50 protein-coding genes and 2 pseudogenes (2 of these 52 running past the window's edge) are annotated in these 57,115 nt (G+C 65.6%); 17 read left to right on the top strand and 35 right to left on the bottom strand.

Translation table 11 applies throughout. The features are described 5' to 3' along the window. Positions 1 to 2,696: the 5' portion of a DEAD/DEAH box helicase gene (locus CXR29_RS01030; protein WP_127363613.1), read on the bottom strand. It extends 850 nt beyond the left edge of the window; 2,696 of the gene's 3,546 nt are visible here — the first part of the coding sequence; its start codon is at positions 2,694 to 2,696; the stop codon falls past the left edge of the window. Between the two features lie 61 nt (positions 2,697 to 2,757). Beyond that, positions 2,758 to 3,624 (bottom strand): aldo/keto reductase, encoded by an 867-nt coding sequence (locus CXR29_RS01025; protein ID WP_127363612.1) that lies wholly within the window; start codon positions 3,622 to 3,624, stop codon positions 2,758 to 2,760. 139 nt (positions 3,625 to 3,763) lie between these two features. Here CXR29_RS01025 and CXR29_RS01020 point away from each other — a divergent pair, with 139 nt between their 5' ends. After that, a complete protein-coding gene (locus tag CXR29_RS01020) occupies positions 3,764 to 4,552 on the top strand; it encodes a hypothetical protein (protein ID WP_096168350.1) in 789 nt (262 codons plus the stop codon). A gap of 12 nt (positions 4,553 to 4,564) precedes the next feature. Here CXR29_RS01020 and CXR29_RS01015 read toward each other — a convergent pair whose 3' ends face one another. The 5 genes and pseudogenes from CXR29_RS01015 to CXR29_RS00995 form a co-directional block, all read right to left on the bottom strand. Further along, complete coding sequence (locus CXR29_RS01015; RefSeq protein ID WP_096168351.1) at positions 4,565 to 5,506, bottom strand: phosphoglycerate dehydrogenase; 942 nt, start codon at positions 5,504 to 5,506, stop codon at positions 4,565 to 4,567. Between the two features lie 22 nt (positions 5,507 to 5,528). Further along, entirely contained in the window at positions 5,529 to 6,977 is a 1,449-nt protein-coding gene (locus tag CXR29_RS01010) for a dihydrolipoyl dehydrogenase family protein (RefSeq protein ID WP_127363611.1), read from the bottom strand. A 119-nt stretch (positions 6,978 to 7,096) separates the two neighbouring features. Continuing rightward, positions 7,097 to 7,855: an HpcH/HpaI aldolase family protein gene (locus CXR29_RS01005; RefSeq protein WP_164742740.1), complete on the bottom strand. Its 759-nt coding sequence runs from the start codon at positions 7,853 to 7,855 to the stop codon at positions 7,097 to 7,099. 176 nt (positions 7,856 to 8,031) lie between these two features. Next, a complete protein-coding gene (locus CXR29_RS01000) occupies positions 8,032 to 8,592 on the bottom strand; it encodes a dihydrofolate reductase family protein (protein WP_127363610.1) in 561 nt (186 codons plus the stop codon). A 226-nt stretch (positions 8,593 to 8,818) separates the two neighbouring features. Next, positions 8,819 to 9,592 (bottom strand): annotated as a pseudogene (locus CXR29_RS00995) (GMC oxidoreductase); the annotation flags it as partial. Here CXR29_RS00995 and CXR29_RS17820 point away from each other — a divergent pair. The 3 genes from CXR29_RS17820 (at position 9,543) to CXR29_RS00980 (ending at position 11,443) form a co-directional block, all read left to right on the top strand. Beyond that, the gene (locus tag CXR29_RS17820) at positions 9,543 to 10,085 is read left to right on the top strand and encodes an IclR family transcriptional regulator (protein ID WP_101596940.1); all 543 of its coding nucleotides are present in this window, start codon (positions 9,543 to 9,545) and stop codon (positions 10,083 to 10,085) included. The pseudogene CXR29_RS00995 and the gene CXR29_RS17820 sit on opposite strands and share 50 nt — an antisense overlap. A 160-nt stretch (positions 10,086 to 10,245) precedes the next feature. Beyond that, positions 10,246 to 11,031, top strand: coding sequence for an acetoin reductase (locus CXR29_RS00985; protein ID WP_127363609.1), 786 nt, complete (start codon positions 10,246 to 10,248; stop codon positions 11,029 to 11,031). An 82-nt stretch (positions 11,032 to 11,113) separates the two neighbouring features. Next, entirely contained in the window at positions 11,114 to 11,443 is a 330-nt protein-coding gene (locus tag CXR29_RS00980) for a putative quinol monooxygenase (protein WP_025777470.1), read from the top strand. Positions 11,444 to 11,625: 182 nt separating this feature from the next. On the opposite strand, the gene CXR29_RS00975 is transcribed toward CXR29_RS00980, so the two are convergent. The 10 genes from CXR29_RS00975 to CXR29_RS00930 all read right to left on the bottom strand — a co-directional run bounded on the left by CXR29_RS00975 (position 11,626) and on the right by CXR29_RS00930 (position 21,503). Continuing rightward, a complete protein-coding gene (locus CXR29_RS00975) occupies positions 11,626 to 12,126 on the bottom strand; it encodes an NADPH-dependent FMN reductase (RefSeq protein WP_101596937.1) in 501 nt (166 codons plus the stop codon). Positions 12,127 to 12,368: 242 nt separating this feature from the next. Continuing rightward, positions 12,369 to 13,310 carry a hypothetical protein gene (locus CXR29_RS17540; protein ID WP_241241534.1) on the bottom strand — a complete coding sequence of 314 codons (942 nt, stop codon included), beginning with the start codon at positions 13,308 to 13,310 and terminating at the stop codon, positions 12,369 to 12,371. 329 nt (positions 13,311 to 13,639) lie between these two features. Beyond that, entirely contained in the window at positions 13,640 to 14,338 is a 699-nt protein-coding gene (locus CXR29_RS00965) for a helix-turn-helix domain-containing protein (RefSeq protein WP_127363608.1), read from the bottom strand. A gap of 9 nt (positions 14,339 to 14,347) precedes the next feature. Then, positions 14,348 to 15,862: a tripartite tricarboxylate transporter permease gene (locus CXR29_RS00960; RefSeq protein ID WP_127363607.1), complete on the bottom strand. Its 1,515-nt coding sequence runs from the start codon at positions 15,860 to 15,862 to the stop codon at positions 14,348 to 14,350. A gap of 9 nt (positions 15,863 to 15,871) precedes the next feature. Continuing rightward, positions 15,872 to 16,474 (bottom strand): tripartite tricarboxylate transporter TctB family protein, encoded by a 603-nt coding sequence (locus CXR29_RS00955; RefSeq protein WP_127363606.1) that lies wholly within the window; start codon positions 16,472 to 16,474, stop codon positions 15,872 to 15,874. After that, positions 16,471 to 17,535, bottom strand: a complete 1,065-nt coding sequence (locus CXR29_RS00950) for a tripartite tricarboxylate transporter substrate binding protein (protein ID WP_127363605.1) — start codon at positions 17,533 to 17,535, stop codon at positions 16,471 to 16,473. Before CXR29_RS00950 ends, CXR29_RS00955 begins: the two co-directional genes overlap by 4 nt. A gap of 70 nt (positions 17,536 to 17,605) precedes the next feature. Then, positions 17,606 to 18,790: a CaiB/BaiF CoA transferase family protein gene (locus tag CXR29_RS00945; RefSeq protein ID WP_127363604.1), complete on the bottom strand. Its 1,185-nt coding sequence runs from the start codon at positions 18,788 to 18,790 to the stop codon at positions 17,606 to 17,608. Between the two features lies 1 nt (position 18,791). After that, positions 18,792 to 19,739 carry a hydroxymethylglutaryl-CoA lyase gene (locus tag CXR29_RS00940; RefSeq protein WP_101555512.1) on the bottom strand — a complete coding sequence of 316 codons (948 nt, stop codon included), beginning with the start codon at positions 19,737 to 19,739 and terminating at the stop codon, positions 18,792 to 18,794. Positions 19,740 to 19,895: 156 nt separating this feature from the next. Beyond that, positions 19,896 to 20,150, bottom strand: a complete 255-nt coding sequence (locus tag CXR29_RS00935; protein ID WP_127363603.1) for a dihydrofolate reductase family protein — start codon at positions 20,148 to 20,150, stop codon at positions 19,896 to 19,898. A gap of 72 nt (positions 20,151 to 20,222) precedes the next feature. After that, the gene (locus CXR29_RS00930) at positions 20,223 to 21,503 is read right to left on the bottom strand and encodes a CaiB/BaiF CoA transferase family protein (protein WP_101555510.1); all 1,281 of its coding nucleotides are present in this window, start codon (positions 21,501 to 21,503) and stop codon (positions 20,223 to 20,225) included. A 206-nt stretch (positions 21,504 to 21,709) separates the two neighbouring features. On the opposite strand from CXR29_RS00930, the gene CXR29_RS00925 reads away from it, so the two are divergent. Continuing rightward, complete coding sequence (locus CXR29_RS00925) at positions 21,710 to 23,509, top strand: hypothetical protein (protein ID WP_127363602.1); 1,800 nt, start codon at positions 21,710 to 21,712, stop codon at positions 23,507 to 23,509. Positions 23,510 to 23,900: 391 nt separating this feature from the next. On the opposite strand, the gene CXR29_RS00920 is transcribed toward CXR29_RS00925, so the two are convergent. The 3 genes from CXR29_RS00920 to CXR29_RS00910 are packed head-to-tail and all read right to left on the bottom strand — an operon-like array spanning position 23,901 to position 27,258. After that, positions 23,901 to 24,752, bottom strand: a complete 852-nt coding sequence (locus CXR29_RS00920; RefSeq protein ID WP_127363601.1) for a fumarylacetoacetate hydrolase family protein — start codon at positions 24,750 to 24,752, stop codon at positions 23,901 to 23,903. Between the two features lie 14 nt (positions 24,753 to 24,766). Then, positions 24,767 to 25,801 (bottom strand): universal stress protein, encoded by a 1,035-nt coding sequence (locus CXR29_RS00915; protein ID WP_241241533.1) that lies wholly within the window; start codon positions 25,799 to 25,801, stop codon positions 24,767 to 24,769. Then, positions 25,798 to 27,258, bottom strand: a complete 1,461-nt coding sequence (locus tag CXR29_RS00910) for an APC family permease (protein WP_127363600.1) — start codon at positions 27,256 to 27,258, stop codon at positions 25,798 to 25,800. The genes CXR29_RS00915 and CXR29_RS00910 overlap by 4 nt, the downstream gene beginning before the upstream one ends. A gap of 318 nt (positions 27,259 to 27,576) precedes the next feature. Between CXR29_RS00910 and CXR29_RS00905 the strand changes: the two genes are divergently transcribed. The 3 genes from CXR29_RS00905 to CXR29_RS00895 all read left to right on the top strand — a co-directional run bounded on the left by CXR29_RS00905 (position 27,577) and on the right by CXR29_RS00895 (position 29,961). Then, entirely contained in the window at positions 27,577 to 28,038 is a 462-nt protein-coding gene (locus CXR29_RS00905; protein WP_478280050.1) for an ArsR/SmtB family transcription factor, read from the top strand. Between the two features lie 92 nt (positions 28,039 to 28,130). Further along, positions 28,131 to 29,432, top strand: a complete 1,302-nt coding sequence (locus CXR29_RS00900; protein ID WP_009881950.1) for an ISL3 family transposase — start codon at positions 28,131 to 28,133, stop codon at positions 29,430 to 29,432. A gap of 37 nt (positions 29,433 to 29,469) precedes the next feature. After that, positions 29,470 to 29,961 (top strand): SRPBCC family protein, encoded by a 492-nt coding sequence (locus CXR29_RS00895; RefSeq protein WP_101596283.1) that lies wholly within the window; start codon positions 29,470 to 29,472, stop codon positions 29,959 to 29,961. Positions 29,962 to 30,022: 61 nt separating this feature from the next. Here CXR29_RS00895 and CXR29_RS00890 read toward each other — a convergent pair whose 3' ends face one another. Both CXR29_RS00890 and CXR29_RS00885 read right to left on the bottom strand, forming a co-directional pair. Further along, on the bottom strand, positions 30,023 to 30,706 hold the full coding sequence (locus CXR29_RS00890) for a GntR family transcriptional regulator (RefSeq protein WP_127363598.1): 684 nt from the start codon (positions 30,704 to 30,706) through the stop codon (positions 30,023 to 30,025). 2 nt (positions 30,707 to 30,708) lie between these two features. Then, positions 30,709 to 32,514 carry a gamma-glutamyltransferase family protein gene (locus CXR29_RS00885; protein ID WP_127363597.1) on the bottom strand — a complete coding sequence of 602 codons (1,806 nt, stop codon included), beginning with the start codon at positions 32,512 to 32,514 and terminating at the stop codon, positions 30,709 to 30,711. Positions 32,515 to 32,717: 203 nt separating this feature from the next. On the opposite strand from CXR29_RS00885, the gene CXR29_RS00880 reads away from it, so the two are divergent. Together CXR29_RS00880 and CXR29_RS00875 are read left to right on the top strand one after the other, a co-directional pair. After that, the gene (locus CXR29_RS00880) at positions 32,718 to 33,416 is read left to right on the top strand and encodes a YoaK family protein (protein ID WP_127363596.1); all 699 of its coding nucleotides are present in this window, start codon (positions 32,718 to 32,720) and stop codon (positions 33,414 to 33,416) included. A gap of 63 nt (positions 33,417 to 33,479) precedes the next feature. Beyond that, a complete protein-coding gene (locus CXR29_RS00875; RefSeq protein WP_127363595.1) occupies positions 33,480 to 34,433 on the top strand; it encodes a PCC domain-containing protein in 954 nt (317 codons plus the stop codon). A gap of 120 nt (positions 34,434 to 34,553) precedes the next feature. Here the strand turns inward: CXR29_RS00875 and CXR29_RS00870 are convergent, their stop codons facing one another. The 11 genes from CXR29_RS00870 to CXR29_RS00825 form a co-directional block, all read right to left on the bottom strand. After that, positions 34,554 to 35,321: an SDR family NAD(P)-dependent oxidoreductase gene (locus CXR29_RS00870; RefSeq protein ID WP_101555500.1), complete on the bottom strand. Its 768-nt coding sequence runs from the start codon at positions 35,319 to 35,321 to the stop codon at positions 34,554 to 34,556. Positions 35,322 to 35,437: 116 nt separating this feature from the next. Then, entirely contained in the window at positions 35,438 to 36,958 is a 1,521-nt protein-coding gene (locus CXR29_RS00865) for a TRAP transporter large permease (RefSeq protein WP_101596292.1), read from the bottom strand. Next, on the bottom strand, positions 36,955 to 37,509 hold the full coding sequence (locus tag CXR29_RS00860) for a TRAP transporter small permease (protein ID WP_127363594.1): 555 nt from the start codon (positions 37,507 to 37,509) through the stop codon (positions 36,955 to 36,957). The genes CXR29_RS00865 and CXR29_RS00860 overlap by 4 nt, the downstream gene beginning before the upstream one ends. A gap of 1 nt (position 37,510) precedes the next feature. Further along, a complete protein-coding gene (locus tag CXR29_RS00855; protein WP_241241532.1) occupies positions 37,511 to 38,551 on the bottom strand; it encodes a DctP family TRAP transporter solute-binding subunit in 1,041 nt (346 codons plus the stop codon). Between the two features lie 46 nt (positions 38,552 to 38,597). Next, positions 38,598 to 38,732: a hypothetical protein gene (locus CXR29_RS17815; protein WP_257904173.1), complete on the bottom strand. Its 135-nt coding sequence runs from the start codon at positions 38,730 to 38,732 to the stop codon at positions 38,598 to 38,600. Then, positions 38,729 to 39,652, bottom strand: coding sequence for an SDR family NAD(P)-dependent oxidoreductase (locus CXR29_RS00850; RefSeq protein ID WP_206516242.1), 924 nt, complete (start codon positions 39,650 to 39,652; stop codon positions 38,729 to 38,731). The genes CXR29_RS17815 and CXR29_RS00850 overlap by 4 nt, the downstream gene beginning before the upstream one ends. Further along, complete coding sequence (locus CXR29_RS00845; RefSeq protein WP_127363593.1) at positions 39,649 to 41,391, bottom strand: AMP-binding protein; 1,743 nt, start codon at positions 41,389 to 41,391, stop codon at positions 39,649 to 39,651. The genes CXR29_RS00850 and CXR29_RS00845 overlap by 4 nt, the downstream gene beginning before the upstream one ends. Beyond that, entirely contained in the window at positions 41,391 to 42,554 is a 1,164-nt protein-coding gene (locus CXR29_RS00840) for a thiolase domain-containing protein (protein WP_127363592.1), read from the bottom strand. Before CXR29_RS00840 ends, CXR29_RS00845 begins: the two co-directional genes overlap by 1 nt. Positions 42,555 to 42,791: 237 nt before the next feature. Then, positions 42,792 to 45,350, bottom strand: coding sequence for a GcvT family protein (locus tag CXR29_RS00835; RefSeq protein WP_127363591.1), 2,559 nt, complete (start codon positions 45,348 to 45,350; stop codon positions 42,792 to 42,794). 69 nt (positions 45,351 to 45,419) lie between these two features. Then, positions 45,420 to 46,877: a flavin reductase family protein gene (locus CXR29_RS00830; protein WP_127365214.1), complete on the bottom strand. Its 1,458-nt coding sequence runs from the start codon at positions 46,875 to 46,877 to the stop codon at positions 45,420 to 45,422. 53 nt (positions 46,878 to 46,930) lie between these two features. Beyond that, positions 46,931 to 48,151 (bottom strand): aromatic ring-hydroxylating oxygenase subunit alpha, encoded by a 1,221-nt coding sequence (locus tag CXR29_RS00825; RefSeq protein WP_241241652.1) that lies wholly within the window; start codon positions 48,149 to 48,151, stop codon positions 46,931 to 46,933. 262 nt (positions 48,152 to 48,413) lie between these two features. Here CXR29_RS00825 and CXR29_RS00820 point away from each other — a divergent pair, with 262 nt between their 5' ends. Together CXR29_RS00820 and fdhA are read left to right on the top strand one after the other, a co-directional pair. Further along, complete coding sequence (locus tag CXR29_RS00820) at positions 48,414 to 49,346, top strand: LysR family transcriptional regulator (protein WP_101596307.1); 933 nt, start codon at positions 48,414 to 48,416, stop codon at positions 49,344 to 49,346. A gap of 187 nt (positions 49,347 to 49,533) precedes the next feature. Beyond that, positions 49,534 to 50,756: pseudogene (fdhA, locus tag CXR29_RS00815) on the top strand (formaldehyde dehydrogenase, glutathione-independent). Between the two features lie 135 nt (positions 50,757 to 50,891). Here fdhA and CXR29_RS00810 read toward each other — a convergent pair. Then, positions 50,892 to 52,088, bottom strand: a complete 1,197-nt coding sequence (locus CXR29_RS00810) for a M20 metallopeptidase family protein (RefSeq protein WP_127363589.1) — start codon at positions 52,086 to 52,088, stop codon at positions 50,892 to 50,894. 182 nt (positions 52,089 to 52,270) lie between these two features. Continuing rightward, on the bottom strand, positions 52,271 to 52,627 hold the full coding sequence (locus tag CXR29_RS00805; protein ID WP_127363588.1) for a VOC family protein: 357 nt from the start codon (positions 52,625 to 52,627) through the stop codon (positions 52,271 to 52,273). Between the two features lie 248 nt (positions 52,628 to 52,875). On the opposite strand from CXR29_RS00805, the gene CXR29_RS00800 reads away from it, so the two are divergent. From CXR29_RS00800 to CXR29_RS00785, 5 genes are all read left to right on the top strand, one after another. After that, the gene (locus CXR29_RS00800) at positions 52,876 to 53,658 is read left to right on the top strand and encodes a SurA N-terminal domain-containing protein (RefSeq protein WP_241241531.1); all 783 of its coding nucleotides are present in this window, start codon (positions 52,876 to 52,878) and stop codon (positions 53,656 to 53,658) included. Positions 53,659 to 53,862: 204 nt separating this feature from the next. Next, on the top strand, positions 53,863 to 55,233 hold the full coding sequence (locus CXR29_RS00795) for an L-lactate MFS transporter (protein ID WP_127363587.1): 1,371 nt from the start codon (positions 53,863 to 53,865) through the stop codon (positions 55,231 to 55,233). A 15-nt stretch (positions 55,234 to 55,248) separates the two neighbouring features. Next, complete coding sequence (locus tag CXR29_RS17210; protein WP_164742739.1) at positions 55,249 to 55,419, top strand: hypothetical protein; 171 nt, start codon at positions 55,249 to 55,251, stop codon at positions 55,417 to 55,419. A gap of 180 nt (positions 55,420 to 55,599) precedes the next feature. Further along, positions 55,600 to 56,982, top strand: a complete 1,383-nt coding sequence (locus CXR29_RS00790) for a S1C family serine protease (protein WP_164742738.1) — start codon at positions 55,600 to 55,602, stop codon at positions 56,980 to 56,982. A gap of 45 nt (positions 56,983 to 57,027) precedes the next feature. Next, positions 57,028 to 57,115 carry the 5' portion of a TVP38/TMEM64 family protein gene (locus CXR29_RS00785; protein WP_127363585.1) on the top strand. Its footprint extends 686 nt past the window's final position, so only the first 88 of its 774 coding nucleotides appear in the window; the start codon lies at positions 57,028 to 57,030; its stop codon lies beyond the right edge, outside the window.

The following is a 57,115-nucleotide window of genomic DNA, read 5'->3' as shown; positions in this document are numbered from 1 at the left end:
GCGTTCGGAAACAGTCCCGGCGAGGTGATCGCGGCCAGCGACCACACATCGGTGAGCGAATTCTCCATCGGCGTGCCCGTGATCGCCAGCCGGAACGGGGCCTCGAGTCGCCTCGCCGCGCGGTGCGTCTTCGCCTGGTGATTCTTCATGAACTGGGCTTCGTCGTAGATGAGGCCTGCCCAGTCGAGGGCGGCGAATTCGTCGATGTCGAGACGCATCACCGCATACGAGGTGACGACGATGTCGGCACCGGCGACCGCCGCGGCGACGGAGCGCTTGCGCTTCTTCGCGGTCTCTCCCACCGCCGTCACGCTCAGGTGCGGGGTGAATTTGCGGGCTTCGAGCACCCAGTTCGCCACCACCGAGGTGGGGGCGACGACGAGGAATGGGGCCTGAGTCTCGGTCTCGCTTTCGGTGCGGTCGTGGTCGATGAGAGCGAGCGTCTGCAGGGTCTTGCCCAGACCCATATCGTCGGCGAGGATCCCGCCGAGGCGGTGCTGCCGGAGGAACGCCAACCAGCGGAACCCCTCCACCTGGTAGGGCCGCAGCTGCGCGTTCACGGTGTCGGGCACGGCCACCTCGGCGATCGTATCGAGGTCCCTCAGCCCGCCGATGAGTTCGATCCACTTCGGATCGTCGGCGATGTCGTCGGCGAGATCCTCGAGTTCGTCGTACAGGGCGGTCTGGTAGCGGCTGATTTGCGGGTTCTCCGGCGAGAAGCCATCGAGGGCATTCGCTTCGGTCAGCAGTTCACGCAGACGGCCGAAGGCGGGGTTGTCGAGGGAGAAGAACGATCCGTCGTCGAGGATGAGGTGGGTTTGCTCCCTCGCGAGCGCGGTGAAGAGTTCGACGAAGGGGATCTCGTGGTCATCGACCGTGATGTCGATGCCGAGGTCGAACCAGTCCGAGTCATCGGTCGCCTGCGTGCGGAGGCTGACCTGCGGGGTCGCGTCGAGTTCACGGAATTCCGGGGCGTTGTCGCTGTCGGCGAAGGTAACCGTGACGTCATCAAGTTCTTGGATTCGGGGCAGGATCCGGGTGCTGAAGGTGGCGGCGTCGATGCCGGTCAGGATGGTCGATTCCGTTCGGGCGGCGTCGGGGTCGATGGTGCGCAGGCGACGGAGGACGGCGTGCTCAAACTTCTGGTCGCGACCGCGCACCTGGTCGGACAGTTCGCTGCGATTGGGCACCAAGTGGAATGTCCGCTGTGGCGAGTAGTAGGTCCATGACCAGCTCAGCCGCATCGTCGGGGTGGATCGGCCCGGGCCGCGGTCGCTCTTGTCTGCGCCGCCTCTGGCGGACCTGCGCTGGTCGGGGTTGTCGTAGCTGATGTGGAGGTTGAGGTGCGGGGACTTCTCGACGGGCAGGTCCACGGATCCGTCGCTGCTGATGACTCGGTCACCGGGACCGCTATTCGTGGCGCCGAGGTCGGACTTCTTCCCGTTCCCGACTCCCCGGATCCCGCCGCGCCTCTCGGGCGACTTCCGCAGCAGCGGGAGGACGCGGTCAACGAAATCTTCGTGCCCTGGTTCGGGGATCCTTGTGGCCGCGGGCCCTTCGAGAAGGGTGCGCTGTGCCTCGGTCATCGGCTCGGTCAGTGGTGCAAGTGTGACCACGGCCTTCGCCTTGCCCACCATGTCCAGGTGGTACACGCCGCCGAGTCCGATAGGCCGGACTTCGTGAGCCTGCACCGGCTGATCGTCGATGACGACTGCGGACTTGAGCACGAGGTCGTCGTCGCTGCGCGTGACATCGAGCTGGAATTCGGCCCGTTGCCCCAGCCGGATTGCGATCTGCTTGTCGGCGCTGACGAGTGGGATGTCGAGGTCAGCGGCCTGACCGAGCAGCTCCCACAGGAAGGGTGAGCCGAAGTCGTCGAGTCGGATCGTTGCCGACGACTGTGCATGGCCGAATCGGCCGAGCCCGTCGTCGAGGGTGGCCAGTCGGTAGAACCATTCGAATTGGTCGGCGTCGAAGCGCGCGGCGTTGAGTCGTGAGGTGAACCAGTGCCAGCCGGCCTGCCCCTTGATCCAGTTGTTCTTTGCTCCAGGGATCAGCGGCCGGACGTGCACCTGCGGTTCCGCCTCGTCAGGGATTTCAGCGGCCTTGAGTCTCGATGGTGCCCTATTGAAGTAGCTGCGCTGTGGGGCGCGGTGAAGTTCGAAGCCGAGTGCCACGGTCTCGGGCTGCGCGCTCGACCGACGCGAGACCTCGATGATGCGGTCGAGCCGCTGTCTCCATTCCGGTACCCGAACCTGTCTGACTGTCGATCGCCCGCCACCGATGATCGCGCCGAAGTCGGAAGGGTCGACACCCCTGACCTGGTCCGTTTCATCTTCCCCGGGCACGTGACCGTCAAAGTCGTCCATGATCGCGGAGGTCCGCTGTTCGAGCATCTGCTGATTGTTGACGATGACGACCGCTACGCAGTGCTTGCAGTCGTAGCCGACCGGGCAGGTGCAGGCGGTGTCGACGATCTCGACGGTTCTGCCATCGTCGAAGTCATCGAAAGTGATCGTGGTTTCATAGAGCCCGGCGGAGCCGGCCACATCGGCAACGAGCTGCCGGTCGGATTCGTGCCAGACGGTCCGCAGCACCTGGCCTTTGCGCGCATAGTCTGTGCCGCGCGCGAAGGTTCCAGGGTCGACGAAGGCCTTCAGCTCGTCTTTCGGGACGATGGTCATGGCTCGATCCATGCCACCAGTCTTCCATCTGCAGCTGACATGCGTGGCCAGCCGGCAGCAATGAGGCCCGGCCTCACATCTCTTCGTGCGTCAGGGGATCCCGGTCCTTCATCCGACCGCGCTCGAGTCCGGAGATCGCGGCCACCTCGGCGGGGGTGAGGGCGAAGTCGAAGACGTCGGCATTGGACCGCTGGCGTTCAGGGTTCGCCGACTTCGGGATCGGGATGGACCCGACTTCGATATGCCAGCGCAGGACCACCTGGGCCGGGGTGACATCGTGGGCGGCGGCCGCCTCGGCGATGGGGGTTTCGTCGAAGAGCCCCTGGTCACGGTAGAGCGGGGACCAGCTTTCGGTCTGTACGCCGATGGAGCGGTGGAAGGCGATGAGATCAGCCTGCGGGAAGTACGGGTGGAGCTCGACCTGGTTGACGGCGGGGGTGACCCCGGTTTCGTCGATGAGTTCGGTGAGCATGTCCTCGGTGAAGTTCGAGACACCGATGGACTTCACGAGCCCGCGCTCGCGCAGTTCGATGAGCCCGCGCCAGGTGTCGACGTACTTGCCGACGCTGGGATTGGGCCAGTGGATGAGGTGGAGGTCGAGGTAATCGAGACCGAGCCGGGCCAGGGACTCCTCGGTGCTCGCGATCGCCTCGTCGAAGCCGTGATGGCGGCCGGGGATCTTCGAGGTGACGAAGAGGTCCTCGCGAGCGACGGAGCAGTCGGCGATGGCCTGACCGACCTCGCGCTCGTTCTCGTAGTTCACCGCGGTGTCGAGCAGGCGGTAGCCGACGTTGTCGACGGCACCCACGATGGCGTCGACGCCTTCCTCGCCTTTCATCGCGTAGATACCGAGCCCGAGCTGCGGGATCGCGCGTCCGTCGTTGAGGTCGAGGGTGGGGGTGGGTGAGTTCTGGGCTGAGGAATCTGCTGAGTTCGCCATACCTTCACCCTATGACCGCCGAGGCGGCTCTGGCCAGGGCGTTCACCGCCGGATGCCGAGGGTGAGCTCTTCCTGTGAGAAGACCCTGAGCATCACTCAAGGTGGGTTGTCGCGATATTCTTCCGGTTAATGTGGACGCATGGAGACGACAGTGCGGGCCGCAGCGCGGGGACCTTTTCGCTTCGTCCGTCGGCTCTCGCGCTGGCAGATGGCGATTCTGCTTCCGTGCGCTGCCATGGCGATCGCTCTGCTTCTCCACGTGGCGCAGTGGGTGACCTCCTGGATCTCGACCGCACTCGCCCAGGCACGCGGAGGCGCCGGCGCCTGTTCTGATCTGGTCACGGATTTCGGTGTTGATCCGGATGCAGTGGAAATCATCGATCGCGCCCCATTCGGATTCGTCTGCCAAGCCTCGACCTACGACGGAGGTACGGCGATGATCGAACACTCCGGGGCCACCTCGGCGATGTTCATCACCTCGGCCGGGCTCGCGGCGCTCGGCTCCGCTGTGCTCCTCGGTGTGCTGCTTGCGTTCACGGTGACCCGACTGCTCGCTTCGGCCCGATCCCCTCGGGGTGACGGCGGCGTGGATCGATGGGCACTGCTGCTCATCGGGATCGGGGTCTTCGTGCTCCCGCTGATGATGGTCGGCCAGCGCCTCCAGTGGTATGCGAAGTCGGACGGATTCGGGATCTGCCCGGAGTCCGTCAGCGGCAACGATGTGCTCGGATTCTCCGTCACCGCCGACTATCTCCCGCCGAGCCTGACCTGCTCAGGCGACACCGTCACCGGCCAGGAGTTCTCCGTGACACAGTACGGGTTCCCCTTCTACGGGTTCCTCGCCGGGCTGGTCCTGGCGGCGGTGGGGTTGGCCGTGCTCATCATCGTCAGGGTGCGGTCGCGGAGGCGTAAGGGCGCTGAGGTGTGAGCTCGGATGCGCTCAGACGATTAGTCCGACGGGTTCCTTTCCGTCGAGTACATCGATGACGGTTCGGGCTGCGGCGATGCCGACGCGCTCTCTGGCTTCGACTGTCTGACCGGCCAGGTGGGAGGTGATCCAGACGTTGTCGAAGTTCCGCAGCGGGTTGTCTTTCGACATCGGTTCGGTCTCGAGCACATCGAGGGCGGCACCGGCGATCTGGCCACGTTCGAGCGCGTCGACGAGAGCGGCCTCGTCGATGAGTGACCCGCGGGCGGTGTTGATGAGGAACGCGGTGTCCTTCATCGCCGCGAGCCGGTCGGCGTCGATCATCGGGGTGCCGGCCGCTCGGGCATGGAGGGTGAGATAGTCGGCGGCCGCGACGACGGTGTCGACGTCGGCGAATTCGATGCTCGGGCCCGCCTCGGTGTCGGGGTGGGAAGTGCCGACGATGACTTTCATGCCCAGAGCTGCACCGATTGCGGCGATTGCCTTGCCGCTGGGCCCGTATCCGATGACGCCGAGGGTCTTGCCGCGCAGTTCCGTGCCTGCGATGCGTGGCCACTGACCGGCGTTGGTGCCGGCGATGACGTCACTGAAGTGTTTGGCGCAGTTGAGCATGAGAGCGAGCGTGAGTTCGGCGACGGCGTGATGGTTGACGCCGGGCGTGTTTGCCACGCGAATGCCGAACTCCTGGGCCGCGGTGGTGTCGACGGAGTCGTATCCGACTCCGCTGCGGGCGAGGATCCGGAGGTCGGCCGCCTCGGCGAGCATGTCACGGGTGATCGGTTCGCTCGCAACGATGGCACCGACGGCCCCTTTGAGGAGATTGCGCTGTACATCCTCGGTGCGTCGACCAGCCGCCGGGGAATACACGGGATCGAGCCCGTTCTCCCGCAGCAGCCGGTCGACGCTGTCGCCGGGCTCCAGGTAATCGGTGGTGATGACGATGCGACGGCTCATGATGGTGAGCCTATCGCGGCTCTCACTTGAGTGCGCCGAGTACCTCGTTGAGCGCCTCGGTGGCCGAGGGGTGGGTGTAGATCGTGTCGCGCAGCTCGGTCGCGGTGACGTCGTGGCGCATGGCGAGCGCCACGGTATTGATGACCTCCTGTGAGTGCACATGAACGAGGGCCGCGCCGAGGACGAGGTCCGTTTTCGCGTCGACGACGAACTTGACGATTCCGCGCGGGTCGCCTTCGATCTTCGCCCTCGGCGCTGCGGCGATATCGGCCTGCAGCTTCGCTCCGACCTTGATCTCATAGCCTTCGTCGCGAGCGGCCTTCTCGGTCAGGCCGACGCGGGCGACGGGCGGGGTGAGGAACATTGTGTACGGAACGGAACCGCGATCCTTCGTCGACCGCTTCCCGTCGCCGAGGAGCTGATCGGCGAGGATCCGATTGTCGTCCAGCGAGATGTAGGTGAACATCGGTCCGCCGTTGACGTCGCCGAACGCGTACACGCCCTCGGCGGAGCTGCGCAGGTACTCATCAGTGACGATGAACCCGCGATCATCGGTGTCGATGCCGGCCTTCTCGAGGCCGAGGTCCGCAGTCGCGGGTTTGCGTCCGACGGCCAGGAGGACCGCCTCGGCATCGATGGTCTTGGTCTCACCGCCCACCTCGTAGGTCACGGTCGCGGCGTCAGCGCCGTCGTCGACTGCAGTGACGGAGGCGTCGTTGACGATGGTGACCCCGTCGTCGGCGAGAGCCTGGGCGACCACGTCAGCGACATCGTCGTCTTCGTTCGCTAGCGGGCGGGGTCCGCGGTCGAGGACGGTGACCTGCGAGCCGAAGTGGGCGAACATCGATCCGAACTCGAGTCCGATGTACCCGCCGCCGACGATGACGAGGCGTTTCGGGAACGGGTCGACGTGCTGCAGCGATTCGGAGTCGTGGATGCGGCCGCCGAGCTGGGCACCGTCGATGGGTGGGATGTTTGCGACGGATCCGGTGTTGACGACGACGGTGTCGGCGGTGATCGTCATGGTGTCGGCGCCGCCGGTGACACGGACCTCGCGTTCGCCGGTGAACTCGGCGTGGCCGTTGACCAGCAGCACCGAGTCGAGGTCGGCGAGCATCGAGTGGTTCTTCTTCCGCATCGCCCCGGTCAGGGTGTCGCGGCGTTCGACGGCCTTGGCGAAGTATTCGTCGACGTCGTCATCGGCGCGTTTGTTCTCGGCGTCGTGGACGAGGATCTTCGTGGGGATGCAGGCGATGTTGATGCAGGAGCCGCCGATCATCATCTCCGACTGTTCGACGACGGCGACCTTCTTGCCGGCGCGAGCCATTGTGCCGGCCAGTGTCTTACCGCCCTTGCCCCAGCCGATGACAAGGAGGTCGACGTGTTCGGTGTGGTCGGCTCCGGTGGGGGCGGAGGAGGAGGGAGTGGTTTCGGGCGAGGTGGCCTGCTGTATCACTGTCTCTGTGGTCATGCTCTGTCCTCTCGAGTCGGTGCCTGTCACTGTACTCGCCCCTTAATGCTACCTGACGGCGGCCCAGATACCTCGCGCCAGGTTGCTGGGCCGCCGTCGGGTAGTAATTGGGGAACGTTTCATCCCCGGGCTGCGCCCAGATCCTCGCGGAAGGCTCGGCCCGCCGCACCCAAATCACCACATGAGGTGATGAAACGGAAGCCCTGTTCCTTGCGCAGCTTCGCCTCCTCGCCGTCGCCGCAGTGGATTCCCGGAACCGCCCCGGCGGCATCGGCGGCCGTGCGGATCCGCACGAGCGCCTCGGCGTGGGCCTCGTTGTGCTGGCCGGGCAGCGCGCCGACGGCGAACGCGAGATCCGACGGACCGACGTACACCCCGTCGATTCCCGGCACGGCGCAGATGTCCTCGACCGCGGCCAGTCCCTCCTCGTTCTCGATCATGACGAACAGCAGCGGCCGCTCATCCCGGGTGTCCTGCACAGCGCCGTGCATGATCTCGGCTGTCGGTCCCCACGAACGGTCCCCGCCCCGCGAGGGATAGTCGAGCGCGGCCACCGCGGCCTGCGCCTCGTCGACCGAGGACACGAGCGGAACGATGATCGCCTCGACTCCGGCGTCGGCGAGCGCACCGATCTCCGTGAATCGGTTCGCCGCGACCCGGGCGGTCACGAGCGCGTCCCCGCTGGCGCGCACGGCATCGGTCAGCCGCAGCACATTGGTGGGCCGCACCAGCCCGTGCTGCAGGTCGAGGCAGACATAGTCGAATCCGGCCGCCGACCCGGCCTTCGCCAGCTCCGGACTCGTCGACATCAACCACAGTCCGTTGTAGATCTCCCCCGCGCGCAGGCGAGCCCGATGGTTCTCAATCGCAGCAGTCATGACTGCATCGAATCACGGAATCCCACCGCCCACCAGAGGTGCCCGATATCCGGATGAACCTCGCCGAGGCGGCCCACCCTCGCGTATGCATCATCGATTCCTTCGCCGAGGCGGCCCCGACCATCCGTACTAGGGATCCTCCCGCACGGAACGTCGTCCCACCTCGGCGAGGGGAATCATTCGGCAGGGCTGTCTTCGAGGAGGGGGCCGATGACTCGGTGGCGGGCGATGACGAACGGGGCGCTGGACCCGACCTCGATGAGTTCGAGGTCGAGGCGGCGCGGCAGCAGCGGCCGTCCCTTGCCGAGGACCACCGGCGCGGTCCAGGTGATGATCTCGTCGAGGAGTCCCTCGTCGGCGAACTGCCCGGCGAGGTCGCCGCCGCCCATCACCCACAGGTCACGGTCGCCGGTGGCGGTGCACATTTCGAAATAGTGGTCAGAGACCGATCCCTTGGCGAATCGGATATCGGGGGTCTTCCCGTCCGTCCCGGCTTCGGGCAGGGAGAGCTTCCGATGGGTCATCACCCACGCGGGAACCTCGTAGGGCCAGGGACCGTCGAGGTTGCGCAGCACCCATTCGTACGTCGTCGCGCCCATGACGACGGCTCCGACGCCGTCGATGAACCCGTCATCCGGCGGTTCTTCGGTCTGGCGCAGCAGCCATTCGAGTGAGTCGTTCGGGTCCGCGATGAACCCGTCGAGCGTGGTCGCGGTGTAGTAGACGGTACGTGCCACGGGCAGTCTCCTCCTGAGTCGGTCTCCCTTTCATCCTATGGGGCCTCCTGCCGAGGGTGCCGCGCGGCAGGGCACTTTTTGCAGCGCAGGCCGATGCAGGTGAGTGCCTCTCACCAGCTCGGTGAAACTGCAGCAGCTCGGCCCCTGGGCCAATCTGCTGTAGTTTCACCAAGCCGAGGCCGGCCGCGGAGTGGCAACCACCCAGACGATCAGCCGAAACCTAGCCTCAAACCTCCCCGGTCCGCAGCGCCTCGGCGATGTACTCGGCCTGCCGGATCGCCAGTGCCGCGATCGTCAGGGTCGGGTTTGCGGCGGCGCCGGTGGTGAAGACCGATCCGTCGGAGATGAAGAGGTTCTTCACGTCGTGGGTCCGACCCCACTTGTCGACGACTCCGTCTTCGGGCCGTTCGCTCATCCGCGCGGTGCCGAGGTTGTGTGTCGACGGGTACGGCGGAGTGTGGTGGGAGGTCTGCGCTCCGACCGCCTCGTAGACTCTCTGACCTGCGGCGTAGGCGTGTTCGCGCATCGCGAGGTCATTGGCGTGGTCGTCGTAGTGGACGTTGGGCACGGGCAGTCCGTTCGTGTCCTTGACCGTCGTATTCAGCGTCACCCGGTTGTTCTCCTGCGGCATGTCCTCACCGACGATCCACATTCCCGCGGTGTTGAGGTACCGGTCGAGCAGCGCCGCGAAGTCCGGTCCCCACCCGCCGGGTTCGACGAAGGAGGCCATGAATGCCGGGCCCAGCGAGATCGTCTCCATGTAGTAACCACCGGAGAATCCGCGGTCGGGATCATGGATCGACTCGTCGGCGATGACCCCGGCCATCGTCTCCCCGCGGTACATCCGAACGGGCTTGGCGAAGTGACCCCACACGGTGCCGGTCAGGTGGCGCATATAGTTCCGTCCCACATGGCCGGAGGAATTCGCCAACCCGTCGGGGAAGGACGGTGTGCCGGACAGCAGAAGCAACCTCGGCGTCTCGATCGAGTTGCCAGCAACTGCCGCCTATTTCGCGATCTATCGCGGTTCGGACATCATCCTCACCTACTGCTCCGACTGCGAGAAGCACCCGCGACTGCGGCCTCTGCGCTTCGGCTTCCACGAGGCGGCGCACGCCACCGCCTTCGGCAAGATCCTCCTGGCCGGAATGCCCGAACCTCAGCGCACCGACTACCTCGAGGCGCGGGGAATGCAGGTGCTGACTCCCCAGACGATGATCAGTCGGGAGGCTCTCGATCCCCATCTCGCCGAGGTGGCCACCCGCGGAATCGCCTGGGAGCACGAGAAGTTCCTGCCACGTCAGACCTGCGCGGCCGTGCCGGTGCGCAATGGCACGGGGATGCAGGTCGGGGCGATGGCGGTCAGCACTCCCTCATCGAAGATGACGGGACGGGCGAAGTTGGTCGAGTCGACCCTGCGAGAGCATGCGGGCCTGGCGTCGAGCTACCTGCGCGGCGGTTCGGTCACCGTCCCCGTCGCCGAATACCCGTGAGTCGAGCACGTTGGAGCCGCGCATTCCCCGCCGCCGAACACGCGTGAACACATGGGTGAACTGTCACTTTATCGCCATATGAGAAGAACCGTGTCTTACTGACTGCGATTGAGCTGAGAATGATCGTGCTCGCTCACAGTTGAGAACTCAAGGAGGAGAAATGGGCACGAACAACAGCGTCGCAGTGGTGACGGGATCCGGTCGGGGAATCGGTCAGGGCATCGCGCAGAGGCTCGGAGCCGATGGCCATCACGTCATCGTCGCCGACCTGCCGAGCATGCACGACAGCGTGGCGGAGACCGTCACCACGATCGAAAGCGCAGGCGGGAAGGCCACCGCCGCCGAAGTGGACGTCACGGACGAGGAATCGCTGAGCCGCCTCGTCGAGGTTGCCGTGGACGCGGGAGGAAAACTCGACGTCTTCGTCGCGAACGCCGGAATCGCTCAGGTCGAACCCCTCATCGACTATTCGAAGGCGGATTTCGAGACGATCGTCGACGTCAATCTCACCGGCGTCTTCCTGTCGTATCAGGCCGCGGCGAAGCAGATGATCGAGCAGGGCAACGGCGGCAAGATCATCGGCGCCGCCTCGATCGTCGCGTTCCGTCCCTTCGCGCTGCTGTCACCGTATTCGGCGACGAAATGGGCGGTGCGCGGACTGACTCAGGGAGCTGCGATGGAGTGGGCCAAGCACGGCATCACTGTCAACGCCTACGGGCCCGGCATCGTCGGCACCGCGATGTGGGATCTCATCGATGAGAAACTCGCCGCCGAGGAAGGGCTGGCCAAGGGTGAGGCGATCAAGAAATATGCTGGTGACATCCTCATGGGCCGGGTGTCCGTGCCCGAGGATGTCGCTAACCTGGTGTCGTTCCTCGCCAGCGAGGACTCCGATTACATCACCGGGCAGACCATGCTCGTCGACGGCGGAATGCAGTTCTCGTAACGTTGTCGCTGAGAGCAGAAACCGACACCGCCACACCCACATCTCCACCCGAGAGAACAACCACAGAGAGAAGGAAGAAGACATGATCTTCATCGTCGTAAAGTTCCCCGTCAAGCCCGAACTGGCCGACCAGTGGCCCGAGCTGACCCGCGAGTTCACTGAGGCGACCCGTGCCGAACCGGGCAACAAATGGTTCGAGTGGTCGCGCAGCCTCGATGACCCGAACGAGTACGTCCTCGTCGAAGCCTTCGACGACGATGCCGCGGAAGCGCATGTGAAGTCCGATCACTTCCAGGCCGCGACCGCCACGGGCGGGCCGATGCACTCCGCACTGACAGCGACCCCGAAGATCATCTCCCGTCAGATCGACGGTGATGATTGGGATGCGATGGGCGAGCTGCAGGTCGACTGATCCTCCACCGAGGCGGCCGTCCCGATCGGGACGACCTCATCCGCCGAGACAGCCGCGCGGGTCCGCTGATGCGTTCAGCGGACCCGCGCCAGGTTCTGGGCACCGGCAAACTTAACAGCTTGGTGAACCTGCAATAGCTCGATGCAGGGACCAAGCTGGTGCAGCTTCACCAAGCTGAACGATCACTTCTGCGGCAGGTACACTTTCTGGCTCTCGACCCAGTCGTCGAGCACGGCCTCGCGATCCTCGAACTTCTCGGTCGGGAAAGCAAGCCCCTTCGTCGGCACACTGGCGCCGAGTTCGACGAGCAGCGGTCGCAGGGTCGTCTCCACCGCCAGGGTGTGCGCGGGGGAGCCGATCGTGAAGACCGGGATCGCGGTCAGCCCATGCAGACCGCCAGCGTCGTACCGGTCGAGAAAGGCTTTGAGCAGTCCGGTGTAGCTGGCCTTATAGGTCGGCGTGGCGATGACGGCGTAGTCGGCGGTGGCCAGACGCTCGGTGAGTGTGTTGAGGCGGTCGGACTTCCAGGAGAAGATCTGGTCGGTCACCTCGGCGAGTTCGATGGTTTCGTCGATCTCGGATCCGGTCACCTCGGCGATCTTGGCGGTGAGGTCTTCGGCAACTTGGCGGGTTCGCGAATTTGGGCTCGGGTTGCCGACGACGACGGCGATGCGTGTGGTCATAAGGGGTCCTCTCCTCGAGTGTTCACCGGGTCATTGCGCCCAGACACCCACACTAGAAGCGGTCAGCCATTGCGAAAGCACTGCCGTTCATCTGGCGTCATCGCAGTGATGCTCGGGATCGCACACGTGGTTCCCCGAATCAGCGGGAACAGATTGTCGTTTCACGGCGCGAAAATCTACATTCTGCTCCCGCAGAATCGGACCGAGCCGGCTCTGGCCGACCACCCGCGACCGACCACCTGCTATCTGCCGCCACCGCCAGCTTTCTGCTCGAGGTGATACCGAATCTTCCGCTCAAGCTCCGCCCTGCTCATCTGGCTCGTCACCCTCAGCACCTCCCACCCCTCGTGCCGCAGAGCCTCGTCTCTGGCGATGTCACTTGCCCATTGTGATTTGGACAGCAGGTGGTGTTCACCTTCGTATTCGAGCGCCAACTTCACGTGGGGATAGCCCAAGTCCGGCTCGACTGTGCGGTTGAGCAGACGACAGTAGACCTGTGGATGGACCACCGGTTCCGGCAGTCCACGGCTCAGTGCCCACAGTCGAAGGTTCGTCTCCTGCGGCGAGTCAACGTCTTCCCTGATCAATGACAGTGCTGATTCGACCTGCGCTCGCTGCCTCAAGTAATTTCGCTGTGTGCTCTTCGTCCTCAGGAACTCGAGGCTGCACAGCGGCGGCCCGTGCCACCCGCCGACGATCGCATCACCGAGGGCAACGAGCTCGTCACGGGTCAGCTCGGCGCTGAGATCGAGGAAGACCTCGACCGGCGAATGCATCGGCAGCTCAAGCCAGTACCCGGCTTCCTCACGCGCGTGGCGGCGAACGGTCGTCCCCTTCCGCGCCACCTTCCTGCCCGGGTCGAAAGTGACCAGGTGCAGGTGCTCATCGATGAGTCTGTGTGGCAGAGGCAAGCCGAACAGTCGCGCGGCCGTGGCGCCTCCCGCGACGATCCCGGGAACGACCATGGTCATCGCCCTGAGCCGCAGGCTCTCCTCCATCCACTTCTCATCGGCCCAGCTCGGAGTCGGGTGCTCGACACATCGCACCTCATCCCGGTGGATGCCCGCCGTGACGGCACTGAAACGCGGGTCATACCGCAGATGATGCCAGCTGATCCCCCGTTCCTCGGCCTCACTGGTTCTGAAGAGTGACGGATAGCTGCGTTGCTCGATGAGGAGGTCCATGACCAGTAGGAGAGTCGGATACGCGCCCGACCGCAAGGCACCGGCTTCCACCCTGTGGACGCCGCTGACGTCTCCACAGGGCGCCGACACGCGAGTCCGGAGCCGTCCACAGCTCTTAGACGCACGAGTGACGCCACCTTCCCTTCCCGCCAGAACCGGGCCTTCAGGCAGATTCTTCAGGATTTCCCGGGAGAAGAATGCAGAGATTCCGAGCTGAAACCGACATTCTTCTCCCGCCGAAGCCCAGGCCCCCGCCGGAAATGCTTGCTCTACCCACAGGCATCAGCGCTTGAGTGGGCACTCGCACCCTCCGGCAGGAAGGAACAGCCCTACTCCCCCGCCTGCTTCCGCGCGCCGAGTGCCAGTCGGGCGATGTCGCGCAGCACTTCGAGCTCCTCACTGCCGTCGAGCACCGCCCGCAGCTCGACGGCGGCCCGGCTGAGCAGGGTGCGGTAGGCGCCGGCGACATTGTCCGGCTCCCGGGTCAGCGGGTAGGACACACAGAGGGCGAACACGATCGCCTCGACGGTGAAGGCCACACTCGCCGAGGCGGTCCCGGCCGCCCGTGCCTGCTTCGTCGCGTAGAACTCCGCTGGATTTCCCGGCCCGCACAGCGCCAGGGCAGCCGAGCCGCCGTCGACGAGCGGGAGCACCGCCCCGACTCCGCGCGAGACGCGCAGCTCATGATCGGCTTCGACATTGCGCACGCACACACGGTCCTCACCGACTCGGACCCACAGCTGCACGGATTCCCCGGTCATCGTCCGCAGATGGTCGAGCACCGAGTTCGTCGTGGCGATATTGCGCCGGCCCGGGAAGGGCCCCAACCGCAGCAGCCCCGAGGAGTCACGGACGATGAACTTGTGCGCCCGCAGATCGGTCAGCAGCCGATACGTCGTCGACTTCGAATAGCCGAGGCGGCGGCACACCTCCGCAGCCGTCATCGGCGAGTCCTGGAGGACCTCGAGGATGGCCGCACTGCGGTCGATGACACCGATCTCCGCCGGCGCCTGGTCAGAACTCTTCATTCCCACTCCTCACGACACCGCCACATCGGCGAGCAGCTTCCGCCGGGACACCCACCACCGGAAGATGATGGGTCCGATGATGCCGAGCACCATGAGGATGATGATCGACAGCGAGATCGGCCTGGTGACCAGGGGTGCGAACGATCCGCCGGAGATCTGCAGCATGCGCCGGAAGTTGTCCTCGAGCAGCGGTACGAGCACGAGCGCCAAGATCGCCGGAGCCAAGGGGATGCCGCCCTTCTCCATGAGGTAGCCGATGACTCCGAAGATGCCGAGCATCATCAGCCCGAACAGGCTGAATTCGATGGCGTAGGCGCCGATGACCACGAGCACGAGGATGGACGAGAAGAGGATCTCCTTGGGCATCTTCAGCAGCTTCACGAAGACCCCGACCAGCGGCAGGTTGAGGATGATGAGCGCGATGTTGCCGATGTACATGCTGGCAATGATCGTCCAGATCAGACCGGTGTCGTCCCGGAAGATCAGCGGCCCGGGCTGCAAACCGTACATCGTGAACACGAAGAGCAGCAGCGCCGTCGTCGCCGAACCCGGGATGCCCAGGCTGAACAGCGGAATCATCGCACCGCCCACACCGGCGTTGTTGGCCGCCTCGGGACCGGCCACGCCTTCGATGGCGCCGTGACCGAATTCGTCCTTCCGCTTCGAGATCCGCTTCTCCATGATGTAGGACATGAACGAGGCCAGCGAGGGACCGACGCCGGGCAGGATGCCGATGATGAAACCGAGCACCGAACCGCGGGCCCACGGCCCGGTCGACCGCTGCCAGTCCTGCTTCGTCATCCACTTGTCTTCGCCGAACCCCTGGATCTCGTCCTTGGCCCCGCGCCCGAGCGCGAGGTTGCGGATCGCCTCGGGGATGGCGAAGAGCGCCATCGCGAAGATCGTGAAGTCGATCCCGTCGGAGAGCAGATCGACGCCGAAGGTCTGCCGGGGCAGTCCGGTCTGGAAGTCCAGCCCGATGAGGCCGACGGCCAGGCCGATGAAGATCGAGATGAGCGCCTTGGCCCGCGAACCCGCCGACATCGTCGACGCGAGCAGCAGGGCCGTGGCCATGAGCAGGAAGTATTCGGTGGCGCCGAAGACGTTCGCGAGTTTGACGAGCACGGGCGAGAGGAACGTCAGCCCGATGATCGCCAGGGTCCCGGCGAGGAACGACCCGATCGCCGCGGTCGCCAGCGCCGCCTTGCCGCGACCTCGGCGAGCCATCTCGTAGCCTTCGATCGCGGTCACCGCACTGGCGACCTCACCAGGGGTTTTGATGAGGGTCGCGGTGATCGAGCCGCCGTACATCGACCCGTAGTAGATTCCGCACAGCAGAATGAGACCGTGGACCGGTTCCATGCCGAAGGAGACCGGAATGAGGATCGCGATCGCGGAGATCGGTCCGATTCCCGGCAGCACTCCGACGACGGTGCCCAACAGCACGCCGAGGAGGGCGAAGGCGAGGCTGGCCGGCTCCACCGCCGAGGCGAAGCCGCCTCCCAGATCGATGAGAGTATCCATGTCCGCCCCCTAACCCAGAATCCCGACAGGCAGGTACACGGCGAGTCCGTAGACGAACGCCGCGTAGACCAGTCCCGCGAAGACGACGGAGAAGATGAGATTGCGGATCCACTTCTCCGGCGAGTAGATGCTCGTCAGCCCCATGAGGAACGCCGCCGTGGACAGCAGGAAGCCGACGGGGATGAGAACGCCTAAATAGACGAAGAAGAGCGCGAACTGGAACACGACCTTGCGTACCTGCGGCTCCGGCGGAGCATCGAGGACGACCCCGCCGATCCCGTCCTCGCCGGAGGATCGGCCCGCGGTTTCCACGGAGGATTCTCCCGCCGAGGCGGCCGCACCCTCCCCGTCCCCGACCGCGTGTGCGGTTGCGGGTGCGGATTCCGCGGACCCGGGAGCCGCCTCGGCGAGGGTGTCCTTCCTATGTCGGACGACGGCCTGGCCGGCGAGGAAGAGGCCGAGCACGATGAGTCCGATCCCGACGATGGCGGGGAAGGTGCGCGGGGTGACGATGTTCGCGGTCTCCTGGATGGAGAACGTCGCGATGTAGTAGACCGCGCCGATGACGGCGATGGCGCCGCCGGTGACGAGGTCGGTGCGGTGAGCGGTCATTTGCTGTTGCCCAGGTCGGTTTCCTTCACGCCTTCTTCCACCGTCTTCGCAGCGTCGTCGACGTAGGCCTGAGCCTCGTCTCCGGTGTGGAATTCGGTGGCCCACTGGTTGTTCTTCACCGTCTCCTGCCAGGCGTCGGACTTGCTCACGTCCTCGAGTGCTGTGGCCCAGAAGTCCACGGCCTCCTGCGGCATTTCGGCGGGTCCGTAGACTCCGCGCCAGTTGCCCAAGGTCACGTCGTAGCCGGAATCCTTCGCGGTGGGCACCTTGTCGAATGGCGCCGCCAGGGGTTCCTGGGCGAAGGTGACGAGAGGTTCGATGTCACCGGCTTCGATGACGGAACGGAACTCGCTCATTCCGGCGATGGCGACCTTCGCATCGCCGTTGAGCATGGCGGTCGTCTGCTCTCCGCCGCCGTCGTAGTTGACGAAGTTGATATCGGCCGGGTCGACGCCGGCTTCCTTCGCGAACAGGGCGAAGGGCAGAGTGTCGTCTCCGGCGGCCGCGACGGTGACCTTCTGCGGGTCGTCCTTGAGCGCCTTGACCAGGGAGTCGAGGTCCTTGAAGTCCCCGTCCTTCGGGGTCACGACCATGAAGTCCTCGACGTAGAGGGTGGCGATGAGGGTTGCGTCCTCGGGGCCGTATTCGCAGAGGTTGCGTGCCTTCATCGTCTGGCTGGCCAGGGAGGTGATGGCGATCTGGTCGTCCTTGCCCTTCTCCTGCTGCATCATCGACGTCAGCCAGGAGCAGCCGGTGCCGCCGGGCTTGTTCTGCACGGGCAGCGGAGTGGAGACGATGTCTTCCTTCTGCAGCGCCTCGACGAGAGCGCGGGCCGTGGTGTCCCAGCCGGATCCGGGTTCGGCCGGAGCGGTGACCGAGACCGGCCCCTTCGGATAGTCCCCGCCTTCGCCCGGAGGCTGCGCCTTGTTCCCGCAGGCGGTGGCGACGAGGGCGACCGCGGCGAGCACGGCCCCGATCTTCGCCGCGCGCTTGCGCGTCTTCGCCTGTCCTGTCTTCGCCGAGGCGGCTGTCCGTGTCCGTGTGATCGTCGTTGATCGCATGAGCTGTTCCTTTGTCTGTTCGGTTTTCGATATCGGTTGGTGAAGCAGGTGATCTGGTGCCGGCGGGTCGTCAGCCCAGGCGGCCCTCGTCGGGCTGAGGTCCGTCGACCGGTGGACCCGTCGGCACCGCCGGGCCGTCCCGGTAGTGGCCGTTGTGACGACCGGGTTCGGGCACATCGCTGCGCAGTCCGAGCCGGTTCCCGTCGAAGGTCAACGGCAGCAGCGGCACTTCGACGCTCGCCCCCGTCGGCAGCCCGGTGTGGGCGAGGGCGCCGGAGGCGACGAGGTGCGGATCGTCGGTGAGGTCGGCGGGAGTATTGACCGGGGCGACCGGCAGTCCGCGCCGCGTGCATTTCTCTTCGATCTCGGCCAGGCTCAGCTGGGACAGTGCCTGTTGGAGTTCTGAATGGATGCGGTCGCGTTGGTCGACTCGGCCCTGGTTGGTCAGCATGTCCGGGTCGGCGGCGAGTCCGGTCAGTCCGAATTCGTCGCAGAGGTCGCGCCATTGCCCATCGGAGACGGCGGCGACGAAGACCTGGTTGTCGTCGGCGTCGCGGAAGATGTCGTAGACGGCCCAGGTGGCCTGTCGGGTCGGCATCGGGCGGGGTGGTTCGCCGCTGATCTGGGACTGTGCCATATGCGTGCCGACGAGGAAGGCGTTGTTCTCGAACAGTGCGGAGTTGATGAGTTTTCCGCGGCCCGTGGTCTCGCGCACCCGCAGTGCCGACTGGATGCCGATGACGCCGAACATTCCGCCCATGATGTCGTTGACGCTGGCGCCGGCGCGCAGCGGCTGCCCCGGCGGGCCGGTCATATAGGCCAGTCCGCCGAGCATCTGCACGACCTCGTCGAGGGCGGCCCGGTTTCCGTAGGGGCCGGAGAGGAATCCCTTGAGGGAGCAGTAGATGAGTCCGGGGTTGCGGGCGGACAGCTCCTCGTATCCGAATCCGATCGATTCCATCTTTCCGACGCGGAAGTTCTCGAGCAGGACATCGGCGGAGTCGATGAGGTCGAGGACGCGGTCACGGTCGGCCGCCTCGGCGATATCGAGTTGGACGCTGTGTTTGTTGCGGTTGAACGCGGGGAACAGCCCGGATCCGGACCCGGGCAGGTAGCGGGTCTTGTCGCCGGCTCCGCGGGGTTCGACCTTGATGACCTCGGCGCCGAGGTCGGCCAGGATCATCCCGCAGCTCGGCCCCATGACCATATGGGAGAACTCGATGACGCGGATGCCTTCGAGCGGCAGCGGTTCCATCTCAACCCCTCGCCGAGGCGGCCGCGAACCGGTCGTCGAAGACCGCGGGGGTGGCGGGGATGTCCGACAGGCTCGAGGTCAGGTCGTGGCCGACGGCGGCGATGAGGGGGTCGCGCACCTCGGTGAGCGCTTCGACGTCGACGCCGGTGGCCACGCCTTCGCGGTGGAGGAGGTGGACGAGGTCGTCGGTGCCGATGTTGCCGGCAGCGCCCGGGGCGAAGGGGCAGCCGCCGAGTCCGCCCATGGCCGCGTCGAAGTTCGAAATCCCCAGGTCGAGGGCGGCGGCGACGTTGGCCATGCCGAAGTTGTAGGTGTCGTGGAGGTGGAGGTTGACGGATTTGCCCGGGAAGGCGGCGAGGACCGCCGAGGTGTTGCGGCGGACCAGCGATGGGCTGGCGTTGCCGATGGTGTCGGCCACCCCGATTCCGTGTGCTCCGGCGTCGACGAAGGGGCGGAGGACCTCGACGAGGTGGCCCGCCTCGGTGATGCCGTCGAAGGGGCAGATGAAGCTCACGGCGGTCGTGATGTCGAAGCGCAGTCCCTGGTCACGGGCGAAGACGGCGGCATCCATGAGGCGGTTGGACGCCTCGGCGATGGAGGCGTCGGAGTTCGCTTTCGAGTGTCCTTCGGAGGCCGAGAGCACGAGTTTGATGTTCTTGGCGCCTGCGTCGACGGCACGCTGGGCGCCCTTGAGGTTGAAGACGAGGGTATAGAACTCGACCCCGTCGGCCTCGTGCGGTGCCAGACGGCGCAGCAGTTCGTCGGTATCGGCCATCTGCGGGACCTTCTTCGGATTGACGAAGGAGCCGACCTCGATGTGCTTGAGTCCCGAGCCGATGAGCTTCTCGGCCAGGGCGACCTTGACGTCGGTGGGCACGATCGCCTTTTCGATCTGCAGCCCGTCGCGCAGAGTGGTGTCGAGGATGTCAACGGTTGTGGGCCGGACCATGGGACTCCTTCACGCATGTTCCCGAATAGCGGGAAACGAATCGTCGCCGCGCTCCAGTGTGCGGCGTCACATTCGTTATACATGGCCCTCTGTGCGCGAAACAGAGTTTGTTCGGCATATGAGAGGGCAATGAGAATTGCCTGTATTGAGTCCCGTTTATCGGGAACTGGTGACTTTCGGCCGGTATGTCTGGATCGCGTGACCTGCGTCGAGTTCACTGCGATCGACGAGTTCGAGGTCGACGACGTTGCTCAGTCCGGCGAAGAGGTAGGTGATGCGGCCGAAGATCAGTCCGTCGGCACGCTTGAGATTGTTCGCATGGTGGCGGTGGAAGTCGTCGCTGATGACTCCCACGCGATGATCGCAGCATCCGTCGACGGTGACGTTGATCGAGTACCTCAGCTCGCCCATGGCATAAGAATAGACCTGGGTGGTCGCCGCGGGAAGAGGTCGTCGGAGACAGCCGTGGCACGGTCGTGGCGTTCAGTCCTCGCCGCCGTCCTGGTCTGGCTCCGGGGCTGCATTCTGCTCCGGTGCCAGCCCCAACCACGACAGCACTTCGTCGGTGTGCTCGCCGAGGTCAGGCCCGAGGTGATCGATGGGGACCGATTCTCCTCCGATGACCGGAGTGATTCCCGGGAACGCGACGTCCTCCAGGACCTCCTCGCCGGTGGACACGTCGAGGTTCTGGATCATGCCGCGGGCGGCGAGCTGCTCATCGGCGACGAGGTCTTCGGCCGTGTAGATGGGCCCAGCCGGAACGCCCACTTCCTCCAGAGACTTGACGACGTCCTCGACCGAGCGCTGCGCGCACCATGCGCCGATGGCTTCGTCGAGTTCGTCGCGCCGCTGCCAACGGCCGGCATTCGTCTGCAGGTCGGCATCCTCGGCGAGGTCGGGACGCTCGATGGCCGTCATCAGTCGGCCGAAGATTCCGTCCCCGTTTCCTGCGATGACCACGGATTTCCCACCGGCGCAGAGGTAGCCGTTCGAGGGCGCGATGCCTTCCATCCGTCCGCCGGTGCGGGTGCGGACCTCGCCGAATGCGGAGTAGTCGGGGACGAGGGATTCCATCACGGAGAACATCGCCTCATTCAGCGCGACGTCGACGGTCCGCTCCGACAGCGGACCCTTGCCTTCGAAGCCGTGCGCGGATCCGACGACCGCCTCGGCGGCTCCGGCGATCTTCTGTCGCTGTCGGTCGAAGAGCATCATCACGGCGCCGAACGCCGCCTGCATTCCGGCGATCGAATCCCCGATCGAGATGCCCACGCGCACCGGTGGGCGGTCCGGGTCGCCGACGAGTTCGCGGAAGCCGGAATATCCTTCGGCGACGGCGGCGAATCCGGGCCGGGACGACATCGGGCCGGTCTGGCCGAACGCGGAGATCCGCACGAATACGAGGTCGGGGTTGGCGGCTTCGAGCACATCGGGCCCGAGCCCCCACTTCTCGAGGGTGCCGGGGCGGAAGTTCTCGAGCAGGATGTCGCTGCGGCGGACGAGTTCGAGCACGGCCTCGCGGCCCTCGTCGCTGCGCAGGTCGAGCACGACGGACTTCTTATTCCGGTTGATCGTGCGGTAGAGCATCGAGGTGGTCCCGGCCTTGAGCCGCCAGTTGCGCAGTTCGTCGCCGGTGTCGGGGCGTTCGACCTTGATCACCTCGGCGCCGAAGTCCGCGAGCATCCGCCCGGCGGTGGGTGCGGCGATGTAATTGCCGAGTTCGAGGACTCGCACACCGGAAAGGGGAAGTCGGTGCGTGCTCATGACGATGCTCCTAGTTGTGCGTGGGTCGGTTCTCCCATGGTGCCAGGTACAGGGGCCACATTCCCGGATATCCGCATCCGGGAATCTCGAATGAGTGGCATCGCAGGCCGCTCAATGATCCCGTCGCTGTCGGCCAGGTCAGTACATAGTTGGCAGCCGGGCCAGGCCGCTGTCGACCAGAGCCGGTCCCCGGTAGCGTAGAGCCCATGACTCCGCCTCCCGGTCCATTCGATCCCTCGCACGCTGACGAGCCCGAGCTTCTCGACCTGCTCGACAATGCCACCCGCAGCGAGAGCCCGCTGATGCTGCTCGACATTGCGAGCAGCATGGTGGCCTCCTTCGACGACTCCGATCTCGATGACACCGACGCAGACGGCGCGGACCCGACGGAAATTCCACCGATTCGCGAACTCGCTCTGCAGATGCTCGAGGCCACACCGAAGGAGACCGAGCCGCTGGTGAGGATCTGGGCCCAGATGCTTGACGATGAGCTTTTCGGCCGTCGCATCGCGAAGATGCTTCCCACCCCGAGCACCAAGCGCCTGCCGGAATGGATCCGTCGCGCCGAGGAGATCAAACCCTTCCGTGCGGCCGCACTCATCTCGCCGGTGAAGATCGAGGAGACGATCCTGCTCGAGATCTCCACAGCCGGCCGATCGGTGACTCTGGCAGTGGGAGTGGACCGCAGCGGCTCACCGTATCTCGAAGATGCTTACCTCGCCGACGGCCCCCTGTCGAATATCGTCGAGTTCAGCCGAACAGAGCTCGAACTGCCCGTCGACGAGGTCACGCTCAGCCTCGCCGATGCCGGTGCCAGGCTGAGTGAGGCGTTCGAGATGAGCACGCACATGTTCCCGCCGATCGAGACCGAAAGCTGGCCGGGCACCCGGCCGCTGCTCGAATGGATGCTGCGGAAGCTTCCCGAAGGCGGCACCGGCTACGAGATCAGAACGTGGGAGCCGGAAGAGATCGAGGAACTCGTCGCGGACTTCCGCGCCTCGCCCTTCGCCGAAAGCCTGACCGAGGAGGAGATCGGTCATGCCCATCTGCTCTTCGAGTTCCAGTGCAACTACGGCAACAACGATCCGCTGAGATGGTCGGGCACTTTCGTCGAACGCCTCATGTGCGACCTCTACCCGCGCAAGGTGATGTCACCCGCAGACGATCTGCTCCTCATGCCCACCGCCCTGGCAGCGCTCGTCCGCTATGCCAACGATCGCAGCGGAGTCGATCCTGTCTTCACGGAGAACGCTCTCGCCTCGATCGATGACAACCGGGAGGAATACACGGCTCAAGTACGCGGCGACCGGCCCGAAAGCACGAGTGCCCTCTTCGCGCGCCTGCTCACCGGAATCGATGACGACACTCTGCCTCTGTCGGAGCCTGTGTCAGATCTCGGTGATGAGTTTGGTGGGGGATCGTTCTTCGGCGATCAGGCTTCGATGCTGGCCGAGATCTTCATCGGCAGCGGAGCCGAAGCGGTCGGCGGCATCGAGGCTCTGCAAGCACTGACCGATGAGCCGCTGCCCGGCGAAGGCCTCGACACTGCGGGCGTGGCCGACGACGTTGTCGACCGCCTCAACTCGTTTGTCCCGGAGATCCGTCGAATCGCGGACGAGGTGTTCGGAGAGCCGGAGCTCGCGACATCCGCGCTGCGATTCTTGGCGGAGATCGGACGAGGCGATCCCTCGATCTTCCGCCGCCGCCTCGCCGACCGCACTCTGCTCGCGGCACTGTTCTGGATCGTCGGAAAAACCAATAATCTCTTCTCCGCCCAGTGGAGCAGCGAAGGCGACGTGACAATCGGAAAACTCCAGCGCCACCTCGGCGTCTCGAGTTCACCGAAGCCGACTGCCGAGAAGATGCTGCATGCCGCCGGCCACGAGCTCTCCGACGTCGAGGTTATCCTCGGCGATCCGCGCTATCTCATCTCGCGCAGGCGGCGGCGCATCATCGCAAACCGGGACACGTACTGGGACGACCTGCCGGAGGACTGGGAGTACTGAGGGTCCCGGCACAAACGACCTCTTCATCCCGCGTCGCGAAGACATCAGAGCACTGGCCCTCGTGTGCTCGGTCCGGCTGAACAGCAATTGTGACTTGAGCGAACTTCTTGCAAGTTTTCTCCAATTCCGTTGTCAGTCGAACTGCGGGTGCCGAAGACTGGCAGACGAGTCGCAGACAGCGATGATTCGTCACCGAATGAGGAGTTGAACATGGAATCGAACGATTTCGCAGGCAACGACGACAGCGGTCAGAACGACTTCGGCAATCAGCAGCAGGGCGGATTCGACGAGAACCGCTGATCTCGGCACTCACCCGACCCGGCGTCATCGTTGAGGCGCCGATCCGCAAACACAAGCGGCGCACCAAGCATCGGTGCGTCGCTTCGTGCATTCACTCCGTGACGGTCACGACCTGGCGGTGCCGGCCCAACCCCTCGAGCTCGAGTTCGACGACGTCCCCGTCGGCCAGATACGGGTATTTGCCCGACAGCGCGACTCCCTGCGGGGTGCCGGTGAGGATTACGTCTCCCGGCTCGAAGGCCATCGCCTGACTGAGCTGGAAGATGATCTCGCCGACGGAGAAGATGAGGTCACTCGTCGACGAATCCTGGCGAGCCTCGCCGTTCACCCAGCTGCGCAGCCGCAGGTCACCGGGGTCCACCTCGGCGGCGGGGCGGATCCACGGGCCGAGCGGTGTGAACCCGGGCAGATTCTTCCCTTTCGACCACTGACCCCCGGACTCCTCGAGCTGCAGCCGGCGTTCGGACAGATCGTTGCCGAGCACGTACCCGGCGACGTGATTGAGTCCTTCCTCCACCGAGGCGACCCTGAAGGCCCGTGATCCGATGACCACCCCGAGTTCGACCTCCCAATCGGCTTTCGTCGCATCCGGCGGCAGTTCGAGCGGGTCGTTGGGCCCGGCGATGGTCGAGGGCATCTTGAAGAAGATGACGGGCCGCTCGGGAGGTTCGGCTCCGGCTTCACGAGCATGCGCGGCATAGTTCATGCCCACGCACACGATGGCAGAAGGTCTGGTCAGCGGAGCGCCGATGCGCATCTCTTCAGCACCATCGAGCGGCTTGAGTTCCCCAGCGTCGAGCGCGCTTCGGACGCGTCCGATGCCGTCGGCGGCGAAGAAGTTCGGGTCGATGTCATCGAACAGTGGACGCAGCTCGAAGCAGACTCCCTCGTGACGGACTGCCGGAATCTCGTGCCCGATCGGTCCCAGTCGCAGCAGTTCCATACGGATCCTCTCTACTAGCTCCAGGCCACAACGTTGTGAGCTGCCGACAGGCTAGCGAGACTGCCAGCGTTGATTTGGAATTGCTCAAGCATTGGACACCCGCGGGCGTCGAAGCGCCCACCGAGTTCGACCGTCACACGGCCTGCTGGCGGATGTAATCGGCCTTCGCACGGCGGGGCACGACGACGATCGACCGGAGAGTTCTGCAGAATCCGCATCGCGTGGCTGCCCAGAGACACTCGCTTGAGCGCACCCAGCCCGGAGGATCCGAGCATCATCACTTCCGGATGCTTCCACTCGACAGCCCTGAGGGCCGCGGCCCAATCGGCGCCCGTTCCCACGACGACGTCCGTCTCACCAGGTTTGATGTGCAGCTGCTCGATCGAACACAGGATCTTGTCCGTGTCGCGCTGGACGGTCTTCGTCCACTCGTCGATGACGCGCGACTCCATATCGAAGGGCACGTTCGCCGAGGCGACCACGCGCGAACGCGGTGCGAACGAGGCAATGCGGAAGGCCACGTCCGACTCCGCCGAGACCATCGCCGCACCGAGAATGAGATCCGCCGAGGTGGACGACCCCGAATACGCGGCCGTGATCCGTTCCAGCCGCGCCCCCGCGGGCGCCTGGAATCCAGCCGGAGCCAGGGCCACCGGCAGCCGTGCACTGTGCAGCAGACCGTTCGACACCGACCCGAGCGCGATCTTGCCCGACTCCCCCTCTGCCGACGGGCCGACGACAAGTCGATAGGCATCGGTCCTCTCACACATCTCGAGCAGACCGCGCCGCGACGACCGAGCAGAGTGGAGGACGCATTCGGACTCGATATCGCTGGGAATGAGCGCACGCGCTTCGTCGAGGGCCGCCTCGGCGACGGTGCGGAATCTCTTCTCATACTGGCTCTCGAAGTGCACCGGTGCTATCGGGAACGCGGCGGAATCGACAGCGGTCGCGACGATCCGGCGCCGATAGGTGCGGGCGAGGACGATACCCAGCTCGACTGCGGCGCGGTTGTCCTGACCTGGGGCAAGACCGACGACAATGCTCATTTGGATCCTCCTGTGGAGTCCGTTCCAGCGGAATCAGGATTGGTGAGCCCCGCCTCGGCGAGCTGTTTGCCGAGGACTGAGGACTTACGGCCGAAGATGAAGTACAAGCCCAGGATAAAGGCGGTCCAGATGACGAAGACGACGATCGTGATGACCTGCAGGCTCGAGATGATCCAGAAGCAGCCGATGATCGAGAGCACCGGCAGGATGGGATAGAACGGGACCTTGAAGCCGCGTTCGAGGTTGGGTTCGCGCACGCGGAGGATGATCACGGCCAGGGACACGACGACGAAGGCGACGAGGGTGCCGATCAAGGTCATCTCGGCGAGGAAGTTCAGCGGGATGAAGCCGGCGAGGACTGCGATGACGACGGTGACGACGATCGTGCCCTTGACCGGGGTGAGCGTGCGGGGATTGACGTCGCGGAAGAGCTTGGGCATCATGCCGTCGCCGGCCATCGTGAACAGGATTCGGGACTGGCCGTAGATGGAGACCAGGGTGACGGAGAAGATCGAGATCACCGCACCGGCGGCGACGATCGTGCCGGGCCACTGCGAGCCGACGATGTTCTCGAGAATGGCCGACAGGCCGGCGGTCTGACCGTCGAATTCCTCCCACGGCTGGGCGGACAGGGCGGCGACGGCGACGAGGACGTAGACGGAGGTGACGATGATGAGTGCGGCGATGAGGGCTCGGGGCATCGTCTTCTTCGGGTTCTTCGTCTCATCGCCGGCGGTGGCGACGGCGTCCATGCCGACGTAGCTGAAGAAGATCAGGCCCGATCCGGCGACGACTCCGGAGATGCCGAAGGGCGCGAAGTCAGCGAAGTTGTTCGAGTCCCAGCCGGTGACGCCGACGCAGATGAAGAAGATGAGGACGCCGACCTTGAGGCAGACCATGATCGCATTGACGACGATGGACTCGCCGGTGCCGCGGACCAGCAGGAAGCAGCACATCGCGAGCAGCAGGATCGCCGGGAGGTTGACGATGCCGCCTTCCTCGGGCGCGTAGGCCAGGGCGTGCGGAATCTCGAATCCGAAGAGGTTGAACAGCAGCTGGTTGACGTACTGCGACCAGCCGACCGCGACGGCAGCTCCCGCGACGCCGTATTCGAGGAGGAGGCACGCGGCCACACCCATTGCCGGCAGCTCCCCGAGGGTCGCATACGCATAGGAATAGGAGGACCCGGACACAGGGACGGAGCCGGCGAGCTCGGCGTAGCAGATGACCGCGAGCCCGGCGACAACACCGGCGATGACGAATGACCAGATCACTGCCGGTCCAGCCACGGGCACGGATTCGGAGAGGATGAAGAAGATACCTGTGCCGATCGTCGATCCGACGCCGACCATCGTCAGCGAGAAGAGGCCGATCGTGCGCTTGAGGTCGGTCTCGGGGTCTTCCTTCTGCCGCGGAACCGGTTTGATCCGGAACAGCTGCTGCCGCAGTGTGGGCATGGTCAACTCCTGACATCATTGTCGGTTCGGTATACCACGTCGCTTCGACTGTACTTCAGGTTCGCAGCTCCGGCGGCGTCGACAAGGTGAAATCGTGGGCCGGGGCGGTTGGGCCCGCAGACCTGCGGTTTGTGCGGATCATGCTGCTCGCGACTCCCTCCCCGCATTTGCTACCCGACGGCGGCTGAGCAACTTGGCGCGAGGTTGCTCAGCCGCCGTCGGGTAGTCCTGAAGCGAAGCGGACGAGCCATCCGAACTTTATTCAACCAAACAGTTGACTACCATGCGCAGCCAGGTCTACGCTTCTAATCAACCGAAATGTTGAATATCAGTTTCGACAGCGCTGCACGGGAGGCTCACGTGGCCGATCAATTGTCCAAGGTCTTCGCCGCCCTGGCCGATCCGACGAGACGAGACATGGTGGCCAGGCTCAGCGTCGCCGATGCGACAGTGAACGAACTCGCCGAACCCTATGAGGTGAGCGTGCAGGCCGTATCGAAACATCTCAAGGTGCTCGAGGACTCCGGACTGGTCTCCCGCACCCGTGACGCCCAACGCAGACCGGTCCACCTCGAAGACAATGTGTTCGATCTGATGACGAAATGGATCGGAAGATACAAGCAGCAGGCAGAGGAACGCTACCAGCGCCTCGACGCCGTCCTCGAAGCGATGAACGCGGACGAGGCAACGGACGATTCGGACCCGAGCGCCGCCTCGGCGAAGGGATCCGAAGACTCAGCACCGCACTCAACTGACAGAAAATCGGCTCTTCGCAGTTGAGGGTGTAGAACCGGTGCGCGTCGCTACACAGAAATAGGTCGAGGCCTTTCGAAGATGGAAGTTCCTACACAAACCATCCGAAAGACCTCGACGTGCACCACCTTACGTTCTCCACCCCTGACCTCACCACGTTCTGCCACCTCGACACACTCGGCCTGCACTGCACGGGCCAACACGTCACCGATTCAGAAACAGTTCTCCTGTGCACCCCAACCACTGACGATGAGTGGTGCCACCGATGCGGCGGACATGGCCGGCCCCGCGATACTGTGACCCGGAAATTGGCTCACGAACCCTTCGGGCACCGTCCCACCACCCTGCTCATCCGACTCCGTCGCTACAAGTGCGAACTCTGTGGGCGCGTGTGGCGCCATGACACCGACCAAGCAGCCCCAGCCAGGGCCAAGATCTCGCGCACCGGACTCGCATGGGCTTTGAAAGCACTCGTTGTCGATCACGCCACGATCTCCGTCATCGCGGCCAAGCTCGCTGTATCCTGGCACACCGCTAATGACGCGATCCTGGCCGAAGGACATCGGGCTCTCATCGACGATCCTTCCCGGTTCGATAACGTGAGCGTCATCGGCGTCGACGAACATGTCTGGCGGCACACCAGACGGGGTGACAAGTACGTGACCGTGATCATCGATCTCACCCCGATCCGCGATCAGACAGGACCAGCGAGATTGCTGGACATGGTTGAGGGACGATCGAAGGCCGTGTTCAAATCGTGGCTGGCCCGGCAGTCGAAGGCCTTCCGCGATGGAATCGAGGTCGTGGCGATGGATGGGTTCACCGGGTTCAAGACGGCTGCTGTCGAAGAGCTGCCGGCCGCGGTGGAAGTGATGGATCCCTTCCATGTCGTCAAGCTCGCCGGGGACAGTCTGGACGAGGTCCGCAGGCGTGTTCAGCAGGAAACGACCGGGCACCGCGGGAAGAAGGGCGACCCGTTGTATCAGGCCCGGCGGACTCTGCACACCGGGTGTCAGTTACTCACCGAGCGGCAGCAGCAACGGATCGTCGCTCTCTTTGCTGATGAGAATCATGCTGATGTGGAGGTGACCTGGAGCGTGTTCCAAGACATCATCACCGCCTACCGCAACCCGGACCGAACCGCGGGGAAGAAGTCGCTGCAGTCGATCATCGACTCCATCTCGTCCGGGGTGCCTGCTGGTCTTGTTGAGCTGCGCCGGCTGGGGCGGACGTTGAAGAAGCGGGCTATGGATGTGTTGGCGTATTTCGATCGGCCGGGGACGTCGAACGGTCCGACGGAAGCATTGAACGGCAGGCTGGAACACCTACGTGGATCGGCGCTGGGGTTCCGGAACCTCACCCACTACATCGCCCGAAGCTTGCTCGAGACGGGAGGATTCAGACCCCGATTACACCCCTAACTGCGAAGAGCCAGAAAATCACGCAAAGGAGCATGACATGACCACCACAGACACCGCAGCCGACTATTCGACTCTCAAGCTCGACGTCCCCGAGGGCGTGCAGACCGTGTCGATCACCCGCGACTTCGCCGCCACGCCGGACAAGGTGTTCCGGGCCCACATCGATCCCGAGCTCTTCGTCAAGTGGTGCGGTCCGGACTCGATCACGAACACGATCCGCGAATGGAATCCGAGAACGGGCGGGAACTGGAGCTACGTCTCGACCGATGATCGCGGCGAGTACGCGTTCTTCGGTTCGTTCCACGAGGTACGGGAGAACGAGCGCATCGTCCAGACCTTCACCTTCGAAGGTTTTCCGGACGCGGTCAACCTCGAGATCCTCACGCTCACCGACCTCGGCGACGGACGGACCAGGCTGACGTCGACCTCGATCTTCGACTCGGTCGAATCCCGCGACGGTATGGTCGCCTCGGGCATGGAGCACGGCATCGTCGAGGGCTACAACAAACTCGACCGCCTCCTCGCCTAATTGCTACGTGACGGCGGCGCAGCAACCTGGCGCCAGGTTGCTCAGCCGCCGTCGGGTAGTTCTAGCGGGAAGGATCGGACATCGTGGCGAAGTAGGAATCGCGGCTGCGGCGCACGTGCCGGGCCATGGCCTCGGCGGCCCGGTCGACCTGTCCGGCGTCGATGGCGGCGATGATCTCGCGATGCTCCGGCCACGCCTGCGGCCCCCGGCGCATGAGGTTGAGCGAGTACAGCCACTCGATCTTGCCCGAGATCTGACGCAGCAGGCTGACGAACGACAGACTCCCACTGAGCTCAGCGATCGCGAAATGGAATCGCATGTTCAGCACCGCGAGATCCTCAAATCGCTCCTGATCGATGACGGCGTCACCGGCCTCGAGGATCTCATTGATCTCTGCGCGGATCCCCGACCACCGCACATCGTGCTCGCCGCTGGCACTGAGCCCGGCCGCCCGGCGGGCAGCGCGTTTCGCCGTCGCCGCCTCGAGCACGATGCGGATCTCGAACAGGTCCTCGGCATCGTCGGCCGGCGAGGGCGCGACGACCGAACCACTGTACTTCCGCGACTCGACGAGCCCGTCGGCCTCGAGCGCACGCAGCGCCTCCCGGATCGGAATCCGCGAGACCTCGTATCGTTCGGCCAGGGCGACCTCCCGCAGCTTGGCCCCGGGTTCGAGCCTGCCCTTGATGATGTCGGTGCGGATCTGCGCGGCGACATCGTGCTGCCCATCGTGTGCATCAGCCATGGTCACCGGCCCGCTGCATAACCCTGCGCCCCACGCGGATTCGCTCCGGCGCTCAGCCGCCCGGTCGCCGGATCCCGGGTCACGCACGACAGCCGCCCGAGCTCCCACTCCCCCGCCCTGGTCACGTCGTGACCGCGGGCAATGAGTCCGTTGATGACATCCTCGCCGAGGCGGTCCTCGACGACCGCTCCGCCCGGAACCCACGTGCGCGGCCAGAACGACCCCGCCAACGATGTCGTGTGCAGAGCGGGGGCATCGATGGCCTCCTGCGCGTCGTACCCGCCGACGAGCATGCGCAGGATGAGCAGCAGCTGCCACTGTTCCTGCTGATCACCGCCGGGGGAGCCGAGGGCGAGAACCGGCTGCCCGTCCTTCGAGATCAGCGTCGGCGTCAGTGTCGTGCGCGGCCTCTTCCCCGGCCGCAGGGCCGAGGGGGCCGCCTCGTCGAGCCACATCATCTGCAGCCGGGTGCCGAGGCAGAATCCGAGTTCGGGAACGGTCGGGGAGGACTGCAGCCAGCCTCCAGACGGGGTCGCCGAGATCATATTGCCCCACCGGTCGACGACGTCGAGGTGGCAGGTGTCGCCGTTGTTGACGCCGTTCTTCTGCACGGTCGGCTCCCCGATGCCCGCCTTGATAAGCGCCTCCTTGTCCGCGCCTTCGGGAATGAGCGGAGTGGCGAAGGCGGGAGCGGAGCCGTCCCGCCCGGAACCGGGTCGGAATTCGCGGGATGCTTCCTCGGTGATGAGTTCTCGCCGGTCCGCCGCATAGTCCTCGCTGAGCAGCCAGTCGAGGTCGACGTCGGCATCGCCGTAGTACGTGTCACGGTCAGCCATGGCCAGCTTGAGCGCTTCGAGGATCGTGTGCGCTCCGCTTTCGGTCGACGGGTCGAGGCGCTCATCGTTGAACCCTTCGAGGATCTTCAGCGTCTGCAGAAGCGCCGGACCCTGACCCCAGGCACCGATCTTCGCGATCTCATACCCGCGGAAGTCGATGGTGACGGGATCTTCGAAGCCGGCAGAGAAGCCCGCAATGTCCTCCAGCGTCATCACCCCGGCGTGGTCGCCTCCGGTCGAGTGCCGGTGTGCGGTGGAGATGAAGTCGGCGATCGCCTGCGCGACGAACCCGGACGTCCACTCCTGTCGGGCTGCGCTGATCCGCTCCTCTCGCGAGCCGAGGCCGTTGCCGGCGGCGATGAGCCTGCGCAGCACATCGGCGTAGGTGTGGTTGAACACCAGCTCGCCGGCTTCGGGAACTCGACCTTCGGGCATCCACTGTGCGACCGAGGTCGGCCAGTGCTCAGTGAAGAGTTGGCTGACCTTCGCGATCGTCCCGGCTGCTCGGGCGAGGATCGGATGCCCGTTGTCGGCGTAGTCGATGGCGAAGTCGAGGACGTCGGCGAGGTCCCACGTCCCGTGGTGTTCGAGCAGACTGAGCCAGGCGTCGACGGCTCCGGGCACCGCTGCCGCGAGCGCCCCGGCGCCGGGAACCATGTCGAGGCCCTCGCTGCGGTAGTGCTCGATCGTCGCCGCGGCCGGAGCCGGTCCTTGGCCCATCATCACCTGCGGGTGGGCAGGCTCTGCGGCGGTGGCGAAGATTCCGGTCATGTCACCGCCGGGCCCGTTGAGGTGGGGTTCGACGATGTGGAGGACGAAGGCGCCGGCGACGGCGGCGTCGAAGGCGTTCCCGCCGCGCTCGAGCACCGCCTGCGATGTTGCTGTGGCCAACCAGTGCGTCGATGCCGCCATCCCGAAGTGGCCTTCGAGGGTGGGCCGCGTGGTGAATGCCGGCGGCGGGGTGAAAGTCATGGGCGAAGTCCTTCGGCAGTGGTCAGCTGGTCATCATTCGGCAGGCAAGCCTCGAGCGGTCGATACCGACGATACCCGGACAATCCCGAACCGCCCCTCGATTGCATGCCACCAGTCACCTGATTACAGTTTTGTATACAAATTACACCTTATGGCGACATTCCGGCACCGCTGCCGGCTGCTTTCGCCCCGAAAGGACCCTCATGACTCGTCGTCTCGACCTGGCCATGCTGCTGCTGACCTTCTCGACCGGCATGGTCGACGCCATCGGCTACCTCGGCTTCGACAAGGTTTTCACCGGCAACATGACCGGCAACGTCGTCATCCTCGGCATGGGTCTGGCCGGCGCCGGCGGCGTCCCCGTCCTCCGTCCCGCCCTCGCACTCGTGTTCTTCATGATCGGCGCGGCACTGTCCGGGCGCATCCTCGGCGACATCGGCGAGAATTGGCACCATCGGACGACCGTGATCTTCTCGGCCGTCGCCGTCGGCTGTGCCGCATTGTCCGTCTACGTCGCGGTCGTTCCCGACCCCGAGATCGGGCTGGCCGGCACGATCTTCACCTCCGCCCTGTCCGCGCTCATGGGCGCGCAGGCCGCGGCCGCACGGAAGATGAAGATCGCCGACGTCACCACCGTGGTCGTGACCTCGACGATCGTCGGCCTCGCCGCCGACTCGAGCCTGGCCGGCGGTGACAATGTCCGCTGGATCCGCCGGGCACTGGCCGTCGTCCTCATCCTCATCGGCGCTCTGGCCGGTGCCGCCACGCTCATGCTCAATCAGTGGATCGGCATCGCCCTCGTCGCCGTCATGATCGCCGCCGCAGCCGTGATCGGCCACCTCGCTGAGAAGAAGAGACGAACCCGCGCCGAGGCGGCCGCCGCCGTAACCTCGAACGCCTGAGTTCACGTTCCACGACATGGATTCTCGGCGACATCGACGCTGGCCGCCGACGATAATCGAGCCATGAGCAATGGAGCCGAGACGACAGACCTGCCGCAGCCGACCTTCCCACTCAAGGCGCCGGGAACGACGGTCATCCACGCGGGACAGCGACAGAGTCCCCGCATCGTCTCCGTCCCGACCCGCTGCACTGAGCACCTCCTCGAACTGCTGGAGGGCGCTGACGTCTTCGCCGCCCTCGAGCAGTCGCTGACCGATTTCGCCGTTCCCGGCATCATGGCAGAGTTCGTGTCCGGGGACTTCGGACACATCGACTACGTCCACCCCGCCTACGGTCCCGACGCAGAGCACCCGATGTCCTTCACCGAGGCATTCAGCGTCGATGTCCCCACCCGACTGCGTCATGCATCGGCCACCATCGGCGTCCGTGGCGGCTCTCCGTTCAGCCACGTGCACGCATCGTGGACCGGTCCCGACAACGAAGCCAGAGGCGGGCATCTGCTGCCGGGCACTCTGGCAGGGCCGGCCGGACTGACGATCCGACTCTTCGCCCTCCACGACGCGCGGCTGATCAGCGACGTCGATCCCGAGACCGGGTTCTCCGCGTTCGCGCCGATCCCTGCCGGCAGTTGCCCGACGGAATCGGTGCGCCCCCTCGGCGAGGCGGTCGAAGACTCGGCCTTCCCCGATGCCGTCGTCTCCCGGATCCGTCCCGGTGAGATCCTCGACGAGGCGGTCCTCGCCGTCTGCCGGACCGCCGGCTTCGACTCCGCCGAGGTGGTCGCGAGTCTCGGCAGCACCACCGGAGCCGTGTTCACAGGCGGCAGTGCCCCATGGCCGGCTGTCGAGTTCACCCATCTGAGCGGCGCCGTGACCGGAGCGCAGAACACAACTCCACAGATCACCCTCTCCGGCGAAGTCGTCGACGTCGCCGGAGAGGTCAGCTTCGGCACCCTCGAATCCGGAGCCAACCCGGTGGCGGTGACCTTCGAACTCTTCGTCCGCCGCACCGACTGACCGCGCACGTCGCCCAACCGGACAGATCCGCCGACGCAACGATCCCCGCACCATCCTGAGAATGCTGCGGGGATCGTCTGCTCGCGACCGACCGCTCCAGCGACCGACAATGTCAGCGACTCACGACATCACGGCCCCGCCGTCGACGCGGAGGATCTGTCCCGTCGTGAATGCAGCACCGTCGGTGGCGAGGTAGGCGACCGCCTCGGCGATCTCATCCGGCTGACCCATGCGGTCGAGCGCCTGACCCGAGGTGTCATAGGTCTGCCCGACGGTGAGCGCGGATTCGACCGGTCCCGGCGCCACCGAATTGCAGCGGATGCCCCGGCGTCCGTACTCCTTGGCCACCCATTTCGTCAGGGCGATGATCCCGCCCTTGCTCGCCGCATACGCCGGACCCGAGCGGGCACCGGCCTCCCCGTCGGAGACCGCTCCCCCGTTGATGCCCGAGATCGACGAGATGTTGATGATCGACCCGCTCCCGGCCTCCCACATGTGCGGGTGGACGGCGGCCTTGATGAAGTTGAACGTCCCACCGAGGTTGGTCTCGATATCACGCTGCCACTGTTCGACGGTGATCTCATCGATGCCGATGCGCGCGGCCGTGCCCGCATTGTTGACGAGGATATCGAGACCCCCGAAGGTCGACACGAACGACCCCACCGCGGCCGTCACCTCGTCGGCGTCGCGGACATCGAGTGAGAACGCCGCGAATCGCTGATCCGGGTACTCCGAAGCCAGCCCGGCCGCGGCCTCCTCCGCACCCTTGAGGTCGACGATCCCGACCGAGGCGCCCCGCCTGGCCAGTGCGGTGGCGATGGCCAGGCCGATGCCCTGCGCGGCACCGGTGACCAGGGCCGTCTTGTTCGTGAGCAGATACGGTTCCATGATTCTCCTTCGACAGAGGTGAGTGAGACGTGAGATTCCCGGCCCGACCGAATGGCCGGGCCCACCAGCCGAGGCCGACTCCCGCAGGCACCGACCCCGACAGCGGGCAGCCCGAACTACCCGACCCCGAGCAGGTCGGGCAGCCAGTTCGAGATCGCCGGGATGTAGGTGATGAGCAGCAGAGCGATGATCGCGCAGATGAGGAACGGCATGATTCCGCGCGCGACCTCCTCGAGTCTGATCTTCCCGATGCCCGCGCCCACATACAGGTTGAGCCCGACCGGCGGGGTGAACAGACCGATGGCGAGGTTGACGGTCATGAACACACCGATCGTCGTCATGTCCACGCCCACGCCGATGAGGATCGGCACGAGGATCGGGACGAACAGGTAGAACGCGCTGATCGCGTCGACGAAGGCCCCGACGATGAGCAAAATGATCGTGATCGCCGCGAGGATGAGGTACTTGTTGTCCGTCACTCCCAGCACCGCCGTCGAGATCCGGTCGGCCACCCCCTCGACGGTGATGACATAGGAGAAGAGGCTGGCCACGCCGACGATGAACATGATGACCGCGGTCGAGACCCCGGACTCGAGGAACACCTTCGGCATGTCCTTCCAGCTCAGCTCCCGGTAGACGAACACCCCGACGACGAGCGCGTACACGGATGCGACGGCTCCCGCCTCGGTGGGGGTGAAGATTCCGCCGTAGATCCCGCCGAGGATGATCACCGGGATGAGCAGCCCGGGAATGGCCTTGACCAGCGCGGACATGAACTCGCCGAACCCGCCGTCGTGATGGTCCGTGACCGTCGGATCGACGGTTCCGACGCCCGATCCGGTGGATCCGGAACTCGCCGAGGCGGCCTTCCCGTTCGTCGTCAGCAGCTGAGTCTTCCCCGCTGCCGCAGAATCGCCTGCCACAGACGCACCCGAACCGCCGTTGCCGGCGGAATCAGAACCCGCCGCAGTCGACGTCGACCCGGCCCCCGCCTCGGCGCCGGTCGTGGCCCTCACCGGCAGACCGGCGAGCTCACGCACCCGCGGGACGAACAGTGCGGCGATGAAGAATGCGAGCGCCATGATGATGCCGGGCACGATGCCGGCGATGAACAGCCGGGAGATCGAGATCTTGCCGAACTCGGCGGCGACGACGGCGAAGATGATGAACGCGATCGACGGGGGCACGACGATGCCCATCGACCCGGAGGCCGCGACGAGGGAGACCGCATGCTTCTTCTGGTATCCGTGACGCACGAGCGCGGGGATGAGGATCGCACCGATCGCGGCCACGGTGGCCGGCCCCGATCCGGAGATCGCGGAGAAGAAGAACGCGGAGATGATCGTCACCGCGGCCAGGCCGTGGCGCAGGCGTCCGAAGATGAGGAACGCGAGGTCGACGAGCCGCTGCGAGATGCCGGTGTACTGCATGACGATGCCGGCGAGGATGAAGAACGGGATCGCCAGCAGCGTGCCCGAACTCATCGACGGGAACATCACCGAGGGCACGACGTCGAGGACCTGGAAGCCGTCGGTGGTCACGAGAGTGACGACGGCGGACAGGCCGAGGGCGAAGGCGACGGGGATCCCGAGGCCGAGGAAGAGGAAGAAGCTGCCGAAGAGCAGAAGCGCGATCATTTCCGACCTCCCTTGACATCTGACGAGAATTCGGACGAGTCGACGGTCGGGGTCGCCTCACCGGCGAGCCTGTCGACGACCGCCTCGGCGGAGGTGTCCTCACCCAGAGCCGTCCGCAGGGCCTGGATGCTGCGGATGATTCCGAGCAGACCGGCCAACGGGATGGACAGGGTGAACAGCCACTGCGGGATGCCCAGCGACGGGGTCGCCCGGCCGCGCAGACCCTGCGCGATCGTCATCTCCCCACCCCAGATGAGGAGGACGGCGAGGAAGACGACGATGAGTCCGGTGCCGGTGAAGAGCAGTCCGCGGCGGGTCCCTGCCTTCGCATTCTCGACGAGGTAGGTGAACCCGAGATGCGCGCCGAGGCGGATCCCGACGACGGCTCCCATCATCGTGAGCACGACGAGGAGGTTGATGGTGATCTCCTCCGAGAAGGCCAGCGAGGCCTTGAAGATGTAGCGGGAGAGGACGTTGACGAAGGTGACGATCACAATCACCATGAACGAGGCGATGATGACCCAGTCCTCGAAGAATCTGATGACTCTCATCTCACAGTCCTTTCGGGATGAACGCCTGGGCCATGTCCGGTCCCCAGACCTTGCGGTATTCGCTGTAGATCGGACCCAGCTTCGCGCGGAAGGCGTCCTTCTCCTCGTCGCTGAGTTCGTTGACCTCCATACCGGATTCCTTGAGTTTGTCGATGAGCTCGGACTCACCGTCCCGGTTCTTCTTGATCTGGAACGCGTTCGCATCACCGGCCAGTCGGGTCACGAGCTTCTGATCCTCGGGCGTCAGGGAGTCGAAGAGATCCTTGTTGACGCCGAGGATGAGCGGGTCGTAGGAGTAGTTCCACAGCGTCAGGTACGGCTGGACCTCCTGCAGGTTCGCCGAGTAGATGACGTCGATCGGGTTCTCCTGCCCATCGATGGCACCCTGTTGCAGCGCGGTGAAGACCTCGCTGAAGGGCATCGTCGTCAGGTTCGCGCCGATCTGCCGGTAGAGGTCGGTGTACATGCCGAAACCGGGGATGCGGAACTTCATGCCCCGCATGTCCTCGGGAGTGTGGATGGGCCGGTGCGAGTTCGTCAGCTGCCGCATCCCGGACTCGCCGAAGCCGAGCAGGTGTACGCCGCGTTCGGCGAGGTAGTCCTTGTACACCTGCCCGCCGGCACCGGCGAGCGCCTCCTGTCCGTCCTCGACGGAGTCGAAGACGAAGGGCGCGGTGACGGCGCCGAAGCGCGGGTCGACGCCGGCGTAGATGATCGGCGAGTTGTAGGAGAAGTCCTTCGCACCGTCCATGAGCTGTTCGACCCCGGCGGTGGGTTCGCCGGCGGAGAGTCGTTCGCTCGTGAAGATCTTCATCGTGATCCGGCCGTCGGTCTCGTCCTCGAGGTCCTTCGCCAGCTTCTGTGCCGCGAGGTACCACGTGCTCGTCGAGCCCGTCGTCACCGTCATCTTCCAGCGGTAGCGCTGCTTGCCGTCGTCGGTGGTGCCGAAGTTCGTTCCGCACCCCGCCAGCAGCAGGGCGCACACCATCAGTACGGCGGACCAGACGAGCATCGTCCTCGTCGTCCGTGTTCTCGGCACCATTGCCTCCTTGATTTCCGTTATCTCACTGTCGTTGAGTTCGGCGGGGTCAGGCCCCGACCGCGGTGACGGTGGATTCCCTCGCCGAGGCGGCCGTTCCATTCACACTCGAGTTCCCCGCCGTGTTCGCCGGGTTCTCCGTCACCGAGTCGGCCCGAACCGTGCACACGTCCGTGAGCGTCATCGTTTCGGCATCCCCGCGTAGTGGGTCAGTCCCCCGTCGACGGGGATGAGCGTGGAGTTGATGTAGGTCGATTCGCGTGATGCGAGGAACACCGCGAGGTCGGCGACGTCCTCGGGTCGGCCCATCGTCCCGGTCGGGGATTGGGCGTGACGGGCGGCGAGCATCTCCTCGACCGAGTCGTAGTGACCCGAGATCGAGCGGTGGATGAGCGGGGTCTCGATGAGGCCCGGGGCGATCGAGTTCGCGCGGATGCCTTCGGAGGCATACTGCGCGCCGACGACCTTCGTCAGCTCGATGAGCCCGGCCTTCGAGGCCGCATACGCCGGATAGTCATAGCCCATATACCGCATCCCGCCGACCGAGGACACCGTGATGATCGACCCGTGCCCGGCCGTGCGCATATGCGGCAGGGCATGCTTGATCGCCGAGAACGCCCCGGTGAGGTTGATGTCGAGGACACGGCGGAAGCCGTCGGTGGCGAGGTCGTCGACTCCTCCGTTGACGACGATTCCGACGTTGTAATGGAGCACGGTCGGACCGCCGAGACGGTCGGCGCAATGGGCGAACGCCGCCGCCAGCGAGTCCTCGTCGCCGACATCGGCGACGACCGTGGTCAGTTGGGAGCCGAGATCAACCTGGGCATCGAAAGCGGCCCCACCGAGGTGGCACCGCCCGGTGGTGTCCGCCCCGTTCGAGTCGGCCCGGGCGGCCGCCTCGGCGAGGGCCCGGGTCGCTTCGTCAAGCGCACCTGGGTCACGGTCGACGATGCAGACCTTCGCCCCCTCGCGAAGGAATCCGATAGCCGCAGCGAAGCCGTTGTTCACCTCCCCGTCCGGAGTGCCGCAGCCGATGGCCATGATCGTCGTGCCGACTAACCTACCTGCCGGCCCTGACACGGCTGCCGTGTCTGTTGTGCTCATCGTGCGCTGCCTCGTCCCTGTGAGTATTCGGCCTTGAGTTCCTTGCGCGCGAGTTTGCCGTAGGCGGTCACCGGCATGGTCTCGACGACATGGATCTCCTTGGGCACCTTGTACGCGGCGAGCCCCGATTTGCACAGCGCGGTCAGCCGCTCGGACAAGTCGGCGACGCTGCTCGAATTCGCGGCATCGCCCCGGTCGCCGCCACCGACACCACCATCGGCACCGGCCGGCACCGTCGCGCGTTCGATGACGGCCACGCCGATCTCGCCCCACTGCGCATCGGGCACGCCGACGACGACGGCCTGGGCCACCTCGGTGTCGGTGAGGAGGAGTTCCTCGATCTCGCGGGGGTAGACGTTCGATCCGCCGGAGATGTACATATCGGATTTGCGGCCGGTGAGGAACAGGTATCCGCGGTCGTCGAGGTAGCCGACGTCGCCGGTGTGGAAGAGTCCGCCGGCGAAGGATTCGGCGTTGGCATCGGGGCGACCGAGGTAGCCGGCGCACACGGTCGGTCCGGCCACGCAGACCTCGCCCTGGACACCGGCGGGCAGCTGCGTGCCGGTCTCGTCGACGATGGCGATCTCGACTCCGGTGCGGGCGCGGCCGCAGGTGCCGATGCCGGCGTCGTCGACAGGGATGACTCCGTGGTCCTCGGGCCGGAGGATCGTGATCGCACCAGTCACCTCGGCGAGGCCGAAGTACTGGACGAGGCAGGGTCCGAGCCGCTCGAGCGCCCGGGCCTGGTCGGTCGCGAGCATCGGGGCACCGGCGTAGATGACGCGCTCGAGGGTGTGGTCCTCGGGTCCGCGGCCGTCGGGAAAGCCGGCGACGATGCGGTTGAGGATGGTCGGGACGGTGAAGGCGTTCGTGATCCCGTAGGCATCGATGGCCGGCCACAGGGACTCCACGCTGGGCTTGCCACCGGGATGGATGACCGACGGGGTGCCGCCGAAGACCTGCCCGAGCATATGGATGCCCGCCCCGTGCGACAGCGGCGCGAGCACGAGGGAGGCTCCCGTCTCGTCCTCGTTGGGAAAGAGGTCGCAGCGGTGGTTCATGAGCACCGCGCCGAGGTGGCGGTGCGTGAACGTCGCGGCCTTGGGTCGGCCGGTCGATCCGGAGGTGAAGAAGTACCAGCAGGGGTCGTCCTCGTCGACTGCCGAGTCGACGGCTTCGGCATCACTCACCTCCGCCGAGAGCACACCTTCACGCCGAGACGACTCTTCGTAAAGGATGCTGTCGACGTCAAGTCGTGCGCTCGGCGAGGTGCCGCCGGTAGGCAGTTCTCCGATCCAGAGGACGGGGCCGGTGAAGCCCGTGTCCTTCAGTGCCGTGACGAAGTCGGAGTGGGCGCGGTCGGCGATGACGGCCGCAGGGGCCACCTCGGCGCTGATGCCGAGCAGCTCCTCGGTCGACAGGGCTGCGTTCGGTGGGGCGATCACCCCGCCGGAGCGCAGAATCCCCCAGAACGACTGGATCACCTCGGCGTGGTTGGCCGAGACGAGGAGGACGGTGTCGCGACGATCCACGCCACCGGCTTGGAGGGCGGCGGCGAGCGCCTCGGCGCGGGCGTCGAGTTCGGCCCAGGTCCACCGCTGCCCGTTATCGTCGTCGACGACGGCGAGGCGGTCGGGCAGACGCCGGGCGGTCTGGGTGAGGAAGTGGGAGACGTTGACCCCGCGCCGAGGTGTGGGAGTGAAGTCCTTGGCCGGGGAGGTCTGGGAGACGGCGCGCATCAGCGGACGCGCTCGAGGATCGAGGCGAAGTTCGACACGGCGGCACCGCCCATGTTGAAGACTCCGGCGAGTTCCGGGGACTCGATCTGGATGCCGGGCGACCGACCGGTCAGCTGAGCGGCGGCCAGGGCGTGCATGGACACACCGGTCGCGCCGATGGGGTGGCCCTTGGCCTTGAGTCCGCCGGAGGGATTGACGGGCAGGCGACCGCCGATCCCGGTGGTGCCCTCGTCGAGCAGGGTGTGGCCCTGACCGGGGGCGGCGAGGCCGAAGGCTTCGTATTCGAGGAGTTCGGCGATGGTGAAGCAGTCGTGGGTCTCGAGGAAGTCGAGGTCGTCGATGCCGATGCCGGCGGCCGTGAGCGCCTGGTCCATGGCCGCGCGGGCGCCTGCCATCTCGAGCGGGTCGCGCTGGGACAGCGGCAGGACGTCGTTGGCGTTGCCCATGCCCCTCCACGTCACGGCCTGCGGCGCGGAGGCGGCGACATCCTCGGCGGCCAGGACCAGCGCCGCGGCTCCGTCGGAGACCATCGAGCAGTCGGTGCGGCGCAGGGGTTCGGCGACGTACGGGTTCTTCTCGCTCACGGTGTTGCAGAAGTCGAAGCCGAGGTCCTTCTGCATATGCGCCAGAGGATTCTGCGATCCGTTCGCGTGGTTCTTCGCGGCGATCCTCGCCAGTGTCTCCGAGTGGTCGCCATAGCGGGCGAAGTACTGGCGGGTGATCTCGCCGAAGACTCCGGCGAAGGATTTGAAGTGCTCTTCCTCTTCCCGGAAGCTGGCGCTGAGCAGCACTTCGTTGATGTCGTGGCCGGAGGCTTGAGTCATGCGTTCGGCACCGATGACCAGGGCCGTTGTGTGCCGGCCGGCGGCGATGGAGTCGTGGGCGGCGAAGATCGCGGCAGACCCCGTGGCGCAGGCGTTCTCGTGCCGGTGGGCGGGTGTGCGGGCGAGTTCGGGGAACACGGTGCCCGGCAGGGCGGCTTCGAAGCCTTGGCGGGAGAGTCCGTTGTTGAAGACGCCGACGTGGATGACGTCGATGTCGGCGGGTTCCAGTCCCGCCTCGGCGATGGCATCGCGGGCGACGTCGGCCATCATCTGGGGCAGCGGTGATTCGGACCGGCCGAACTTGCCGTGGGACCAGCCGATGATCGCAGGTGAGGACATGGACACTCCTTCGGGTACCGGGCTCTGCGGAACGAGCACTGTCCTCACATACTTTCCCGGTCCCATCAGCCGGTCAAAGAAAATCCACCATATGGAACATTGGTGTCGGCCTTCTCCACTCCACCACAGGCCCAGCCGCCGAAAAACGGGCGGAGCGTCGAGAAACGGGCGCGCACACCCGTTTCTCGACGCTCCATGCGTTTTTCGATGAACTTCGGCAGCGACTGCCGCCTCGGCTCATCCCTTGAGGCGCGTCATCTCCGGGTCGAAGAGCGGCTCGGCGGTGACTGTGGCCGGCAGGCGGCGCCCGAGGTATTCGATCTCCACGGCGTCACCGACCGACAGAGTGTTCGGCAGCCAGGCGTAGGCGATCGACTTCCCGATGGAGTATCCATACGCCGCCGAGGTGACGTAGCCATCGGCGGCACCTGAGCCGACCGATCCGTCCGACTTCGCCGAGGCGGCCCCGCCGTCCGCGACACCCGACCCGCCGACCACGTACACCGGTTCTTTGCCGAGCACGACATCAGAGGGCACGTCGAGGGTGAGGCAGGTCAGCTTCGTCGTCGCCTCAGCCGCCCTGGACTCGAGCGCGGCCTTGCCGATGAAATCGTCGTCCTTCGACGCCTTCACCGCGAATCCGAGGCCTGCCTGCACCGGTTCGTGTTCGCTGGTCATGTCGGTGCCGAAGGAGCGGAACCCCTTCTCCAGGCGCATCGAGTTGAAGGCTTCGCGGCCACCGGCGATGATTCCGAACTCCTCACCGGCCTCCCACAGCACGTCCCACAGTCGCGATCCCAGATCCGCGGAGGTGTAGATTTCCCAGCCGAGTTCGCCGACGTAGGACAGGCGCATCGCCGTGACCGGCACTCCCCCGAGCACCGCGGGCTTCGTACGGAAGTATTTGAGTCCGGCGTCGCTGAAGTCCTCATCGGTGACCTTGGCGATGACATCCCGGGCCAGCGGGCCCCAGAGACCAATACAGCAGGTGCCCGGAGTCGTCTCGCGCACGGTGCCCCACTTCGACGGGTCGGCGGCCGACTGATGCTTGGCCGCCCGCGAGATGGCCGCGAGGTCGATGTCCGAGTTCGCTCCCACCTGGTAGGTCTCCTCATCGAGGATCGCGACCGTGATGTCGCTCGTGATGCCTCCGGCCTCATCGAGCAGCAGCGTATAGCTGACCGCTCCCGGTTTGCGCAGCATCGACGAGGTGGTCATCCCGTGCAGCAGCTCGCCGGCACCGGGGCCGGTGACCTCGAAGCGTTTGAGCTGGGTCATGTCGAACATCGCCACCGAGGTGCGGGTCTTCCACGCTTCGGCTGCCGCGATGGGCGAGTGGAACTGATCCGCCCAGGAGTCGCGTTCCGGTGCCGCCCACTCGGACGGCATCTCCGACAGCAGTGCGGCGTTCGCGTCGAACCAGTGCGGCCGCTCCCAGCCGGAGGTTTCGAGGAAGGACGCACCGAGTTCCTCCTGTTGCCGCCGGAACGGGCTCGACCGCAGGTCACGCGGGGAGACTCGCGGCTGCAGCGGGTGGATGATGTCGTAGATCTCGACGAAGTTCTGCTGCGAGGTCTCGCTGACGTAGTCCGGAGTCGTCTGCACGTCCTCGAACCGGTTGAGATCGATGCCGGACAGGTCGGTCTTCGACCGGCCTTCGGCGATGAGCTCAGCCACGGCGCGGGCGATACCGGCGCCATGGGTCACCCACACCGCCTCGGCGACGAAGAACCCGTCGACCTGACGGGACTGTCCGACCAGCGACCCGCCGTCCGGGGTGAAGGAGAAGATGCCGTTGAACCCGCGCTGGATCTGCGTCTGTGCGAGTTCGGGCAGCAGAGTCTTCGTCGCCTCCCACTCGGGGGCGAAGTCGTCCGGGGTGAACTCGAGGCTCGAGGGCATCCGTTCGCTCGTGATCTCGTCCGGCGAGTAGGTCTGCAGGGTGTCGAGGTCGACGGGCATCGGGCGGTGGGCGTAGGAGCCGATGCCGATCCGCTCGCCCCATTCGCGGTAGTACAGGTCCTTGTCCTGGTAGCGCAGGATGGGGCGCTTCGCCCCGGCGGGCAGTTCGTTCGCACCCACCAAAGAGGGCACCTCGGTGGTCCAGGCGAACTGGTGGCCCAGCGGCAGCAGCGGAATCGGGGTGCCGACCATCTCACCGATCTTCGGTCCCCAGAACCCGGCGCAGGAGACGACGATATCGGCCGGTATCCGGTCATCGCCGCAGATCACAGCGCTGACCCGCCCGCCTGTCGTCTCGATGTCGGTCACGGTGGTCCGGTCGCGGAATTCGACTCCCGCGGCACGGGCACGTTCGATGACGAGCTGAGTTCCCTTCGCCGCCAATGCGAGGCCGTCACCCGGGGTGAGCAGACCGCCGTGGACCATGTCCCGGTTGAGCATGGGGAAGAGCTTCGCGCACTCGTCGGCGTCGATGACGTCGGCTTCGACGCCGTAGGAGCGGTTCCATCCGGCTCGACGGTGCAGGTCCTGCAGCCGATCCTCGGTGGTGGCGATCTCGAGGCCTCCGACGGGCAGGAACGATCCGCGCCCGTCGGCGTCCTTGAGCGAGGTGAGTTTCTCGATCGTGTACTGCGCGAACTCGGTCATCGACTTCGACCCGTTCGAGGAGAAGACGAGTCCCGGGGCGTGGGAGGTCGAGCCGCCCGGGATGGTCAGCGGGCCCTGTTCGATGACGAGGGTGTTGGTCCAGCCCAGCTGCGCAAGTTCGTCGGCGAGGTTGGCGCCGACGATGCCGGCTCCGATGATGACGACTCGTGGTGATGTCTTCGGCACTGAGTACTCCTTGTTGTTGACGGTGGTAGAGGCTGATGTCGCAGCCGATGTCCGACAGGTGCTCGTGATTCAGGCGTCGATGACGAGGTCGGTCTTCGCCGTCGAGCAGCACGGCAGGAACTTGCCCGCGTCGATCTCCCTGGCGCGGATTCCGCCCAGATGATTCATCTCGACGTCCCCGTCGAGCTTGACGACCTTGCAGGATCCGCACATGCCCTCCTGACAGTTCGCGGGGATTTTCACCCCCGCCTTCCGCGCGGCCAGCAGGACCGTTTCGTCCTCCCCGACGCAGACGTTGAGGCCGGTGCGCACGAACGACATCGTGTGCTCACCCTCACCCACAGTAGGCAGTGCGGCCGGGTCGACGACCTCCGTTTCGTCATCGTCGGACGATCCCGTCGCCGAGGCGGCCGTCCCGCTCCCGGCCGAACCCGCAGACCCAGCGTCGGACGCGGACCCGGGACCCGCCTCGGCGAGGTTGTCGTCGGTGACGCCGACGACCTCGATCTCGACCTCGTCCTCGACGGGCACGACCGCCTCTGCGTCGACCGCTTCGGTCGGTGCGCCGACGGCCTCGACGGGACCATCGGCGTCGTACTCGGGTTCGTACAGATCCAGAGCGGCGGGCTGAGACTCGAAGTACTCCTCGGTCGTCGCCGCGATCTCCTCGGCGATCTCGCCGGCGATGGCGACTTCTTCGGCGTATTCGGCGCGGATCTCGCGGTCGCCGGAGAAGAACTCCATGAACACCGAGGTGTCGTCGACGCCGACGCTGCGCAGCAGTTCGGTCGCGGAATTGAGGTAGCCCTCCGGGCCGCAGGCGAAGACCTGCCGACCGTTGGCATCGGGGACTAGCTCCTCGAGCAGCTCCTGCGACAGCCGACCCGTTCGCCCCGTCCACTCCTCACCGCACTCGCGATCGCCGAGGCAGTAAATGACCTTGATCCTGAAGTCCGCCTTGGCGAGGAAGTCGAGCTCATCGGAGAAGGCGAAGGAGTCGGGGGCCGAACCGTGGTAGAGGAGGACGACGTCGGCCTGCCCGGGCAGGGCATGGACGGTCCGGATCATCGACATCAGCGGGGTGATCCCGGCCCCGGCCGCGAGCAGCAGGAAACGAGCCCGCCGGTCATAGTCGGCCAAGTGGAAGGCCCCGACCGGGCCGAGCATGTCGAGGGTCGTTCCGGGTCGGATGTTCTCGTGTGCCCACGGAGACACCCGACCCTTCTCGTCGCATTTGATCGTGATCGAGAACGTCCACGGTTCGGTCGGAGCCGACGAGATCGAATAGCTGCGGGAGGCCGGTTCGGCATGCGGTCCGTCGATGGGGAAGTCGATGTTGATGTACTGCCCGGAGCGGAACGCCAGGGGCGCACCGTCCATGCGACGGAAGACGAAGACCATCATGCCACCCGCCTCGGGGATGGTCTCCACACATTCGGCGGTGAACTCCTGCGGGTGCCAGGGGCCCAGCGCGGTGGCGGCCCCGGCCGGGCCCGCGGTACTCGACAGCACCCGGTTCCACGGCATCTCCAGGCCCCGGACCCGCTGGGCGAGCGGTGTCGCCGGCGCAGCGGAGGACCTCACCCGATGTGCTCCCGCATCCGAGTCACGTACCAGTTGATGAAGGCCTCGACCTGGTACTCGCTCTTCATGTATGGGCCCTGCTCGTAGAACGGGCTCGCCGCTCCCTGCTGGCAGAGTTCGACGAAGGCCTTGTCCTGCAGGTTCGTCTGCTTCCACGTGTGGGTGAGCGTCTCGAGGTCGTAGTCGACGCCTTCGACGGCGTCATCGGCAACGAGCCAGGTGGTGCGCACGAGCGTTTTGGAGGCACTGATCGGGAACGCCGCGAAGGTGATGACATGATCGCCGAGGAGGTGGAACCAGGAGTTCGGCTGCAGATGCATCGAGCACCGTCCGAGCCGGAAGTCGGGCAGGTCGCCGAGCAGCTTCTTCGACAGCCGACGCCCGTCTGCGGAGAAGGACTCCCCCGCCCCGTCGAGCGATTCGCGGGAGATGCGGATCCCGCCGACGCGCGTGTCGAGCTCTTCGACGACCTCATAGGGCAGGCCGTAGCGGCGGCAGCGGTATTCGAGGGAGGCCTGCGCCTGCTGGTTGCGCTCCCACACGTCCTCGAGATGGGCAGGGATCGTCTCGTCGGTCAGGCCCCAGGTCGGGAACAGCGAGCAGGCCAGCTCCGGATGGCCGTCGCAGTGGTAGCACTCGCGGTTGTTCTCCATCACGAGCTTCCAGTTGCCCTCTTCGACGATGTTCTGCTGAAAGGCGACCTTCGTCTTCGCCAGCTCGTGCGGGGCGACATAGGGTTCGAAGATCTTCGCGGTCTCGTGGAAGTCCGTCGGCGGTTCCTCGGCCAGGCAGATGAACACGAGCCCGGCGGCGATCTTGCCGTGCGCGCGCTTGAGCGCGTAGCAGGACTTGTCGAACGTCATCTCGCCCGGCGCCGAGGCGTGGATGAGGTCGCCCTCGGGAGAGTACGTCCACGAGTGGTAGCCGCAGACGAGGTTGCCCGTCGTTCCCTGCGGATCGGTGAGGACTCGTGCCCCGCGGTGCCGGCAGACGTTGTGGAGGACGTTGAGGCCGCCGTCGTCGCCTCGCAGGACGATGAGGGAGTACGGACCGTAGTCGAGCGTGACATAGTCACCCGGCTCGGGGATCTCGGCGACGCTGCACGCGAAGACCCAATGCTGACCGAAGATGGCCTGCATGTCGAGGTTGAACAGGTTCGGGTCCGTGTAGAACGGTGCCTCGAGCGAGAAGCCGGTCCGACGGGTGTCGAGTCTGATGCGGGTCTCGTCGAGTTTCTCCTCGGTGAAGCCGGCAGGGAAGCCCTTCTTCGTCGGTGCCAGGTTGGTAGCGGTCAATTCTCATCTCCCTTGATGTCTGCCTGCAGCGGCCCACCGGTGGAACGGGCGAATTCCTCGGCAGAGACCGCGGAGACCGTGTGCTGCCGGAACGATCTCGACAGTCACACTAGCGAGGAACACCCTGCAGAAAAAGAGCGAGATCTCGTTACATATTCTGCGGATTCACTGCATAATTGTGCGCATGATCGATCCGCGCCTGACGACGCTGCGCACCTTCGCCGCCTGCGGCACCGTCGCCGCCACCGCCGAGCTCACCGGCTACTCGCCTTCAGCGGTCTCCGGCCAGCTCAGAGACCTGCAGCAGTCCTTGGGCATGACGCTTCTCGTCAAGGACGGACGCGGCCTGCGACTGACCTCGACGGGGCGCTATCTCGTTCGCCGCTCCGACGAGCTGACCGCCGCGTGGGAGGACATCCGCGCCGGTGCGCTCGGAGCCGGCGACCAGGCACCGACGCATTTCGGCATCGGCGGCTTCTCCACCGCCTCGTCGAATCTGCTGGCGCCGCTGGCCGCCAAGCTGCGCACGACTCGTCCCGGGATCAGCGTCCACGTCATCGAAGCGAGTCCTACTCGCTGCTTCGAACTTCTCATCGCCGAGCGCATCGACCTCGCCGTCATCGTCTCGATGCAGGGCAATGTCCAGGTCGAGGAGGATGATCGGTTCGAAAGCATCGACCTCCTCGACGACCCGCTCGACGTCATGGTGCCCGCCGACCATCCGATCGCCGACCGCGAATCGGTGACCTTGGGCGAGTTGGCCGGCGAGGAGTGGATCACCGCAGGACCGGGCTCGCCCTACCACGCCCTCTTCGTGGCCGCGTTCACCGCGGCCGGGGTCACACCGACCGTGGCCCATGAGTCCGTCGAATGGGAGACTTCGGCAGCGCTCGTCGGAGCCGGGGTCGGAGTCAGCCTGCTGCCCAGGCTGGCCAGCCTCGCCGGGGAGGCCAACGTCCGCCGCGTCCGACTGACGGGAACCGGCCGCCTGAGCAGGAAGATCATCGCCGCAGTGCGGGCCGGAAGCCGCCGGTCTCCCCTGGTCAGAGAGTCGATGCAGCACCTGCGCACGATGTCCCAGTACATCCTCTCGACGCGCCTGCGCGAGGATTCCTGACGCGTGTTTCGCTGGCTGCGGCGACGAATGCAAAGCGCTTGATATTTCTTCCAGCGGGGGCTTGACAGAGTCCGTCGCGGGCGGCGAGACTGCAGTCACGTCTGATGAAAGACTGATATGTCAGCGCAGTCTCTCGACTCGCTCACATGCCCAACTCCCCCGCACACGCATTCATGGAGGCTCGACGATGAGCAATAAGGCAATCAGCTATGCAGGCCCCGGGAAGGTCGAGGTCGTCGACACCGAGTACCCCGAATTCGTCCTCAAGGACGGGCCTGGAGTCAACCCCGCCAATATCGGCCGCAAGGTCGATCACGGCGTCATCCTCAAGACAGTGGCCACGAACATCTGCGGCTCCGACCAGCACATGGTCCGGGGCCGTACGACTGCCCCGGAGGGCCTCGTGCTCGGCCACGAGATCACCGGTGAGGTCGTCGAGGTCGGACGGGACGTCGAATTCGTCAAGGTCGGCGACCTCGTCTCGGTGCCGTTCAACATCTCGTGCGGCCGCTGCCGCAACTGCAAGGAGAGCAAGACCGGCATCTGCCTCAACGTCAATCCGGACCGCCCGGGTTCGGCGTACGGCTACGTCGACATGGGCGGCTGGGTCGGCGGGCAGGCCGAGTATGTGCTCGTACCCTATGCCGACTGGAACGTCCTGAAGTTCCCGGACAAGGATCAGGCGATGGAGAAGATCCTCGACCTCACGATGCTCTCGGATATCTTCCCCACCGGGTTCCACGGTGCCGTCAGCGCCGGCGTCGGTGTCGGTGTCGGCTCGACGGTCTACGTCGCCGGTGCGGGCCCGGTCGGAATCGCCGCGGCCACCTCGGCGCTGCTGCTCGGTGCCGCTGCTCGGTGCCGCCTGTGTCATCGTCGGCGACCTCAACGAGGATCGCCTGGCCCAGGCCCGCGGATTCGGCTGCGTGACGGTCGATGTGTCGAAAGGCGACCCGAAGGATCAGATCGCGCAGATCCTCGGCGAACCCGAGGTCGACTGCGGCATCGACGCCGTCGGCTTCGAAGCTCGCGGACACGGCAACACGAGGCGCCGGCGACGGTGCTCAATTCGCTCATGGACATCACCCGGGCCGGAGGCAGCCCGGCATTCCCGGCCTCTACGTCACCGGCGATCCGGGGGCTCCCGACGAGGCGGCCAAGGAAGGGTCGCTGTCGATGCGCTTCGGCCTCGGCTTCGCGAAGTCGCATGTGTTCGTCACCGGCCAGTGCCCGGTGATGAAGTACAACCGGGGACTGATGCAGGCGATCCTCCACGACAAGGTCTCGATCGCGAAGAACGTCAATGCGACACCGATCCGCCTCGAGGACGCCCCACAGGGCTATGCCGACTTCGACTCGGGTGTGGCGAAGAAGTTCGTCCTCGACCCCCACGGCCTCATCTCCGCCTGAGGCTCGTTCCACGGGCTGTTCTGCGAACAGTGGTCGCAATCGGATAGTGCGAGCCGAAATTCAGGTCGTAACCGGATACTCAGGAGGCCCTGAAAGTATCCGGTTACGACCTATTCTTGCGACCACAGCCGGCCATCAGCCCCGCTCCTCATCTTCCAGCCGCGCAAACGCCAGGTGGGCGAGCGCCGCAGCCTGATCGCCGAGCAGACCGTCGTCGAAGACCACCCTGGGCGAATGGTTCGTCTCGGCGTCCGGGTCGATGCCTTCGGGCGTCGCGCCGAGGAAGACGAATGTGCCCGGCACCTTCTGAAGCACAAAGGAGAAGTCCTCCGACCCCATCCGCGGATGCTCCATCTCGACGACCCGCTCGGCCCCGAAGACCGAGCCCAACCGCTCGAGCACGTTCGCCGACTCATCCGGGTTGTTCACGGTCACGGGGAATCCCACCTGGAAGTCGACCTCGGCGGTGCACCGGTGCGCCCGGGCGATGTTCTCACCGATCTCGGTCACCCGCTCCTGCAGCAGTGCCAGAGACTCGGCGGAGAGGAAGCGGATGGAGGCGGTGAGCTTCGCCGAGTCCGGAATGACGTTGCTGGCCTGCGCGGCTTCGAGCTGCGTGACCGAGACGACGACAGGGTCGAAGATGTCGAAGGACCTGCCGGTCATCGTATTCAGGGCCAGCACCACCTCGGCGAGCGCCGGCACGGGGTCGCGGGTCGCCTGCGGTTGGCTGCTGTGTCCGCCGGCCCCGTGGATGGTCAGGGTGAGATCGGCGAACCCGGCCATGAGCGGCCCGCCCTTCGTCGTGAAGCGACCTCGAACGTCGGCTTCGACGTGGATGCCGTAGGCCGCGACGACCGGGACATCGGCGGCTTCGAGCACCCCCTCGGCGATCATCGGCTCGGCCCCGCCTTCGACCTCCTCGGCGGGCTGGAACATGAAGATGATCGATCCGGGGAGCTCCTCCCGGTGAGCGGCGAGCAAGCGTGCGGCGCCGACAAGCCCCGCCGTGTGCAGGTCGTGTCCGCACGCGTGCATGTTCCCGTTCTCAGAGGCGAAGTCGAGGCCGGTGTCCTCGACGACCGGCAGCGCGTCCATATCCCCGCGCAGCAGCACCGCGGGACCGGGCTTCCCGCCCTTGAGGACGGCCACCACCGAGGTGAGCGACTCCCCCGTGGTGATCTCAAGTCCCAGCCCGGCGAGCTCATCGAGCACCGTCTGCTGCGTCAAGGGAAGGTCGAACCCGAGTTCGGGGTTCGCGTGCAGCTTCCGTCGCAGGGCAATGAGATCGAGGTGGCCCTGAGCTTCGGTGCGGAAATCTGGGGTGGTCATGGGGCTCCTCATCGTATGGGTGGCGTGCGGTTCGGTTCGACCGGTTCCGGTCGGCTGCTGTTACCAATCTATGCCCTCCGGTGGTCGACGCACCCTTGTTGCCGGTCTCGTCGATGAGTATCGGATGTTCACCTATCCGGTGTGGCAGGGTCGCGGACACCCTGGACCGAACTGACCAATCCTCACGCCGTGCCGAACATGACCTTCCGACCGTCGGGGTCCTCGACCGTGACGACGACGTCGTCGACGGCCACAAGCGGGGTGCCCGCGTGTCTGATCCGCGTCAGGAACTCCGCCTGATCCGGAATCCGGAAGTACAGGTGCGTGAGATTCGACTCGGCGAGGGGCGGGAACGCATAGTCAGCGAAGGCCTCGGCCGAATGCAGAGCCAACTGCACTCCCCCGGCCTCGACGACGAAGTACGAGTACTCCTCATCGCCCTCGGTCGTCAGCGCCAGTCCCGCGATCTCGCGATAGAAGGCGGCGGTCGCCTCGGCGTCGGTGCAGGTGAGGAACACCCCGCGAAACGTCGATTCCATAGCCAACTCCCTTCGCCGCGGAAAGCACGGACCGTGCTCCGTGCCATTCCGGTAGCCGAAGTGTACCCGCCGAGGCGGCCTGCCGTCAGCGCCCGATCGACGAGTCCGAGACGAACAGAAAGCATCAGGAACCTCCCCGAGCCCAACCACCGCAACCACCCTTGCCAAGTGACGCACATACTCCACACATTCGTCGGGGAGTCGGCCCTGTTAGCCTGGCAGGCTGAAACCGATGAGCAGGAGTGAATGTGCGAACGAACCGGTGGCTGCTGGGCCTGGCCATGTCCGTTTCCGTGGTGGCGTTGGCCGCCTGCGGAAGTCAGGATGACGAAGCATCGCCGAAGGACTCCTCGGCCGCAGCCGAACAGTCGCCCGGCGCCGACTCCGCCCAGGACCAACAGGGCCAGCAGGGCAAACCGAACACGAAGGACATCCCCGAGGTGGTCGCCGAGGTCAACGGCAAGACGATCACGAAGGACGAGTTCGTCCCCCTCTTCGAAACCCAGTACCAGCAGATGCAGATGCAGGCCCAGCAGTCCGGCCAGCCGGTCGATGAGACGGGCCTGAAGAAGCAGACCGCTGAGAACCTCGTGAGCACCGAGGTGCTCGTCCAGGAAGCCGACAAGCGCAAGATCGACGTCACGGACAAGGACATCGACAAGGGGCTCAAGGAGTCCGCGAAATCGGGGCAGATGAGCGAGAAGGACTTCCTCAAGGCCATGAAGGACCAGGGCATGGATGAGAAGAAGGTCCGCTCGGAGCTTGCCAACCAGCTGAAGATCGAAGGCCTCATCGAGGACGAATACGGTGAGTTCGAAGTCACCGGCGAAGAGATCGGCCAGGCCTACGAACAGGCGAAGACCCAGCAGGAGCAGATGGCTGCGCAGGGCGGACAACAGCAGGAGATGCCGCCTATCGAGGACATGCGCCCCCAGCTCAAGAAGCAGGTCAAGCAGCAGAAGTCCCAGGAGGCGACTCAGAAGTACGCGAAGAAGCTGCGCAAGCAGGCCGACGTCACGATCCACCTCTGAGGCCCGAACGCCACGGATTCCATCCCATTTGGCAAGAAACTGCCGCCTTTTCTCAAGAAAAAGCCGAGCGTTCCTCGCATTTTCCTTGTGTGGAACTTACTCTGAGGTGGACTCTCCGGTCGGTCAAGCGACCGCCGGCCGCACGTTCCGTCCGCTGACCGGTGTCGACGGTGACACGAGTTTCATTCACGAAAAGGACTTCCCGTGGCTTCCATTCTCACACGCTCGGCGATCGTCGCGCCGAAGAACTTCAACCGGTGGCTGATCCCACCGGCCGCTCTGGCCATCCACCTGTGCATCGGCCAGGTCTACGCATTCAGCGTCTTCAAGATTCCGTTCATGACCCACTTCGACACCGGTGAGGTCTCGATCGGCTGGATCTTCTCGATCGCAATCCTCATGCTCGGCATCTCCTCGGCCGTCTTCGGCCCCTGGGTGGAGAAGAACGGCCCTCGCGCCTCGATGGTCGCTGCCGGAACCTGTTGGGTCGTCGGCTTCTTCATCGCCTCATTGGGCATCGTGGCCGGTCAGCTGTGGTTGGTCTACCTCGGTTACGGAGTCATCGGCGGAATCGGTCTGGGCATCGGCTACATCTCCCCGGTCTCGACGCTGATGAAATGGTTCCCGGACCGTCCGGGCCTGGCAACAGGGCTGGCCATCATGGGCTTCGGCGGCGGTGCCCTCATCGCCAGCCCGATGTCGAACCAGCTCATGGCACTCTACGGCGGCGGTGCCGAACCGGAGCACCTCGTCGCCGGACTGACCCCGACCTTCGTCACCCTCGGCATCGTCTACACCGTGGTCATCGCCGCCGGCGCCTTCGTCATCCGCGTCCCCCACCCCGAGTGGACCCCGAAGGGCTTCGACCCGTCGAAGGTGGAGGCCAAGCCGATGCAGACGAAGGGCAACGTCTCTGTCCGCAACGCCATTCGCACTCCGCAGTTCTGGCTGCTGTGGAGCGTCCTGTTCCTCAATGTCACCGCGGGCATCGGCATTCTCGAGAACGCCGCCCCGATGATCCAGTCCTATTTCGGCATCACCGCCGCCGCGGCAGCCGGCTTCGTCGGTCTGCTCTCGATCGGCAACATGGGCGGACGATTCATCTGGTCGACGACGTCGGACTACCTCGGCCGGAAGAACAACTACATGATGTACCTCGGCGTCGGAGCGATCCTCTACCTCCTCGTCGCGCTCTTCGGCGGCGATTCGCTCATCCTCTTCGTGCTGGCCACACTGGTCATCATCTCCTTCTACGGCGGCGGATTCGCCACCGTGCCCGCCTACCTCAAGGACCTCTTCGGCGTCTACCAGGTCGGAGCCATCCACGGCGCCCTGCTCACCGCCTGGTCGGCCGCCGGTGTGGCCGGTCCGCTCATCGTCAACTCCGTCGTCGAGGCCGGCGAGGCGGCAGGGAAGGAAGGCCCCGCCCTCTACACTCCGGGCATGTTCATCATGGTCGGCGCGCTGGTCGTCGGCTTCATCGCCAATGCGCTCGTCCGCCCGGTCAGCGAGAAGTACTTCGAACGCGAAGAGGACGTCGCCGCCAAGCAGGCCGCCGCCCTCGAAGAGAACTGAAGGAAGGGTCAGATCATGAACGATTCCACCCCCGTCGCCCACGTCCCCGACTCCGGTCCACCGCAGTCCCCCGTCGGCGGTGCCTACCGGGCCGTCGGATCCGTCCTCACCGTCGTCGTGGTCGGCGGCCTCCTCTGGGGCCTGTCCCTGACCGTGGTCAAGGCCGTCGCGATCTTCACCGGCTGACCCCCTCGCCGAGGCGGCCCCGACGCAGCCGCGAACCCGCCGTTGTCATCGCGGGCCCACAGAATCGAAGCCTTGCCTCAGCCGCGCCACAGCCCAGCCACAGCGTGCGGGTGCTGAATAGGAGTCATCAGGAACTCCTCCTCAGCACAGAAAGGCACGACCATGAACGAGTCGAGGCGCATGAGGTCAGCACAGACGGCGACCGGCGCTGGGCACAACGGTGAGAACACAATCGGCACCGAGACGACGGCGACAGCCGCCACCCGATCCCGTCCCCGCAGGCGTCGACTCGCCATGGCCGTCACCGGAGCCGCCGCGGCCCTGGCGCTGAGCATCGGATCCGCAGCCGGCCTGTCGGCCGCTGCCGCCGGCCATGCCCGCACGGTCGCGGCCGGGACCACCCAGTCGGCCATCCCCTTCATCGGGCAGCCGACCGACCCCAGCCAGGGAGGCAGCAGCGGCCAGGGAGGCAGCCAGGGCGGATACTCCGGAGGCACCACGCCGGGCGGCGGCTCGCAGTCGCCTGACACCGGGCAGGGCGGTGACGGTTCGTCCCAGCAGGAGGCCAGTCCGGCGGGTGCGAAGGAGTCGACCGGCGTCGTCCTCATCGATACCCAGCTCGGCTATGAGAACGCCGAGACGGCCGGCACCGGCATCGTACTGAGCAAGGACGGTCTGGTGCTGAAGAACAACCACGTCATCGCCGATTCGACGAAGATCTCCGTCACCGTCGCCACGACCGGCAAGACCTACGAGGCTTCCGTCGTCGGTTCGGATTCGACGAAGGACGTGGCCGTGCTCAAGCTCAAGGACGCCTCGGACCTGCAGACGGCGACGATCGACGACGACTCCGTCTCGGTCGGCGACGACGTCACCGCCGTCGGCAACTCCGAGGGCGGCGGAGTGCTGCAGGCCGCCGACGGATCGGTCACCGACCTCGGCGCTTCGGTCACCACCACCGCACAGGGCTCCAAAGACTCGGAGACTCTGGGAGACATGATCGAAGTCCAGGCCGATATCGTCTCCGGGGATTCCGGCGGTGCGCTGCTCGATGACGAAGGCGAGGTCGTCGGCATGAACACCGCTGCTTCCTCCGGCAGTGCCGTGGTCACCGGCTACGCCATTCCCATCGAGTCGGCGCTGACGACCGCCGAATCGATCATCAACGGACAGCAGACAGCCACGAACACGCTCGGCTATCCGGCGTTCCTCGGCATCGGAGTCCAGCAGGATTCGCAGAGCGGACAGTCGGGCCAGTCAGGTCAGGGCAGCCAGTCGATCCAGCCGGGAGACGGCAGCTCGAACGGCCAGTCGAACTCATCGTCGCAGACCGCAGGTGCCGTCGTTGCGGGAGTCTACGAGGACACTCCGGCCGCCGAGGCGGGACTGACCGCCGGCGACACGATCACGAAGATCGGCTCGACCCAGGTCACCGACGGCAACTCGTTGTCCGAGGCCATCGCCGAGCACAAGCCCGGAGACACCGTGTCCGTGACGTGGACAGGCACCGACGGTCAGACCCACACCGCCGAGGTGACCCTGACCGAGGGTCCCGCGGCCTGACGCGGAGATTGCCCGACCGCCGCGAGCGAGACGTAAGATCGGGCCATGCCCGGACACGAAGACGCCTCGCCCTTAGAGCGGTCGCCCCGCCCCCGGCTGGGCCGGGGGCGCCTCGACTGGCCGACGATCCTGC

Origin of the sequence: Brevibacterium linens, assembly GCF_003999335.1 — a bacterium.
GTDB lineage: Bacteria > Actinomycetota > Actinomycetes > Actinomycetales > Brevibacteriaceae > Brevibacterium > Brevibacterium linens.
The sequence above is the reverse complement of the archived record's forward strand: the minus strand, read 5'-3'. Positions and strand labels throughout refer to the sequence as shown.

Bases quoted from the DNA above. Each gene is read 5' to 3' on its own strand.
- CXR29_RS00870 (WP_101555500.1), bottom strand. From the start codon at position 35,321: ATGGAACCGTATCTGCTCACGAACAAGACGGCCCTGGTCACCGGTGCC.
- CXR29_RS00805 (WP_127363588.1), bottom strand. From the start codon at position 52,627: ATGGAATCGACGTTTCGCGGGGTGTTCCTCACCTGCACCGACGCCGAG.
- CXR29_RS00975 (WP_101596937.1), bottom strand. From the start codon at position 12,126: ATGACCACACGCATCGCCGTCGTCGTCGGCAACCCGAGCCCAAATTCG.
- CXR29_RS00845 (WP_127363593.1), bottom strand. From the start codon at position 41,391: ATGCGCGCCGTCTCCCAGACCTCCCCGGCCAAGGACTTCACTCCCACA.
- CXR29_RS00890 (WP_127363598.1), bottom strand. From the start codon at position 30,706: ATGGCTGATGCACACGATGGGCAGCACGATGTCGCCGCGCAGATCCGC.
- CXR29_RS00950 (WP_127363605.1), bottom strand. From the start codon at position 17,535: ATGCGATCAACGACGATCACACGGACACGGACAGCCGCCTCGGCGAAG.
- CXR29_RS00865 (WP_101596292.1), bottom strand. From the start codon at position 36,958: ATGATCGCGCTTCTGCTCTTCGGCAGCTTCTTCCTCTTCCTCGGCCTC.
- CXR29_RS00860 (WP_127363594.1), bottom strand. From the start codon at position 37,509: ATGAGAGTCATCAGATTCTTCGAGGACTGGGTCATCATCGCCTCGTTC.
- CXR29_RS00960 (WP_127363607.1), bottom strand. From the start codon at position 15,862: ATGGATACTCTCATCGATCTGGGAGGCGGCTTCGCCTCGGCGGTGGAG.
- CXR29_RS00875 (WP_127363595.1), top strand. From the start codon at position 33,480: ATGAGCAATGGAGCCGAGACGACAGACCTGCCGCAGCCGACCTTCCCA.
- CXR29_RS01005 (WP_164742740.1), bottom strand. From the start codon at position 7,855: ATGACTGCTGCGATTGAGAACCATCGGGCTCGCCTGCGCGCGGGGGAG.
- CXR29_RS01020 (WP_096168350.1), top strand. From the start codon at position 3,764: ATGGAGACGACAGTGCGGGCCGCAGCGCGGGGACCTTTTCGCTTCGTC.
- CXR29_RS00880 (WP_127363596.1), top strand. From the start codon at position 32,718: ATGACTCGTCGTCTCGACCTGGCCATGCTGCTGCTGACCTTCTCGACC.
- CXR29_RS00810 (WP_127363589.1), bottom strand. From the start codon at position 52,088: ATGACCACCCCAGATTTCCGCACCGAAGCTCAGGGCCACCTCGATCTC.
- CXR29_RS00915 (WP_241241533.1), bottom strand. From the start codon at position 25,801: ATGAGCATTGTCGTCGGTCTTGCCCCAGGTCAGGACAACCGCGCCGCA.
- CXR29_RS00920 (WP_127363601.1), bottom strand. From the start codon at position 24,752: ATGGAACTGCTGCGACTGGGACCGATCGGGCACGAGATTCCGGCAGTC.
- CXR29_RS17210 (WP_164742739.1), top strand. From the start codon at position 55,249: ATGAACGATTCCACCCCCGTCGCCCACGTCCCCGACTCCGGTCCACCG.
- CXR29_RS17540 (WP_241241534.1), bottom strand. From the start codon at position 13,310: ATGGACCTCCTCATCGAGCAACGCAGCTATCCGTCACTCTTCAGAACC.
- CXR29_RS00980 (WP_025777470.1), top strand. From the start codon at position 11,114: ATGATCTTCATCGTCGTAAAGTTCCCCGTCAAGCCCGAACTGGCCGAC.
- CXR29_RS00945 (WP_127363604.1), bottom strand. From the start codon at position 18,790: ATGGAACCGCTGCCGCTCGAAGGCATCCGCGTCATCGAGTTCTCCCAT.
- CXR29_RS00885 (WP_127363597.1), bottom strand. From the start codon at position 32,514: ATGACTTTCACCCCGCCGCCGGCATTCACCACGCGGCCCACCCTCGAA.
- CXR29_RS00905 (WP_478280050.1), top strand. From the start codon at position 27,577: ATGTTGAATATCAGTTTCGACAGCGCTGCACGGGAGGCTCACGTGGCC.
- CXR29_RS01010 (WP_127363611.1), bottom strand. From the start codon at position 6,977: ATGACCACAGAGACAGTGATACAGCAGGCCACCTCGCCCGAAACCACT.
- CXR29_RS00855 (WP_241241532.1), bottom strand. From the start codon at position 38,551: ATGGTGCCGAGAACACGGACGACGAGGACGATGCTCGTCTGGTCCGCC.
- CXR29_RS01025 (WP_127363612.1), bottom strand. From the start codon at position 3,624: ATGGCGAACTCAGCAGATTCCTCAGCCCAGAACTCACCCACCCCCACC.
- CXR29_RS00925 (WP_127363602.1), top strand. From the start codon at position 21,710: ATGACTCCGCCTCCCGGTCCATTCGATCCCTCGCACGCTGACGAGCCC.
- CXR29_RS00895 (WP_101596283.1), top strand. From the start codon at position 29,470: ATGACCACCACAGACACCGCAGCCGACTATTCGACTCTCAAGCTCGAC.
- CXR29_RS01015 (WP_096168351.1), bottom strand. From the start codon at position 5,506: ATGAGCCGTCGCATCGTCATCACCACCGATTACCTGGAGCCCGGCGAC.
- CXR29_RS00790 (WP_164742738.1), top strand. From the start codon at position 55,600: ATGAGGTCAGCACAGACGGCGACCGGCGCTGGGCACAACGGTGAGAAC.
- CXR29_RS00935 (WP_127363603.1), bottom strand. From the start codon at position 20,150: ATGGGCGAGCTGAGGTACTCGATCAACGTCACCGTCGACGGATGCTGC.
- CXR29_RS00840 (WP_127363592.1), bottom strand. From the start codon at position 42,554: ATGTCCTCACCTGCGATCATCGGCTGGTCCCACGGCAAGTTCGGCCGG.
- CXR29_RS00850 (WP_206516242.1), bottom strand. From the start codon at position 39,652: ATGAGCACAACAGACACGGCAGCCGTGTCAGGGCCGGCAGGTAGGTTA.
- CXR29_RS00985 (WP_127363609.1), top strand. From the start codon at position 10,246: ATGGGCACGAACAACAGCGTCGCAGTGGTGACGGGATCCGGTCGGGGA.
- CXR29_RS00955 (WP_127363606.1), bottom strand. From the start codon at position 16,474: ATGACCGCTCACCGCACCGACCTCGTCACCGGCGGCGCCATCGCCGTC.
- CXR29_RS00910 (WP_127363600.1), bottom strand. From the start codon at position 27,258: ATGCCCACACTGCGGCAGCAGCTGTTCCGGATCAAACCGGTTCCGCGG.
- CXR29_RS00820 (WP_101596307.1), top strand. From the start codon at position 48,414: ATGATCGATCCGCGCCTGACGACGCTGCGCACCTTCGCCGCCTGCGGC.
- CXR29_RS00965 (WP_127363608.1), bottom strand. From the start codon at position 14,338: ATGAAGAGTTCTGACCAGGCGCCGGCGGAGATCGGTGTCATCGACCGC.
- CXR29_RS00940 (WP_101555512.1), bottom strand. From the start codon at position 19,739: ATGGTCCGGCCCACAACCGTTGACATCCTCGACACCACTCTGCGCGAC.
- CXR29_RS00930 (WP_101555510.1), bottom strand. From the start codon at position 21,503: ATGAGCACGCACCGACTTCCCCTTTCCGGTGTGCGAGTCCTCGAACTC.
- CXR29_RS17815 (WP_257904173.1), bottom strand. From the start codon at position 38,732: ATGACGCTCACGGACGTGTGCACGGTTCGGGCCGACTCGGTGACGGAG.
- CXR29_RS00830 (WP_127365214.1), bottom strand. From the start codon at position 46,877: ATGCCGTGGAACCGGGTGCTGTCGAGTACCGCGGGCCCGGCCGGGGCC.